Raw genomic sequence first — 56,491 nt, forward strand, 5'->3', positions numbered from 1 at the left:
ACATCCTGTGGGAGCTGGCTTGCCAGCGAGCTGTTGGGGCCATAAAAGCTCGCTGGCAAGCCAGCTCCCACAAGACGCTCACGCCGCCAGCGGCTGCTCCAGTCCCTGGATAATCCCGCCGATCTGCTCGCGCAACCAGCGGTGCATCGGGTCGCCGTCCATGGTGCGGTGCCACAGCATGAACTCGCGCATCAGCGGGATTTTCACCGGGGTGGGCAAGATGCGCAGCGGCAGGTGCTTGGCGTACAGCCGCGCCAGCCGGCCGTGCATGGTGGCCACGCGCTGGGTGCCGATGATCAGCTGGGGCAGGGTGTTGAAGTCGTTGGTGATGACTTCCAGGCGGCGGCTGACGCCGTACTGGTTCATGAACCACTCCTCGATGCTCATGTGCCGGGTGCGGCCGAAGCCCACCGACACGTGGCCCAGGTTGATGTACTGCTCCAGGGTCAGGCTGTCGCCGACCTGGGTGTTGCCGTTCCACACGGCGCACACGTGTTCTTCCTCGAACAGCAGCTGGGAAGGGTGGTCTTCGAGCACGTAGCGCTCGGGCACGATCATCAGGTCCACTTCGCCGCGTACCAGCAGTTCGCTGGAGTTGTCACCCGGGCCGAGCATTTCGAAGGTGATGAACGGCGCTTCCTGGCTGATCTTCTCGATCACCTGGGCCAGCAGCACGCTGATCAGGTAGTCGGAGGTCACCAGGCGGAAGTGGCGCTTGCTGGTGGAGGGGTCGAACGCCGGTTTGCTGGTGATGGACGAGCGAATTTTCAGCAGCACGTCGCGCACCGGCTCCATCAACTCCAGGGCATAGGGCGTGGGCTGCATCTTGCGCCCCACCTGCACCAGCAGTTCGTCCTCGAAATAGCTGCGCAGGCGCCCCAGCACGCCGCTGGTGGCGGACTGGGTCATGTGCAGGCGCTCGGCGGCGCGGGTGATGTTCTGCTCCTCGAGCAGGATGTCGAGGGCGACCAACAGGTTCAAGTCCAGGTGGTTGAAGCGCATGGCGAGTGCTCACGGTTTCTTGTAGTTGTTTTCTCGATACCTTCGCGGCAAACCATCAGCGCGTCAAGCCTGGCCACAGGTATCGCGAACGCCGATACATGCCATCCCCACACACGATTAGTCAGCTGCCAAGACGGGCGCCACTCTGTGCCGCATCCCGGTCTGCCGGGCATGCCACCGGCCGCCGAGCGCGGCCCAATCATAATTTCAATGGAGTGGTCTGCATGAATATCCTTGGCCTTGATGCCGTGGTTTTTGGCGTCGACGACGTGCCCGCCTGCACCGCCTGCCTCACCGACTACGGCCTGGCGCCGGTAGGCGTCAGCGAGCAGGGCGGGCGCTTTGAAGCGCTGGACGGCACGGCGGTGGTGATCCGCCGCTTTGACGACCCGACGCTGCCGGCGGCCATCGGCCCGGCGCCGTCGCTGCGCGAAACCGTGTACGGGGTGGCCAGCGCCGCCGACCTGGATGCCATCGAGGACGAGCTGGGCCGCGACCGCGCGGTGCGCAAGGACGCCGACGGCACCCTGCACAGCATCGACGACATGGGCTTTGCCATCGCCTTCCAGCTCAGCGTGCGCCGCCCCTACAGCGCCAGCGCCGACCTCACCAACGCCCCCGGCAGCGCGCCGCAGCGGCCGCTGAACCAGATCGGCATCAGCCCGGACATGCCCGCCGTGCCGCGCAGCCTGTCCCACGTGGTGTACTTCGTGCCCGACTCCGCCAAGGCCGAGGCGTTCTACCAGCGCCTGGGCTTCCGCACCACCGACCGCTTCGTCGGCGTGGGGCCGTTCATGCGCCCGGCAGGCTCGGACGACCACCACAGCCTGTTCATGATCCAGACCCCGCCGCACATGAAGGGCTGCGAGCACTTCACCTTCCACCTGGGCAGCGGCACCGAAGTGCTGCTGGCCGGCACCCGCTTCGCCGCCAAGGGCTGGACCAGCTTCTGGGGCCCGGGCCGCCACCTACTGGGCTCCAACTGGTTCTGGTACTTCAACAGCCCGCTGGGCTGCCACATCGAGTACGACGCCGACATGGACAAGCACGACGACGCGTGGGCCGCGCGCCAGGCGCCGATGTCGGCCGACAACTCGCAGCTGTTCCTGTTTGCCGGCCGCGAAAAGTGGGCGCCCGGCGGCCCGCCGGCCAAGCAGGGCTGAGCCATGGCCATCGCCCTGTGCCCGGCCGGCCAGTTGCTGGAGGGCCAGGCCCGCGGCTTCGACCCCCACGGGGTGGGCAGCGACACCGTGTTCGCCCTGCGCCACGCAGGCCAGGTGCGGGTGTACCGCAATAGCTGCCCGCACCTGGACGTGCCGCTGGAGTACCGCAAGGACCGTTACCTGTCCGCCGATGGCCAGCGAATCATCTGCTACGCCCACGGCGCGCAGTTCGCCCCGCACAGCGGCGAATGTCTATACGGGCCGTGCCGTGGCGAGCACCTGGAGGCCCTGGCACACCGCATCGAAGACGGCTGGCTGGTGCTTGAACAGTTTTGAAAACGTGGGCGGCCAGGTATCGCGATTGGCGATACATCGCATCCGAACATGCGATTAGTCAAATCCCTGCCCAGCCCCGAACCTGATTGCACGACCTTGGAGACAATAATGACTCATCCATCGATCGAAACACCGTTTGCCCTGGGCACCTTTTCCGCTGCCGGCAGCCCGCGCTTCGCAGGCCTGGTGGTGGCCGACCAGGTGGTTGCCGTGGCTGCCCTGGCGCACCTGGCCGAACTGCGCGGCGCCCACAGCGTGCTGGGCCTGCTGGAACACTGGGAGCACAACTTCGCCCAGCTTGACCGCCTGGCGCGCCAGCTGGCGGCGGACAAGCAGGGCCTGCCATTCCTGGGGCTCGACCAGGTGCACTACCACGCCCCGGTGGACCTGCCGCGGCAGATCTTCTGCTCGGGTGCCAACTACCACAAGCACGTGGTGGACCTGATCGTCGACGACCCGCAGTTCGAAACCGACGGCATGGACAACACCCAGCGCCGCGCCTACGCCGTGGAGCTGATGAACAAGCGGGCCCGCGAAGGCAAGCCGTTCGTGTTCAACAAGGTGGCCTCCAGCGTCACCGGGCCGTTCGACCCGATCATCATTCCGGCCGGCAGCAAGAAGCCTGACTGGGAGCTGGAGCTGGGCGTGGTCATCGGCAAGCCGGCGCGCCGCGTCAGCCGCGAAAACGCCCTGGACCACGTGGCTGGCTACGTGGTGGTCAACGACCTCACCGAGCGCACCAAGGTGTTCCGCCCCGACATCCCGCAGATGGGCATGGACTGGCTGAGCAGCAAGAACGCGCCGACCTTCCTGCCCATGGGCCCGTACCTGGTACCCGCCGCCTACGTCGGCAACCCCCAGGAGCTGCAACTGACCCTGCGCCTGAACGGCCAGGTGATGCAGGACGAAAGCACCGCCGACATGATCTTCGACGTGGCACGCATCATCGAATTCATCTCCCAGAGCGTGCAACTGCTGCCCGGCGACCTGATCTGCAGCGGCTCGCCCTCGGGCAACGGCACCCACTACAACCGCTTCCTGCAAGCCGGCGACCTGATGGAAGGCACCATCGCCAAGCTGGGCACCCAGCGCAACCCCTGCGTCGACGAACGCTGATACCCCCAATAAGAACAAGACGGAGCATAACCATGACAGCAGTGAGCAAGGTCCTGATAGTGGGCGGTGGCATCGGCGGCCTGTGCGCAGCCATCGCCCTGCGCCGCAAGGGCATCGACGTCGACCTGGTGGAGCTGAAGGGCGAGTGGACGGTGTACGGCGTGGGCATCATCCAGCAGTGCAACGTGGTGCGCGAGATGGCCCGCCTGGGCGTGCTCGACGGCTACCTGGGCGCGGCGTTCCCGTTCGAGGACGTGGCCCTGTACAACGCCGACGGCCACACCCTGGCGCGCATTCCCGGCCAGCGCCTGGCCGGCCCCCAGTACCCGGCCAACGTCGGCATCTCGCGCCTGGCGCTGCACCAGGTGCTGAGCAGCACCGCGCTGGAGCTGGGCACGCGCATTCGCCTGGGCACCAGCGTCGAGGCGCTGGTGCAGGACGCCAGCGGCGTCGACGTGACCTTCACCGATGCAAGCCAGGGCCGCTACCACCTGGTGGTGGGCGCCGACGGCCTGTTCTCCAAGGTGCGCACCCTGCTGTTCGGCGACACCTACACGCCGCGCCACACCGGCCAGTCGGTCTGGCGCCACAACTTCAAGCGCGACCCGGCCATCGACCACCTGGCCAACTACCTGGGCCCGGACGGCAACGCCGGCCTGTGCCCGCTGGCCGATGACCTGATGTACCTGTACCTGACCAGCTACGAGCCGGGCAACCCGTGGATGGACAACGCCACCCTGGCCGCCGAGATGCGCAAGCGCCTGGCCGGCTTCAATGGCCTGATCGGCGAGCTGCGCGAGCAGATCACCGACAGCAGCCAGGTGGTGTACAAGCCCATGGAGGTGGTGTTCGTCAGCGAGCCCTGGTACCGCGGCCGCGTGCTGCTGATCGGCGACGCCGCCCACGCCACCACGCCGCACCTGGGCCAGGGCGCTGGCATGGCCATCGAGGACGCCGTGGTGCTGGGCGAGCTGATGGGCGCCCAGGGCGGGCAAGGCGTCGAGGCCTTGCTGCAGCAGTTCATGGAACGCCGCTACGAGCGCTGCAAGTTCATCAGCGAGAGCTCGATTCTGGCGGGGGACAAGGAAATCGAGCACGACCACGGCTTCGACCGCGTGGGCCTGGTGCGCACGATGCTGGCGCTGACCGCCGAAGAGATCTGAGCGCCGCCTTGTGACACGACCGCGCCCCACGCTGGGCGCGGCGAACCTGATAACAAGAACAACAGATGAGGTTTTCCCATGGTACGTCTGCACTTCACCGTGCCGCGCGGCGCGCACCCGCCGTTCGTCTTGAGCCTGATGATGTTCGGCCTGCTGGCGGGCAACGCCCAGGCCTTTCAGTTCGACACCGGCAACCCCGACATCACCACCCGCTGGGACAACACCCTCAAATACAGCGCCGCCTGGCGCACCGAGGGCCGCAGCGACAAGCTCACCACCGGCACCGCCGCGGTGAACGGTGACGACGGCGACCGCAACTTCAGCGGCGGCATGATCTCCGACCGCCTGGACCTGCTGTCCGAGTTCGACATCAGCTACCAGAACGTCGGCGCCCGGGTGAGCGGCGCGGCCTGGTACGACGACGTCTACAACAAGAGCAACGACAACAACTCGCCGGGCACCAATAACAGCACCTCGGTGGACTACGACCACTTCACCGACCAGACCCGCAAGCTGCACGGCCGCGAGGGCGAGATTCTCGACGCCTTCATCTACGGCAAGGCCGACTGGGGCGACATGCCGGTGTCCGGGCGCATCGGCCAGTACGCCATGCAGTGGGGCGAAAGCCTGTTCTACGGCATGAACGGCATCGCCGGCGGCATGGCGCCCATCGACGTGGTCAAGGGCCTGTCGGTGCCCAACACCCAGTTCAAGGAGCTGATCCGCCCGGTGCGGCAAATGTCCGGGCAGTTCCAGCTGACCCCGGACGTGTCGGTGGGCGCCTACTACCAGTTCGAGTGGGAGGCCAACCGCCTGCCGGCGGCCGGTAGCTACTTCTCCAGCTTCGACAGCATCGGCAACGGCAACGAGCGCCTGTTCGCAGGCGATGCGGTGATCCCTGGCGGCCAGCCGCTGGCGTTCTACAGCGGCGGCAACAAGAACGCCCAGGACTCGGGGCAGGGCGGCGTGCAGATCAAGTGGCGCACCGAGACCGTGGACTACGGCGTGTATGCCATCCGTTACCACGACAAGAGCCCGCAGCTGCTGGTGCGCCCGGACTTCGCCAACCTCAACCCGGTCACCGGCCAGGCCGGCGAGTACTACTGGGTGTACCCCGAAGGCATCGAGGCCCTGGGCGCCAGCTTCTCCACCACCGTCGAGCAGTTCAACATCGCCGGCGAACTGTCCACCCGCTGGCACCAACCGCTGGCGTCCACCAACCAGCGCACGCTGCTGGCGGGCGAAAGCATCTCCAACGACGCCGACGACGCCCTGTACGCCACCGGCCACACCCTGCACGCCAACCTGTCGTGGTTGGCCAGCTTCGGGCCCACCGCGGTGGCCCAGGAGTCGAGCTTCATCGGCGAGCTGGCGTGGAACCGCACCCTGAGCGTCACCCGCAACCCCGACGCCGTGGACCCCAACGCCACCCGCGACGCCTGGAGCCTGCGCACCGTGTACGAGCCCATGTACCGGCAGTTCTTCCCCGGCATGGACGTGAGCATCCCGCTGGGCATCAGCTACACCCACGGCGCCTCCGAGGCCCTGGGCACGCAATTCGGCACCAACCGCGGTGGCGACATGAACATCGGCATCAAGGGCAACTACCTCAACACCTGGAACCTGGGCCTGACCTACACCCACTACTACGGGCCGGCCAACACCTTTCTCGATGAAAACAACAACTACACCTTCGAACAGTCGCTCAAGGACCGGGATTTCGTGGCCTTCAGCGTCAGCCGTACTTTCTGAACCGAGGATCAGTCGATGAAACCCATGACCTTGCTGCTTACTGCCCTGGCGTCGTCGTTGCTGCTGGCCCAGGGCGTGATGGCCGCCGTTCCCGCCAGCGAAGCCGACACCCTGAAGACCACCCTCACGCCCCTGGGCGCCACCCGCGCCGGCAACGCCGACAACAGCATCCCGGCCTGGAACGGCGGCCTGACCCAGGCCGACCCGGCCTACAAGGACGGCGGCAAGCGCGGCGACCCCTTCGCCACCGAAAAACCGCTGTTCACCATCACCGCGCAGAACGCCGCCCAGTACGCCGACAAGCTCTCGGCCGGCACCCTGGCGATGTTGAAGAAGTACCCTGACAGCTACCACCTCGACGTGTACCCCACCCACCGCACCGCCGCCGCGCCACAAGCGGTGTACGACGCCACCTACAAGAACGCCATCAACGGCAAGCTGGTGGACGGCGCTGCCGGGCCCATGCCCCAGGACGCTTCGGGCGGCATTCCGTTCCCGATTCCCAAGAACGGCGCCGAGGCCATCTGGAACCACCTGCTGCGTTGGCGCGGAGCGTCCTGGCACGCCGACTTCACCCAGTACCTGACCACCGCCGACGGCAAGCATGTGCTCACCAACGATTCCAAGGCCGACCTGCAGATGCCCTGGTACCTGCCTGACGGCGGCCAGAAGGACGGGGTGTTCTGGACCATCCGCATGACCAACGACGGCCCACCGCTGCGCGCCGGCGAGGCCATCACCGGCCGCGAGAACCTCAATGCCAACAACGCCGGCGTGTGGACCTACCTGCCCGGTCAGCGCCGGGTACGGCGCCTGCCCAACGCCTGCTGCGACACGCCGACCCCGGCCACCGCCGGGGTGATGAGCTTTGACGAGCTGTACGTGTTCAACGGCCGCATCGATGGCTTCGACTGGAAACTGGTGGGCAAGAAGGAGCTGTACATCCCCTACAACTCGAACGAGGTGTTCACCGCCGCCAAGCCCACTGACCTGCTGGGCGAGCACCACCTCAACCCGGCGGACATCCGCTGGGAACTGCACCGCGTGTGGGTGGTGGAAGCCACGCTCAAGCCCGGCAAGCGCCACGTGATGCCGCGCAGCACTTACTACCTGGACGAGGACACCTGGGCCGCTGTGCTCGGCGAGCGCTACGACGCGCAGAACCAGCTGGCCAAGGCGCTGTGGACCACCCCGGTGGTGCTGCCCGACATGCCCGGCGTGGTGACCTTGACCAACGGCTTCTACGATTTGCTGTCCGGGGCCTGGTTCACCGGTGACATCTTCGCCGGCAAGAACGAGCAGTACCGCGTGGTGCAGGCCTACAAGGACTCGGTGTTCACCCCCGATGCCCTGGCCGGCGAAGGTGTGCGCTGAGATGAAGCGCACCTTATTGATCAGCGCAATGTGCCTGGCGCTGGCCGGGCAGGGCGCCCACGCCGCCGACGTGCTGGTCCAGCCGGCCGTGCAGTCGGCCCAGGCGCTGCACGCAGTGCTGCTGGGCATTGGCCGGGCCGGTGCGCGGCTGGTGGCGGTGGGCGAGCGCGGCACCGTGCTGCTGTCGGACAACAACGGCGCCAGCTGGCGCCAGGCCCAGGTGCCGGTGAGCACCAGCCTGGCTGCCGTGCAGTTTGTCGACGGCCAGCAGGGCTGGGCCGTGGGCCACGGCGGCGTGGTGCTGCACAGCCAGGACGGCGGCGAGCACTGGCAGGTGCAACTCGATGGCCACAAGGCCGCGGCGCTGGAACTGGCCGCGGCGCAGCAGGACGGCAATCCCCAGCGCCTGGCCGCCGCGCAACGGCTGGTGGCCGACGGCGCCGACAAGCCGCTGCTGGCCTTGAGCTTCAGTGACGCGCGCCATGGCCTGGTGGTCGGTGCCTACGGCCTGGCCCTGGCCACCGATGACGGCGGCGCCACCTGGAGCAGTTGGGCCGGGCGCTTGCCCAACCCGCAAGGGCTGCACCTGTACGCCGTGGCCCAGCGCGGCGGCGAGCTGTGGCTGGCCGGCGAGCAGGGCCTGGTGCTGCATTCGGGCGACGGCGGCGAGCATTTCACCGCGCTGCCCAGCCCCTACGACGGCAGCTTCTTCAGCCTGGCGCTGCTGCCCGGCGGCGAGGTGTTGCTGGGCGGCCTGCGCGGCCACCTGTTCAGCCTCAAGGGCGACAGCTTCAACGCAATCAGCAACCCGCTGCCGGTGTCTATCAACGCTGCCTGGGTCAGTGACCGGCGCCTGCTGCTGGTCAACCAGGCCGGTGCAGTGCTGCAGGGCCAGCTCGACGGCAGCGGCCTTGCGCCCTTGCCACTGGCGGCCGGCGCGCCGTTGGCGGCAGTGGCCGAGGCCAGCGACGGCAGCCTGGTGGGCGTTGGTTTCGCCGGCCCGTTGCGCCTGAGCGCGGCGCCCACCCAGTCTTTAGCGGAGTAAGCCCATGCATGCCCCCAGCTCTTCCCAGGCGGCGCCGCACAGCGGGCGCCTGGCCGATTTCGACAGCCGTTCCGGCTCGCTGCTGGAACGCGCGCTGTTCAACCACCGGCGCATCGTGCTGCTGTTGTGCCTGCTGGCCACCATTGTGCTGGGCTGGCAGGCCACGCGCCTGACCCTGAACGCCAGCTTCGAGAAAATGATCCCCAGTGACCAGCCTTTCATTGCCAACTACCTGGCCCACCGCCAGGAGCTGTCGGGGCTGGGCAACGCCGTGCGCATCGCGGTGATCAACCGCCGCGGCAGCGTCTACGACAAGGACTACCTGCACACCCTGCAGCAGCTCAACGACGAGGTGTACCTGCTGCCCGGCGTCGACCGCGCCTACATGAAGTCGCTGTGGACCCCGGCCACCCGCTGGGTGGGCGTCACCGAGGATGGCCTGGAAGGCGGCCCGGTGATTCCCGACAACTATGACGGCAGCGCCGCCAGCCTCGAGGCGCTGAAGCGCAACGTCGAGCGCAGCAACGAGATCGGCCAGCTGGTGGCGTTCGACCAGCAGTCGAGCATCCTTTATGTGCCGCTGCTGGCCACCACCGCCGACGGCAAGGCCCTGGACTACAGCGCCCTGGCCAAGCGCCTGGAGGCCCTGCGCGCCAAGTACCAGGGCCAGGGCATCGAGATTCGCATCACCGGTTTTGCCAAGGTGGTGGGTGACCTGATCGACGGCCTGCGCCAGATTCTGCTGTTCTTCGCCGCCGCCATCGCCATTACCGCCGTGGTGCTCTACGGCTACACCCGCTGCCTGCGCAGCACCGCGCTGGTGATGAGCTGTTCGCTGGTGGCGGTGGTGTGGCAGCTGGGGCTGCTGCCGCTGCTGGGCTTCGAGCTGGACCCGTACTCGGTGCTGGTGCCGTTCCTGGTGTTCGCCATCGGCATGAGCCACGGCGCACAGAAAATGAACGGCATCATGCAGGACATCGGCCGCGGCATGCACCGGCTGGTGGCGGCGCGCTTCACCTTCCGCCGGCTGTTCATGGCCGGGCTGACGGCGCTGCTGTGCGACGCGGTGGGCTTTGCGGTGCTGATGATCATCAAGATCCAGGTCATTCAGGACCTGGCGCTGATCGCCAGCCTGGGCGTGGCGGTGCTGATCTTCACCAACCTGATCCTGTTGCCGGTGCTGCTCTCGTACGTCGGCGTCAGCGCCACGGCGGCCACGCGCAGCCTGCGCGGTGAGGCCGCCGATGCGGCGGGGGCGGTGCGTCATCCGGCCTGGCGTTTTCTCGACCTGTTCACCCAGCGCCGCTGGGCCAGCGCCTGCGTGCTGGTGGCCGCGGTGCTGGCGGTGGGTGGTTACCTGGTCAGCCTGCACCTGAAGGTCGGCGACCTCGACGCCGGCGCGCCGGAGCTGCGCGCCGACTCGCGCTACAACCAGGACAACGCCTACCTGACGGCGCACTACGGCGCCAGCAGCGACGTGTTCGCGGTGATGGTCAAGACCCCGCCGGGCGGCTGCTCCAGCTACGACACGCTGCAGCGCGTGGACAACCTCGACTGGCAGCTGCGCGGCCTGGCGGGCGTGGACTCGACCAATTCCCTGGCGTTGCTCAACCGCCGGGTGCTGGTGGGGCTGTCGGAAGGCAACCCGCGCTGGTACGAGCTGCTGCACAACCAGGCCACCCTGAACATGGTCACCGCCGGCGCGCCGCGTGGCCTGTACAACGAAGACTGCAGCCTGCTGACCGTGTACGCCTACCTCACCGACCACAAGGCCGACACCCTGGGCCGCGTGGTGGACAGCGTGCAGGCCTTCGCCAAGGCCAACGACAGCGACCAGGCGCAGTTCCTGCTGGCGGCCGGCAGCGCTGGTATCGAGGCGGCGACCAACATCGTCGTCAAGCAGGCCAGCCATGAAATGCTCTGGTGGGTGTACGGCGCCGTGGTGCTGCTGTGCCTGATCACCTTCCGTTCCTGGCGCGCGGTGCTCTGCGCGGTGCTGCCGCTGATGCTCACCTCGATCCTGTGCGAGGCGCTGATGGTATGGCTGGGCATCGGCGTCAAGGTCGCGACCTTGCCGGTGATTGCCCTGGGCGTGGGCATCGGCGTCGACTACGCGCTGTACGTGATGAGCATCGTGCTGGCACAGATGCGCGCCGGCGCCAGCCTGTCCCAGGCCTATTACCAGGCCCTGCAGTTCACCGGCAAGGTGGTGATGCTCACGGGGGTGACCCTGGCGATTGGCGTGGGTACCTGGATGTTCTCGCCTATCAAGTTCCAGGCCGACATGGGCGTGCTGCTGGCGTTCATGTTCGTCTGGAACATGGTCGGCGCGCTGATTTTGCTGCCGGCGCTGGCGTACTTCCTGTTGCCCCACAAGCGCCAGCCACAAGCGCTGGCCGTGGCCCGGCCGGTGCCGGAAAACGCCGAGAAACCTCGCCCGTTGAGCCTGGAGGTGGTGCATGAACGCTGATCGCCAACCGCGTTTGCCGCAGTCGCTGCTGTTGCTGCTGGGTAGTTGCCTGCCGGTGCTGGGCGCGGTGCTGCTGGCGCCGGTGCTGCCGCGCATGCAGGCGCATTTCGTCGACACCCCGGGGGTTGCGGTGCTGGTGCCCATCGCCTTGACCCTGCCGGCGCTGGTGGTGGCGCTGCTGGCGCCGTTCGCCGGCGTCATTGCCGACCGGGTAGGGCGCAAGCCGCTGCTGCTGTGGGCCATGGCCCTGTACACCCTGTGCGGCACGCTGCCGCTGTGGCTGCAGTCGCTGCCGGCGATTGTTGCCAGCCGCGCCGGCATCGGCCTCGCCGAGGCGGCGATCATGACCGGCTGCACCACGCTGATGGGCGACTACTACAGCGGCGCCCGCCGCGAGCGGCTGTTTGCCCTGCAGATGGTCGCCACCTCGCTGTCCGCAGCGCTGTTCATGGGCCTGGGCGGACAGTTGGGCCAGGACAACTGGCGCGCGCCGTTCGCCCTGTACGCGGTGGGGCTGGTGTTCCTGCCGCTGATGGCTCGGCTGCTGTGGGAGCCCGTGGCTCCGGCGCAGGCCCAGCGCACCGCCGCGCGCCTGCCGTGGCGCGCCCTGGGCCCGCTGTACCTGCTGGCGCTGCTGGCCGGCGCCAGCCTGTTCATCGTGCCGGTGCAGGCCGGCTTCATCCTCAGCCTGCTGGGCATCGACGCCCCGCAGCAGATCGGCCTGACCATGGGCGGCAACCAGCTGGGCGTGGTGGCCGGCGCCTTGAGTTTCCGACTTATCGGTCGTATTGCCCCGGCGCGGCTGTTGCTGCTGGCGTTCGTGCTGGCCGGCTGCGGCGGCGTGTTGATGGGCAGCGCCAACAGCCACCTGCACGTGGTGGTGGCGGTGGTCATTAATGGCCTGGGCATCGGCCTGATGCTGCCCACCCTGATCACCTGGATCATGGCCCAGGTGGGCTTCAGCCAGCGCGGGCGGGCGACCGGCTTGTTCACGGCGGCGATCTTCGCCGGCGAGTTCGTCAGCCCCTTGCTGGTGCTGGCCATCAGTGGCGGCAACCTGGCGGCGGTGCCCCATGCGGTGTTGCTGGTGGGGGTGTTACAGGGATTGGTGGCGTTGGGCTGCCTGGCGGTGCCGCGGTTCAGTGGCGCGTGTTTGCAAGGAGAACATGCATGAAGTTGTTTGACCTCAGCGGCCAGGTGGCCCTGATCACCGGCGCCACCCGTGGCATTGGCCTGGCCATTGCCCGCGCCTATGGGCAGGCGGGCGCGCGGCTGGCCATCAGCAGTGAAAACCCCGAGGACTGCCGCCAGGTGGCGGCGCAACTGGCCGAGGAGGGCATCGACGCCTGGCCCCTGCCCGCCGACATGGGCCAGCAGGCCCAGGTGCAGGCGTTGGCCGAGGGGGTGCTGGAGCATTTCGGCCAGTTGGACATCCTCGTGTGCAACGCCGGCATCGCCCCGCACATGGGGCCGCTGGCCAGTGCCAGCGAAGCCCAATGGCAGGCCACCCTGACGGTGAACCTGCAGAGCGCCGTGTGGCTCACCTCGGCGCTGATCCCGGCGCTGGTGGCCCGTGGCGGTGGCAGCGTGGTGCTGATGGCCAGCATCGCCGGCGTGCGCGGCAACCGTGGCCTGGGCCTGTATGGCCTGTCGAAGGCGGCGCTGGCGCAGCTGGCGCGCAACCTGGCGGTGGAGTGGGGGCCAAGCAACGTGCGGGTCAACGCCATCAGCCCCGGGGTGGTGCAGACCGCGTTTGCCCGCCCGCTCACTGACCAACCGGCGGTGATGGACAAGCGCCTGGCGCTGACACCCCTGCGCCGCGTGGGCCGGCCCGAGGAAATTGCCGCCGTGGCGCTGCTGCTGGCCGCCCCCGGCGGCGCCTTTATCACCGGCCAGAACCTGATTGTCGACGGTGGCACCACCATCGGCGACGGCAACTGAACAAGGAATTTGTGCATGCAGACGCTTCCCAGCTTCAAGCGCGTGGTTACCGGCCACGACGCCAGCGGCAAGGCCACCGTGGCCATCAGCGGCCCTACGCCCAGTGTGTTCGCGCTGCAGGCGGTGCCCGGCACGGTGTTCCATGAGATCTGGAACACCGGCGCTGCGCCCGCGCCGATCGACAACGGCGACGACGCCACGCTCAAACCCCTGCAGCTGAGCCCCAGCGCCCTGGGCAGCCTGATCCGGGTGGTGGATATCCCGCCCGACAGCGTGCAGAACGCCGTGACGGCCGAAGCCGCCGCCCAGGCCTTCGCCGAGATCGGCCAGGCCCACGCGGGTACCGGCAACGGCGACAGCCGCCACCGGCTGATGCACCGCACTGAAACCGTCGACTACGGCATCGTCACCGAGGGCGAGGTGTGGCTGGTGCTCGATGACCAGGACGTGCGCTTGAGCCGCGGCGACGTGGTGGTGCAGCGCGGCACGAACCACGCCTGGAGCAACCGCACCGAGCAGATGGCGCGCATGGTCTTCATCCTGTTGGACGGGCAATTTGCACAAGGAATCGCCCCATGAAGCTGGCAACCCTGAAAGATGGCAGCCGCGACGGCCGCCTGGTGGTGGTGTCCCGCGACCTGCGCCGCTATGTGTGCGCCAGCGCCATTGCCGCCACCCTGCAACAGGCGGTGGACGCCTGGGCCAGCTGCGCGCCGCAGCTGCAAGCGCTGGCCTGGCTGCTGGAGGAAGGCCGCGCGCCTGGCGCGCAGCCGTTCGACCCGGGCCAGGCCATGGCGCCGTTGCCACGTGCGTATCAGTGGTGCGACGCCTCGGCGTTCCTCAACCACGGCACGCTGATGCAGAAAGCGTTCAACCTCGACCCCATCGAAGGTGTGGAGCATATCCCCTTGATGTACCAAGGTTCCGGGGACGACTTCCACGGCGCGCGCGATGACCTGCGCCTGCCCACTGAAGCCCAGGGCATCGACTTCGAAGGCGAGTTCGTGGTGCTGGTGGACGACGTGCCGCTGGGCTGCCCGGCCGAGCAGGCAGACGCGCACATCAAGCTGGTGCTGCAGGTCAACGACGTCAGCCTGCGGGCGTTGGCGCCACGGGAGATGCTCACCGGTTTTGGTTTCCTGCAGGCCAAGCCATCCTCCAGCTTCGCCCCGGTGGCGGTCACCCCCGATGAACTGGGTGACGCCTGGGCCGAGGGGCGGGTGCAGCTGCCGTTGCAGGTGCAGCGCAACGGCGAGTGGTTCGGCCACCCCCACGGCGGCGAGATGAATTTCAGCTTCGGCCAATTGGTCGCCCATGCTGCGCTGACCCGCCGGCTGGGGGCGGGCACCCTGGTGGGCTCGGGCACCGTGTCGAATAAAGACCGATCGGTCGGTTCGGCCTGCATCGCCGAGCGCCGGGCTATCGAGATGATCGAGCACGGCAGCCCCCGCACCGGTTTCCTGCACTTTGGCGAGCGGATACGCATGGACGTCGTCGGCCTGGATGGCCACTCGGTGTTCGGCGCCATCGACCAGCGCGTGGTAGCGGCCCATGAGTGACGGCAACGGCCTGCGCGTGCTGGTCACCGGCGCCAATGGCTTCCTGGGGCAACTGCTGGTCAAGCGCCTGCTGGCGGCGGGTAGCCTGCGCGGGCAGGCCATCGGCACCTTGCTGTTGCTGGACATGAACCTGGAGGGCATCGCCGCGGATCCGCGCCTGCGCCTGCACCCCGGCAGTATCACTGACCCGGCGCTGCTGCGGCGGGTGCTGGCCGATGGCATCGACGTGGTGTTCCACCTGGTGAGCATCGCCGGGGGCGCCGCCGAGCGCCAATACGAGCTGGGCTACGAGGTGAACCTGCAAGCCAGCCTGGAGTTGTTGCAGCAACTGCGCAACCGCGCGCGGCCGCCGGTGCTGGTGTTCGCCAGCAGCGTGGCGGTGTACGGCGCGGACCTGCCGCCGCGGCTGGACGAGCAGGCGCCCGCGCAGCCGCAGCTGTCCTACGGCGCGCACAAGCGCATGGTCGAGATTGCCCTGAGCGACCTGGCCCGCCGTGGCGAGGTGGACGGCCGCGCGCTGCGCCTGCCCGGCATTGTCGCCCGGCCCCAGGCGGGCCAGGGCCTGCGCTCGGCGTTCATGAGCGAGCTGATGCGCTGCGTGGCGGCCGGCCAGCCGTACCAATGCCCGGTGTCGGCGGCGGCCACGGCCTGGTGGATGTCGGCGCGCTGCTGCGTCAACAACCTGCTGCGCGCCGCCGAGCTGCCGCTGGCCCATGACGCGCCGCGGGTGTGGCAGCTGCCGGTGCTGCACCTGTCCATCGGCCAGGTGGTGGATGCCCTGGCCGAACGCTTCGGCGAGGCCAGCCGCGCGCTGGTCAGCTACCACCCGGACGCACAGCTGGAGGCCCAGTTCGGCCGCCAGCCACCACTTAAAACCCCACAGGCGCGGGCCCTGGGCCTGCGCCATGACGGCAGCGCCACCGCCCTGGTGCGCAATGCCCTGGAACTGACCCCTGCGGTGCGCCGCCCCGCACAAGGAAGCCCTTGCCATGAAGCTTGAACGTCGGCTGATCGACCTGTCCGTGACCCTGGAAAACAACCCCTACACCGACCCGCCGCCGTTGCTGCCGCGCATCGAATACACCGACCACCAGCAGGGCTGGCCGGAAATGGCCGCGATGTTCCCGGGGCTGACGCTTGAGGACATGCCCGGCCAGGAGGCCTGGGCCGCCGAGCGGCTGTTCATCACCACCCACAGCGGTACGCACATGGACGCGCCCTGGCACTACGCCTCCACCACCGACGGCGGCAAGCCGGCGTGGGGCATCGACGAGCTGCCGCTGGAATGGTGCCTGCGGCCGGGGGTGAAGCTGGACTTTCGCGGTTTTGCCGATGGCCACGTGATCACCGCCGCCGAGGTCGAGGCCGAGCTGGCGCGCATCGGCCATGTGCTGCAACCGCTGGACATCGTGCTGGTGAACACCCGCGCCGGCAGCCTGTTCGGCCAGCCCGGCTACCTGGACGCCGGCGTGGGCATGGGCCGCGAGGCCACCCTGTACCTGCTGGACCGCGGCGTGCGCGTGGTAGGCACCGATGCCTGGAGCTGGGACGCGCCGTTCAAGTACACCCGCGAGCGCTTCGCCGCCACCCGCGATGCGGCGCTGATCTGGGAGGGGCATAAGGCGGGCCGCGACATCGGCTACGGGCAGATGGAAAAGCTGGCGAACCTTGAGCAACTGCCGGCCAGCGGCTTCGAGGTGTCGTGCTTCCCCTACAAGATCAAACACGCTTCGGCCGGTTTCGTCCGCGCCGTGGCCATTATCACTGACTGAGTATTTCCCATGACTGAACTCGTACTGTTCAACGCCGGCGTGTCCACCTGCAGCCAGCGCGTGCGCTTCGTGCTGGCGGAGAAGGGCCTGGCCTACACCGACCAGCGCCTGCGCCTGGACCAGGGCCAGCACCTGACCCCTGAATACCTGGCCATCAACCCCAACGGCCTGCTGCCGGCGCTGACCCACGACGGCCAGGTGGTGGTGGACTCCAGCGTGATCAACGAATACCTCGACGAGGTGTTTCCCGCGCCGCGGCTGGTGCCCGCCAACCCGCTGCAACGGGCGCACATGCGCGGCTGGGTGCAGTACCTGGACGAGGTGATGACCCCGGCCATTCGCTACCCCTCGTTCCAGCAGTTCTTCGGCGGTGGCTTGCGCAACATGAGCGCCGAGCAGCGCCAGGGGTTTGCCAACCGCCTGCCGCTGCGCAAGCATTTTGCCCTGGAAGTGGGGCCTGACGGTTTTGCCCAGGAGAAGCTGGACGCCGCCATGGAGCGTATCGTGCAGTCCCTGGACCGCATGGAACAGGCGCTGGCCGCCACGCCGTGGATCGCCCATGAACAGCTGACCCTGGCCGACATTGCCATGATGCCGAGCATCGTGCGCCTGGAGGACCTGGGCCTGGCCCGCCTGTGGGACCAGCGCCCCAACGTCGCCCAGTGGTACGCCCGCCTGCAGGACCGCCCGGCCTTCGCCGCCGCCTACGGCCCCGGCACCCGCCTGGGCGTGGGCGCCAACTGAGGCGGCCGGCCCCGGCACGGTCTGGGTGGCGCACCGCGGGGCCTGCGGACGCGGCCTGCGGCCGCTGCTACGGGAGCCGCGTAGCAGCAACTGTCTTGAAATGGCGTCGTCTGCATCGCGACTAAAGTCGGCTCCTACACTATTCGTGGTAGGAGCCGGCCTTGGCCGCGATGCAGGCGACGCGGTCTATGGGGTATCCGCATTCGCGTAGCAGCTGCCGAAGGCGGCGTCCGGCCTTGATGCGGTATGGCTGGCGCACCGCGGGGCCTGCGGACGCGGCCTTTGGCCGCTGCTACGGGGAGGTGGCCTACACCTGCCCCGCGCGACGGGCGCTGGTGCGCGACAGGGCTGCCCAGTCCAGGTGGCCTTCGCCGTGGGCCAGCGCTTCGATATGGGTGTCGCGCAGGGTGCTGGCCAGGGGCAACGGCACGTTGACCTTTTCCGCCGCGTCCATGGCCAGGCGCACGTCCTTGAGCCCCAGCGCCAGCTTGAAGCCTGCAGGCTCGAAGCGTTCTTCGGCAATGGCACTGCCGTAGCCCTTGTACACCGGCGCGTTGAACAGGGTAGAGGTGACCAGGTCGAGCACGCTGCCCTTGTCTACCCCATAGCCCTGGGTCAGGGCCACGGCCTCACCCATGGTGCCGATGGCGCTGGCGATCATGAAGTTCACCGACAGTTTCACCGCGTTGGCCTGCTCGGGCCGCTCGCCGAAGTGCCAGGTTTTCTGCCCCAGCACGTCGAACAACGGCTGCACGGTGGCCAGCGCCTGCGCATCGCCGGCGGCCAGGATTTGCAGTTGCCCGGCCTCCGCGACGTTCACCCGGCCCAGCACCGGCGCCGCCAGGTAGCCGACGCCGCGCGCCTGGTGCAACGCCAGCAGCTGGTTGGCCAGGGCCACCGAGATGGTCGCCATGTTGATGTGGATGGCGCCGGGCTTGAGGGCGTCCAGCGCCTGGCCGTCGACCAGGGTGGCGTGGGTGGCGGCGTCATCGGCCAGCATGGAAATCAGCACGTCGGCGCCCTCGGCGGCTTCGCGCGGGGTGCTGGCGGCCTGGGCGCCCAGGGCGGCAAGCCGGGCCACCGGCTCCGGCGAACGGTTCCAGCCGCGCACCGTGTAACCGGCCTTCAGCAGATTCGCGGCCATGGGCAGGCCCATGGTGCCCAGCCCCAGAAAAGCGATGTTCATGGCAATGCTCCCGGTCAAAAACCCAAGCATCGCACGAGGGCGAAAAACCGCGCTACCGGGTTGCGGTCAATCGTGCAGCAGGCTGGTGCTGTAGCTGTTGAAGCTGCTGCCCAGGCCGCTGCCACCGCCCAGGTTGAGGGTGTTGTGGGTGTGCCCATCGTACGACTGGCAACCATCGGAATAGCAGGTGTCGGTTTCCAGGCTCGACACCCCGGAGCAGGCGCCCAGCAACAGCGCGCCGGCGATGACCAGCAGTGTGCAGACGGTCGATTTCATGTTCGATTCCTTTGACAGTGCACCCAGGGAAGCAACCTCCCCATGCTAGGCGCTGGCGATGAAGAACGGATGAAAATCCGCCGCCCGGACAGCGTTCGTTCAGCCAGCGAGCAACGAATTAAACTTGCCGACAGGCAGCATCAAGCGTGGCTTGGCGCAGCCGACATCAGTCTCATTACAAGACCGATTTCCCACCCCCTGCGAGCCCCCTTGATGACCAGCCTTTCTGCGGATGACCGCGCCCAGGTATTGCAGGACGCAACCGTACAATTCTGGCGACATATCATTGCCATTGTCTGGATAGCCTTCGGTATCCACATCGTGCTGTTCGCGCTGTTCGTGGCCCTGCGCATCCCAGCGCTGTGGGCCGCCAACGCGGTGAGCGTGCTGATGTACGTGGGCTGCCTGTTCGCCATTCGCCACCAGCGCTACCACCTGGCCGGGCTGTTGTTCAGCGTGGAGATCATTGCCCACGCCATCATCGCCACCTCCATGCTGGGCTGGGACAGCAACTTCCACTTCTAGCTGTTCTGCCCGATTCCGATTATCGCCTTCTGCTTCCAGACCGCGCCCTGGCGGCGCCTGGGCCTGAGCCTGGCGATTGCGGTGGTGGCGGTGGGCGGCTATGCGCTGCGCCACCTGATCACGGTGGCGCCAGGTATCAGCGATGAGCTGATCGACGTGTTCGGGATTATCAACGCCCTGACGGCCACGGCGTTGCTGATGTATGCCACGGCCTTGTCGGTGCGCTTTACCCTGTCGATGCAGCTGCACCTGTTCCACACCGCCCACCGCGACAGCCTCACCAGCCTGTACACCCGCCGCCGGGTGCTGCAGCGGCTGCGGCAGATGGGCCCGGCGCGCCAGGAACAGCCCACGGCCATCGTGCTGCTGGACGTGGACCACTTCAAGCTGTTCAACGATCAGCACGGCCATGACCTGGGTGACCTGGTGCTGCAACGGGTGGCCGACAGCATTGCCGGCTGCGTGCGCGCGACCGACATTGCCGCGCGCTGGGGTGGCGAGGAGTTCCTGGTGCTGATGCCCAACACCGCGCTGGCCGAAGCCCAGCAGGTGGCGGACCGGGTGCTGGCGCACATACGCGCGCAGGCGGGCTTGATAGAGGGCAGGGCGTTGGTGGTGACGGCCACGCTGGCGGTGACGGTGATTGCCCCGGACGAGGCGTTTCGCGATGCGCTGAACCGCGCGGACCAGTGGTTGTACCAGGGCAAGCAGGCGGGGCGGGACCGGGTGATGTTGGCGGGGTGAGGTGAGTGGGACGCGGCCTGCGGCCGCTGCTACGGGGGTAGCAGCGGCCGCAGGCCGCGTCAGGGCACGATCACTTCAACGGCGGGGTGCGCGGCGGGATCTGCCGCAGGTTGCCGGTGGCCTCGAACGCCGCCGCCAGTTGCAGCAGGCTCGAGTCGTCATAGGCACGGCCAGCGAAGGTCAGGCCCGCGGGCATGCCGATGTCGGCCATCACGCCCATGGGCACGGTGACGGTGGGCACGCCCAGGTGGCGGATGGCGAGGTTGCCGTTGGCCACCCAGACGCCGTTGCTCCAGGCGATGTCCGCCGAGGCCGGGTTGACGTCGGCGTCCGCCGGGCCCACGTCGGCCACGGTGGGGAACAGCACGGCGTCGAGCTTGAGGCGGTCCATCCAGTCTTCCAGGTCCAGCCGGCGGGTCTGCTCCAGGCCGCGCAGGCCATCGGGCAGGGTGCTGATCTGGTCCCACGGGGTGATGCCGCGCTCGGCCATGCGCACGTACTCGTCCATGCCGGCCGCCAGGTCGCCCTCGCGGTTAGGCAGGGTGCCCGGGTCGTGGGGGAAGATCTGCGGGCCGTCGACGTCCACCAGGCGGTTGAGCTGCGGGTCGCCGTTGGCCTGCAGGAAGTCGTCGAACGCCCAGGCGCTCAGGTCCCACAGTTCATGGTGCATGAATTCCTTGGACACTAGGCCGCGGTTGAACACCGTTGGCGCGCCCGGGCGGTCGCCCTCGCAGTTGGACACCAGCGGGAAGTCCACCTCGACCACTTCGGCGCCGGCGGCTTCCAGGGCCTTGCGCGCTTGCTGCCACAGCTCGATGACGCTGTCACGGGTGTTGATGCGCTGGCCGGTCGGGCCGCCGATGCCCGGGGCTTCGGCGGTGCCGGCTTCGTCGTCGGCATTGATGTACATGCGCGGCACGCCCAGGCGCTTGCCGGCCAGGGCGGTGCTGCTGGCGGCCAGTTCCAGGTAGGAGGCCGGGCGCACCGAGGCGACGCTGGGGATCGGCACCCAGGGTTGCAGGCGCCACAGGTCGCCGCGCGTGTCCGGGTCTTCGGCCACCACCACGTCCAGCACTTCCAGCAGGTCGGCCATGGTGCGCGCGTAGGGCACCACCACGTCCATGGTCGGTGTCAGCGGCCAGTTGCCGCGCACCGAGATCACCCCGCGCGACGGCGTGTAGGCGCACAGGCCGTTGTTGGAAGCAGGGCCACGGCCGCTGGACCAGGTTTCTTCGGCCAGGCCGAACGCCGAGTAGCTGGCAGCGGTGGCGGTGCCGGCACCGTTGGACGAGCCCGAGGCGAACGGCGCGGTGAGGTAGTTGGCGTTGTAGGGGCTTTCGGCACGGCCGTAGACGCCGCGCTGCATGCCGCCGTTGGCCATGGGTGGCATGTTGGTCTTGCCCAGGCAGATGGCACCGCCGGCGCGCAGGCGCTCGATGGTGAAGGCGTCGCACTGGGCCACCAGCTTGGCGAACGCCGGGCTGCCGGAGGCGGCCGTCAGGCCCTTGACCAGGTAGCTGTCCTTGGCGGTGTAGGGGATGCCATCCAGCGGGCCCAGGGTTTCACCACGGGCGCGACGGGCGTCGGAGGCACGGGCTTCTTCCAGCGCCTGGGGGTTGCGCGCCACCACCGCGTTGAGCGCGGTGGCCGTGGCCGGGCCGTCGTAGGCGTCGATGCGCGCCAGGTAGGCCTGCACCAGTTCCACGGCAGTGGTCTGGCCTGATTCAAGCGCAGCACGCAGCTGGGCAATGGAAACTTCGGTGACCTCGATCATGCTGCTACCGCCAATGGCTGAAGGTAAATAGAGAGGGAAATGGGGTGACTGTAACCTGGCGCGCCAGGGGTATCACTTCTCGTCGTGGAGGTGTTCATAGGGTTCTCGTTGCGTCGCCTCAGGGGACGGTGCTGAATTTACCCTGTGAGCATTATATTGAACAGTGCGAAAAACATTCTTCACAGCGAAATTCGCCCGCACGTCACCCCCGGGAGGGCATTTGACACCTCCCAAAACACGTCATACGATGTCCTACAAATCCATCGTGCCGCTGTCGACTGGGTTCAATAAAAACAAAAAGGAAGCCACAGCATGACTATCGATATCGGGCCCGCTCCCCGGGGCCGCGCCGTTCCCCCGCAAGCCGCCGCCGTCCCCCGCACCCTCACCAGCCGCTACCGCTGGACCATCTGCGCCCTGTTGTTCGTGGCCATCGGCATCAACTACATCGACCGGCAGATGATCGGCATCCTCAAGCCCACCCTGGCCGCCGAGCTGAAATGGTCGGAGAGCGACTACGCCTCCATCGTGTTCTGGTTCCAGTGCGCCTATGCCATCGGCTTCCTGACGTTCGGGCGGGTGATCGACAAGGTCGGCGTGCGCATCGGCTACGCCCTGGCCTTCACCCTGTGGACAATCGCCAGCGTCTGCCACGGCCTGGTGAACGGCGTGACGCAGTTCGCCATGGCACGCTTTGCCCTGGGCTTCGGTGAGTCAGGCAGCTTCCCGGCCAGCCTCAAGGCCGTGTCGGAATGGTTCCCGCAGAAGGAGCGGGCCCAGGCCACCGGTATCTTCAACGCCGGCACCGCCTTCGGGCCCATCGTCACGCCATTGCTGGTGCCGGCCATCACCCTGGCGTGGGGCTGGCGCGCGGCGTTCATCTCCATCGGCATCGTCACCGCCCTGTGGCTGATCGCCTGGCTGCTGATGTACCGCAGCCCGCAGGAACACAAGCGGGTCAGCGTCTCGGAGCTTGAGTACATTCAATCCGACACCGACCCGTCGCTGCCGGTGGATGCCACCCCCGCCAAGTTCTCCTGGTTCAAGCTGCTGACCTTCCGCGAAACCTGGGCCTACGCCGCCGGCAAATTCCTCACCGACCCGATCTGGTGGCTGTACCTGTTCTGGCTGCCGGACTTCCTCGGCAAGACCTACGGCCTGGACCTGAAGTCCTTCGGCCCACCGCTGATTGCCGTGTACCTGTTGGCTGACGTGGGTTCGGTGCTGGGTGGCTGGGGCTCGTCGCGGCAGCTGAAGAACGGCCGCGGCGCCAACGCCGCGCGCAAGACCACCATGTTGATCTGCGCCCTGGCGGTCATCCCCATCGTCACCGCGCAGTTCGTCTCCAACCTGTGGCTAGTGGTGGCCATCATTGGCCTGGCGGCGGCCGCGCACCAGGCCTGGTCGGCCAACCTGATGACCCTGCCATCCGACCTGTTCCCGAAACAGGCCGTGGCCTCGGTGATCGGCATCGGCGGCACCGCCGGCGCCATGGGCGGCATGCTGATGACCACCTACAACGGCTATATCCTTGACGTGTTCAAGTCCTATCAGCCGATCTTCATCGTGGCGGGCAGCGCGTACCTGGTGGCGATCGCGGTGATTCATGTGCTGACGCCACGGCTGAAGCCGGTGGCGGCGGAGCGGTTGCTGAAGCTTTGAGGGGTTTGCATCAAATACAATGCGTTTGGCGGTTCTTGCGAAATATGCATTGTATTTGATGCAATTGTCAGGCTGTCAGGCTTCGGTGCATGCCTGCTTTCCACTCCTCCAGCATGGCTGTGCCAATCGTCTCGAAATGCCCATGCTCTTGGAGATAAAGCTGCATCTCATCCATTGCCTGCTCGATTCCATGGGCCACTTGCTGCAACAACTCGTTGCAGCGCCCCTCGGTCAGTTGGCAAGCCACGCGGCCAAAACGCACCAGGGTCTTATGTTTTGGCCAGGCCTTAGAGCCACCCAGCAGCAGGGCCATTGAGTCCTGCTTGATGTAGACCGTTGTCGTAACGATATCGTACGCCGGTGCAAGCCACACATCGGCATCCTCGGCGCAATCGCGGTACAGCACACCAAAATTCTTCAGGTGGGCGTCGCCGTTACGGACCATGGCAGACAGGGCAACAATCTTGAAGAACGACTCCAGCGCACCCGCCAACAACGCAGGGCTGACGAACGCTTGAATTTGCCGCGCCGCGCCTTCGTAGGAGCCATCGTATTTTGCCTTTGAAGGCCAGCCGTTAAGTACGCAGAAATCTTCGAAGCCCAAATATCCCTTGGCATCTTGGTCGAAGCGCTCGACCAGCAAAAACCTGCCGTGCTCGCTGAGTTCGATCTTCGGCACCGTCAGGCCGGCATGCAGGGCGGCGCGCATGCAAAAGTATTCGTTGGCAGCAAGCTCCGGGAAGTCGTGGGCCACGAATGCCTTGATCAAGTGGGTGGCACTGCGGTGGGTTACACGGTCGATGCCGGAGCCGTCGGCAATCAGCACTTTAGGCTGCACCCCGGAAACGCCGGAGTATTCACCGTATTGGGCCACTAATGCCTCAAACAGTCCTTCGGTGCCGTCGTGGGTCAACAGGTGAGCGACGTCGGTGGTGGGCAACGATGTCTGGGAATGGCCAATGCCTACCCGGCCAAGCTGATGAGGGCCGACGATGGACAGCAGGGCAAAATCATCGAAGCCGCGCACCGCCTTGCCGAAGCGCCGTTGCAGCTCGGCCCTCAGTGCACCTTCGGGCAGGTTCATCTCGAAAATGGGCGCCACCCCGCGCTCCCATTTGTAGCTCTCCAGGCGCGCAGGCATGGTCAGGGAAACTGACTGGCCCAGGGCTGCGCCGGGAGTGTAGGCGAACACTGAGTGGTCACCGTCCCCGCGGCCCAGTTCACCCACCCGTTGTGCCAGCACATTCACGTGCAACGCGGCATTGCTTTCAGTCATGGAAGCCGCCTTGCTTGAGGTCGTCGAGGGTAGGGCGGCCACGTCGTTTCGGGACGGCCAGCAGTTCGTAACCAAAACCGGCGAGCAACGCTTCCACCTTGCGCAGGCCGATCTCGGTGAGGGTGCCATTTTCCAGGCCGGAAATGGTGGAGCGGCTCATGCCGTATTTCCGCCCCAGGGCTTCCTGGGTCAGGCCATTGGCTTTGCGTGCTTGTTTGAGGACTTCACCGATGTTGTTCAAGGTCTACCTGCATCATATGCAATGCAAAATCCTATTATAGTCAGATTTGCATTGTATATGATGCATTTTTATCCTCACCACAACGGCGGCGGTGCGCTCACGGCCTGGCCAATCACTTCGATGGCACGCTCCACGTCGGCTTCGCTGGTGTAGCGGCCAAGGCTCAGGCGTACGCTGCGCAGGGCTTGCTCGGGGCTCAGGCCCAGGGCCAGCAACACGTGGGAGGGGCCGGCGCTGGCGGAGTTGCAGGCGGAGGTGGACGATAGCGCCAGGTCGTTGGCCAGGCTGGCGCTGTTGAAGCCGGGCACGTCGATGCACAGGTTCAGGGTGTGGGGAATGCGTTGGCGTGGACAACCGTTCAGGCTGACGCCTGGCAGTTGCAGCAGGCCGTCGCGCAGGCGCGCCGAGAGGGCCTGGATGCGTTGCTGTTCTGCTTCCAGGTGGGCGCTGGCCAAGGCGTAGGCGCTGCCCATGCCGACGATCTGGTGGGTGGCCAGGGTGCCCGAGCGCAGGCCCTGTTCATGGCCGCCGCCGTGAATCTGCGCGCGCAGGGCAGGGCGGGCGCGTTCGCCCACGTACAGGGCGCCGATGCCCTTGGGGCCGTAGCTTTTGTGCGCCGAGATGGACAGCAGGTCCACCGGCCATTGGCCGAGGTCGATGGCCACCTTGCCGGTGCCCTGGGCAGCATCCACGTGCATCAGCGCGCCGTGGTCGCGGACTAGCTGGCCGATGGCGGCGACGTCGGTGAGCGTGCCCAATTCGTTGTTCACCAGCATCAGCGAGACCAGCAGGGTGTCGTCGCGCAAGGCGGCGTGCACCGCTTCGGGCTGGATCAGGCCCTGGGCATCGGGCTGCAGGCGGGTGATCTCGAAGCCCTGTTGTTCCAATTCATTGGCGGTGTCGAGGATGGCCTTGTGTTCCAGCACGCTGGTGATGATGTGCCGGTGCGTGGGGCTGGCTGCGGCGGCCACGCCCTTGAGCGCCAGGTTGTTGGATTCGGTGGCGCCGCTGGTCCAGACCAGGCTGTCGGCAGGTGCGCCGATCAATTCGCCCACCTGGCGGCGGGCCGACTCCACGGCCAGTTTGGCGCGCTGGCCGAAGGCATGGGAGCTGGAGGCCGGGTTGCCGAAATTGCCGGCCTGGCCCAGGCACTCGACCATGGCGGCGATCACGCGGTCGTCGACGGGGGTGGTGGCGGCGTAGTCGAAATACAACGGGGTGCTGGGCATGGGGCGTCCCTTTCTTCCTGCGGGTCAGTGATGGAGAAAGCTTACCCGCAGGAAGGGGGAAAATTATTGATTTATGCGCGTCAATATTGCCTGTTCGTAGAATATTTTTCGCTGTTTGGCGGGGTTGTTGGAATAAGGCTGCGGACGCGGCCTTGCGGCCGCTGGTACGGGTTAGAGGGTGACGATTTCGACCCAGTTGGCGCCGTTGCCGGTGGGGTAGCGGCCGTTGAGGCTGAGGCGGCCGGTGGCCGGGTCGATGTCGAACACCGACAGTTGCGTGGATTTTTCCCCGGTGCAGATCAGGTGGCGGCTGTCGGCGCTGATGGCAAAGCCGCGTGGCTGCTTCTCGGTGGCAAAGGTGCCGATCAGGCTGAGGGTGCCGTGGGCCTTGTCCACCTTGAACGCCGACAGCACGCTGCTGGTGCGCTCGCTGGTGTACAGGTAGTTGCCGTCGGGCGTGACGTGGATGTCGGCGGCCCAGATGTCCTGGCTGTTGTCGGCGTGGGCCTGCATGGCGGGCGTGGCGACCCGCGACGGGCCACGCGGCGCGCCCGGCTTCAAGCCGTGGTCGGCGGGCAGGCTGCTGCTGACGGCCACCTGGGTGAGCTGGCCGCTGTTGGCGTCCAGGGCGTAGCTGATGACCTTGTCCTGCAGCTCGTCCAGCACGTAGACGAAGCGGTTGTCCGGCGCGAACGCCAGGTGGCGCGGCCCCAGGCCCTCGGGCGCGGCCACGTGGGCGGGGGCGTAGGGGGTGACGGCGCCGGTGTGGCTGTCGAAGTGGTACTGCAGCACGCGCTCGCCGCCCAGGTTGGCCACCAGCAGGGTGCGGTTGGCCTTGTCGATGCGCACCGAGTGGGCGTTCTGCGCGGTCTTGAGGGTGTGCAGGGGGGCGTCGGCGACCTTGGCCTGGTCGACGCGGGTGACGGTCATGATGTCGTTGTCGTAGGAGGCGCCAAACAGGTAGTGGCCGGTCTGGTCCAGGGAAATATAGGCGTAGCTGTCCGGAGCCGGGCTTTCGCTGACCTGGGTCAGGTGGCCGTCGCCCGGGGCGATGCTGAAGGTTTGCACGCGGTAGGGCTGCGAGCGCACGGCGGCGTACAGGCGGCTGCGGTCGGGGCTTACGGCCATGGGCATGACGTTGGCGCCGGCCTTGGCGACCTGGCCGGGGGTGAGCGTGCCGTTGGCGGCGTCCAGCTGGTAGGTGGACACCGTGCCATCGGCGGCGTTGGAGACGTAGACGAAGGTAGAGGCCATGGTTACCTGACTGGCTAGGGTGGCGAAAAGGAAGGGAATGGCCCGGCGGGCCAGGCGTGGAAGCGGGGAGGGCATGGGCACGACTCCTTGTTATTGTGCCTTGAGGTTATCAGACGTCGTATGACATTTGTCAATCTTCATTTGCCCGGACGCGGCCTGTGGCCGCTGCTACAGGTTTCCAGCAGCGGCCGTAGACTTCAGGTAAACCCAACCACCGCATGGGGAATATACGGCGCCTGCAGTTGCTCGATCTCCTCGGGCTCAAGCTTCAGCGCCAATGCTGCCACGGCGTCGGTCAGGTGCTCGGCCTTCGAGGCGCCCACCAGCGGCGCGGTCACGCCCGGGGTCTGCATCACCCACGCCAACGCCACCTGCGCGCGCGGCACGCCACGGGCCGCGGCCACCTTTGCCACGGCCTCGACGATCTGCCGGTCGCTGTCCTCGGTGTGGGGCTGGTACAGGCTCTTGCCGTAGTCGTCGGTCTCGGTGCGCGCGGTGCCCTGGTGCCAGTCGCGGGTCAGGCGGCCGCGGGCCAGCGGGCTCCAGGGCAGCACGGCGATGCCGGCGTCGCGGCACAGCGGCAGCATTTCGCGCTCTTCCTCGCGGTTGATCAGGTTGAGGTGGTCCTGCATCGACACAAACTTCGTCCAGCCGTGGCGCTCCGAGGTGGCCAGGGCCTTGGCGAATTGCCAGGCATGCATGGACGAGGCGCCGATGTGCAGGGCCTTGCCGGCCTTGACCACGTCGTGCAGCGCTTCCAGGGTTTCCTCGATGGGCGTTTCGTAGTCCCAGCGGTGGATCTGGTACAGGTCGACGTAGTCGGTGCCCAGGCGGCGCAGGCTGTTGTCGATCTCGGTGAAAATGGCCTTGCGCGACAGGCCGCCGACGTTGGGCGCCGCGCGCATCGGGAAGTACACCTTGGTGGCGATAACGATCTCGTCGCGCCGGGCGTAATCGTGCAAGGCGCGGCCGACGATCTCCTCGCTGGTGCCGTCGGAGTAGCTGTTGGCGGTGTCGAAGAAGTTGATGCCCAGTTCCAGCGCCTGCTTGATCAGCGGGCGGCTGGCCTGTTCGTCCAGGGTCCAGGGGTGTTTGCCGCGGTTGGGCACCCCGTAGGTCATGCAGCCCAGGGCCAGGGGGGAAACCTTGAGGCCCGTGCTGCCCAGGTTGACGGTCTTCATGCAGCGCTCCTGTGGTCGAAATGGTCCATTTTGCGTCTCCAGCCTAGTCCCGGGCCCCGCCGGGGTGCAACTGGCGGCGCATAAATGGCATGATGGGAATCTTTATTGCTGGGGTTGTACCGTCGGCAAGGTTTTCGAGTGGGGAGTGTTGAACAAATGGCTGCGCAACAAACAATCACGGTGATCCCGCCTGGCTTTGCCCTGAACGGACAGGTTTCGCCACCCGGGTCGAAATCGATCACCAACCGTGCGCTGCTGCTGGCCGCCCTGGCCAAGGGCACCAGCCGCCTGGACGGCGCGCTGAAAAGCGACGACACACGGCACATGTCCAATGCCCTGCGGCAGATGGGCGTGGTCATCGACGAGCCGGACGACACCACCTTCGTGGTCACCAGCAGCGGCCAGCTGCAGGTGCCGGCCGAGCCACTGTTCCTGGGCAACGCCGGCACCGCCGTGCGCTTCCTGACCGCCGCCGTGGCCACGGTCAACGGCGACGTCACCCTGGACGGCGACCACTACATGCAGAAGCGCCCGATTGGCCCGCTGCTGGCTTCGTTGCGCGCCGGCGGCGTCGACGTGCACAGCACCACCGGCTGCCCGCCGGTGCAGGTCAAGGGCACCGGCCGCCTGCAGGCCCAGCGTTTCGAGATCGATGGCGGCCTGTCCAGCCAGTACGTCTCGGCCCTGCTGATGGTCGCCGCCTGCGGCACTGCGCCCATCGACGTGGCCCTGACCGGCAAGGACATCGGCGCCCGCGGCTACGTGGACCTGACCCTGGCCTGCATGCGCGCCTTCGGTGCCCAGGTGGAGCAGCTGGACGACGTCACCTGGCGCGTGCAGCCCACCGGCTACGTGGCCGGTGACTACTTCATCGAGCCCGACGCCTCGGCGGCCACCTACCTGTGGGCGGCCCAGGCCCTGACCGGCGGGCGCATCGACCTGGGCGCGGCCGACGACGCCTTCACCCAGCCGGACGCCAAGGCCCAGGACTACATCGCCCAGTTCCCGCACATGCCGGCAGTGATCAACGGCTCGCAGATGCAGGACGCCATTCCGACCCTGGCGGTGCTGGCGGCGTTCAACGCCACGCCGGTGCGCTTCGTGGAACTGGCCAACCTGCGCGTCAAGGAATGCGACCGCGTGGCGGCGCTGGACGATGGCCTGAACGCCATTCGCCCGGGCTTGTCGACGGTGGAAGGTGACGACCTGCTGGTGCACGCCGACCCGGCTCTGGCCGGCACCACCTGTGACGCGCTGATCGACACCCATTCCGACCACCGCATTGCCATGTGCTTTGCCCTGGCCGGTCTTAAAGTGGCGGGCATCCGCATCCAGGACCCGCTGTGCGTGGGCAAGACCTACCCGCGCTACTGGGACGCCCTGGCTTCGCTGGGCGTAACCTACACCCACGGTTGAGTCAGAAGGTGCCGAAGCCACGCGCCATCAGCGTGGCCATCAACGGCACCAGCACCAGCAGCGCCAGTTCCAGGCGGATGACCATCGTCATCTGCCGCACACTGGCCGCGCTCACGGCCGGTGCCCTGCCGGCCTTGACCGCTGCGCGCCAACCCAGGAAGCGCACGGTGGGCAGGATCGACAACAGGCCGATCAGCACGAACAGCGCCACCTTGGCGTGGAAGAAGCCGTTGTGCAGGTAGTACGTCGGCCCCTTGGCGAACCACAGCAGGCGCGCCAGCCCCGTCAGCAGCACCAGCCCGGCAGCGATCCCGAACAGCATGTCCACGCGAATCAGGCTGCGTGCCTGGGCCAGTGTCGGCTCGGGCTTGAGCAGCACATGCTCCAGCGACAGCAGGGCGAACAGCGCGAAGATCGACAGGTAATGCAGGTAGGCGGCGATGGCTTGGCTCATGGCAGCGACTCGGCAACGAGGACACCCTTCACCGTAGCAGCTGCCGCAGGCTGCGTCCGGCGCTGCCGCGGTCTACCTGCTGCACCGCGTAGCCCATGACGCGGCCGGCCGCCGCCGCTACAGGGATGCGTTGCGTAGCAGCTGCCGCAGGCTGCGTCCGGCTCCGCCGCGGTGCGCCTGTTGCACCGCTTAGCCCATGACGCGGCCGGCGGCCGCTGCTACAGGAGTGCGTTGCGTAGCAGCTGCCGCAGGCTGCGTCCGGCGCCGCCGCGACATCCCTGCTGCACCGCGTAGGCCATGACGCGGCCGGCGGCCGCTGCTACAGGGATGCGTTGCGCTACGCCGCGGTATGGGTGTTATCAGCGGCTGGCGAGGAAGCTCAGCAGGGTGTCGGTGACGAACCCGGGGTTCTCCAGGTTGGAGATATGCCCTGCGTCGGGCACCAGCACCTGCGCGCAGCCAATCAGCCGGGCCATTTCCACCGTTTCGTGGGGTGGCCGGGGGATGTCGCGGTCGCCGCACATCACCAGGGTCTTGCGCGGGTCCAGCTCATGCAGGCGGTCGCGCAGGTCTTCGCGGCCGAAGATGATGCGCCCCAGGGGCGCGATGCTCTGGCGTGCCACCTCGGCGGGCATTGCCGCCAGCGCGGCACGGAACGCCCGGCACAGCGGCGACTGCAGGTCGGCGTCGGGGTGGAAGTACATGGGCACGACGATGTCCAGCAGCGCCGGGCTCATGCCGCCTTCATCCTCCAGCTGGCGCAGCAGGGAGAAATAATACTGGCGCTTGGGTTCGTCCTCGGCGCCCACGTAGGTGTCCATCAGCACCACCCGGTCGATGCGTTCGGGCGCGTCCATGGCCAGCTTCGCGCCCCACATGCCGCCTACCGACAGGCCCACCAGGTTGCAGCGCTCGATGGTCAGGTGGTCTAGCAGTGCCATGACCTGGCGGGCCAGGTCGGTGAGCGAGCGGGTGCTGGCGGGCAGCGGCCCGGAGGCACCATGGCCCCAGAGCTCGGGCACGATGACCCGGTAGTGGTCCTGCAGGGCCTGCACCTGGGGCGCCCACATGTGCTGGTCCCACAGGTAGCTGTGGGCCAGCAGGATGACTTCACCCGTTCCCTGGTCGGTGTAGTGCAGCGGCTGGCCGTCGATGATGAAGTGGGGCATGGGCTATTCCTTCGTCCTGAAAATAATGCGCCCCGGCAAGGTTGCTCAGGGCATGTCCAGCCTATGCCGAAGCCGGCCGTTTTCCCAACGCACGCGCAGGCCTTTGTGTTTCACCAAGTAACCCAGGGCCACCGCCGCCGCCAGCAGGCCCGAGGCCGCGCCGATGCCCAGGGCCCAGCGAGGGCCGCAGACGTCGGCCACCCAGCCGACCACGGGTGCGCCCAACGGAGTACCGCCCACGGCGATGGCCAGCAGGATGGCCATCACCCGCCCGCGCATGGCCGGCTCGGTGGACAGCTGCACGGCGCTGTTGGCGGTGGTGGTGAAGGTTTGTGCAGAAATACCCACGGCCGTCAGGGTCAGGCCGAACCACCAGTAGCCGGGCATCAGCGCCGCCAGGCCCGTGCCCAGGCCAAACAACAGGGCGCCGGCCAGCAGCGCGCCCATGCGCGGCGTGGCGCGGCTGGCCGAGAGCAGGGCGCCCAGCACCGAGCCCACGGCCATGCACGAGGTGAGCACGCCGTATTCGCTGGCGCCCTGGTGGAACACCGTGACCGACATGGTGGAAATGAAGATCGGGAAGTTCAGGCCGAAGGTGCCGATCAGGAAGTACATCCACAGGATCGCCAGCAGGTCGGGCCGCCGCCACACGTAGGCGAAGCCCTCGGCCAGGCCGGCGCGGCTGCTCTTGGTGCGTTCCAGCGGGCGCAGGTCGGCCACCCGCAGCCAGCGCAGCGACACCAGCACGGCGCCGAACGAGGCGGCGTTAAGCAGGAACACCCAGCCGCTGCCGATGGCGGCGATGAGCACCCCGGCCACGGCCGGGCCGATCATGCGCGCAGCATTGAACGAGGTGGAATTGAGCGCCACGGCGTTGGACAGCTCCTTGTCGCCCACCAGCTCCGCGACGAAGGTCTGGCGGGCGGTGGAGTCGAAGGCGCTGACGCAGCCAAACAGGAAGGCGAAGACGTACACGTGCCACAACTGCACGACGCCGGTCAGGGTGAGTAACCCCAGCGCCAACGCCAGCGCGCCGGACAGCGCCTGGGTGGTCATCACCAGCTTGCGGCGGTCGAAATGGTCGGCGGCAAGGCCGGTGAAGGGCATCAGCAGCAGGTAGGGGCCGAACTGCAGGGCCATGACGATGCCCACGGCGGTGGCGCTTTCGTGGGTCAGTTGCACCAGCACCAGCCAGTCCTGCGCCGTGCGTTGCATCCAGGTGCCGATGTTGGAGATCAACGCACCGCTGGCCCAGACGCGGTAGTTGTAGATGCGGAGCGAGCGGAAGGTGCCTTTCACAAAACCGGTTCCCGAAGACTGGAGCGAAGACAGAAAGCCGTTAGCTTCCTATCTTCGATCTTCAGTGGCCCGGCGTCAGGCTGTCAAGCGCCGTGCTCAGTGCGCGCTGCTGGCCTTGTGTTCCAGGCGGCCCACCGGGCCCAGCCATTGGCCGGCCTGCTGGTCGAGCCATTGCTGGGCGGTGGGTGCGTGCTTGACCGTGGCGTCGAGCCAGGCGGTGCTGATGGCGGCCACGCTGGCGGCCTGGCGACGGTCCACGCCCAGGTCCACCGGCTTGGCGCCGCCACGGCCTTCGCCGCCAGGCCCGCCCGGGCCACCGCCTTCGGGGCCGCCACCGTGGCGGCGCTCACCCTTGCTGTCGCCGGGTTTGCTGCCGCCGCCGGCGTGCGCCACGGTGCCGGACAGGTCCTTGTGGCTGGCGTCCTGCAGGCGCAACTGGTAGCCGCCCTGGCTGCCCAGGCCGGCGAAGAAGGCAAAGCGCTGCTGGGCGCTGGCCACCCAGCTGAAGGGATCTTCGTCCATCGGGCCGGTGACGCTGAGCACCGGCGTGTCGACCTGGGCGAAGCGCGCAGGGTCGGCGCCGGCAGCCACGTAGGGGCTGAGGACGATGGCACCCAACGGCCGCCACTCGGTCAGGCGCGGCTGCCCGGCGTCACGCTCGCCGGCCAGGGCGGCGGCGGTCTGCGCGCCCAGGTCGTAGCCGGCGACCACGGTGCGCTGCACGTCCACGGCGTTGAAGCCGGCTTCACCGGCCAGGCCGCGGCGGCGCACCTCGGCGAGCACGGTCACCACCTCGGCGACCCGCGCCTGCAAGGCCTGGTCGCCGTAGCTGTTGGCGGCGATGCCACGGAAGGCGCCGGCCTGGGCGTCGGCCGATTTATAGACCGATGAGTCGTAACGGGTCGGCTGCACGGTCAGCACGGCGTAGCCGGCGTTGGCCCAGCTCTGGCGCCACAGCTGGCCGGCGCTGTCGTCTTCGCCGAGGCCCGGCAGGTAGACCACCAGCGGCACGTTTTTCTGGCCGGCGGGCACCAGCAGCGACAGGTTGACCTGGTGGGTGCCCCAGGTCCAGCGCGTGGCCCAGCCGTCGAGCTTGTTGGACTGGCCGGGGTTGTAGGCGGTCTTCAGGTATTCCTGCAGCGACACCATGCCGTCGTCATCGGCGGGCGGTGGGCTGGAACAGGCGCCCAGGGCGGCCAGCGCAACGGCGGCGGCCAGGGGGCGGAGGAAACGGGCAAGGGTAGAAGGCAGCATTGACATAACGACTCTGCTTGAACAGGAAACGAAAGCGGCGATTATGCAGAACCCGCGGGCCAGATAGGGCGCGGGGCGGGTAAAAGCTGGGTAAATTTTTGCTACATATACGCGGGGTGGTGGATACATTGGGACGGGCTTGGGGCCGGACGGCGCCCTCGTAGCAGCGACCGCCAGGCCGCGTCATGGGCCGATCTGGCTTGCGCACCGGCCCGGCTCGCCTAAGCTACAGCCGAGCCTGTTGAAAAAACTTACAAATTCAACGCCATAAGTCGGACCTTTCGCCCAGTCCTGTAGTCATTAGGGCGTCAATATGAAATGGAGGTGTACATGCTCATTCGGTCTCTGGCCCTGGCTGCCCTTGTAGCGCTCGCCGGCCCCGTGCTGGCCGCCGACAGCGACTCGCCGTTGGCGCAGGAGCAGGGCAAGACCCGGCCCTTGATCATCATCGCGCGCAGCTCGGTGGACCCCACCCTGGTGCATTTCCAGGACGCGCTGAAGGACCCGGCCAACAAGCAGGCCTTCGCCCAGCGCAGCCTGGTGCTGTACACCGTGGTCAACATGATTGGCCAGCGCGACGGCAAGAACCTCGACCCCCAGGCCACCATGGCCCTGATCCGCAGCCTGAGCCTGGGCGCCGGCGAGCTGCCCAAGACCATCCTGGTGGGCAAGGACGGCACCAAGAAGCTGGAGAAGAGCGGCCCGGTTGAGCTCAAGGAAGTGTTCGACACCGTGGACGCCATGCCCATGGCCGAGAAGGAAGCGGCAGCGCCAGCCCCGGCGGCGCCAGCGGCAGAGCCGGGCAAGCCAGCCAAGGGCGCCAAGGCGGGCAAGGCAGCGAAGGCTGCGGAGCCGCAGTCGCTGGACGATTGATGGCATGTGGGAGCTGGCTTGCCAGCGAGTTTTTGACAATCAAAGGCTCGCTGGCAAGCCAGCTCCCACAACTCGATCAGGGAATCAACCGCTCCGCCCGCAACTGCGCGAACACATCGAAGAACGCCTGGTCACTGGCCTGGAAATCGACAAAGCCCAGCCGCCGGCTCTTGGACATGTCGGTCACCACTTCCACCGGCCGGCCCAGGTCGGCGTCGGTGTGCCACGGCGAAATCAGCCGCTCGATATCACGTTCCTGCAAGCCATGTTCCGCCGCCAGGGCGCTCCAGGTGGCCTGGTCTCCGGCCATCTGCGCGGCCAGGGGCATGGGCTGCTCGGGGAACGGCGCGGCCTCCAGGCCAAACCAGTCGGCAATGCGCCCCCACATCCAGCTCCAGCGGAACACGTCGCCGTTGGTGACGTTGAAGGCCTCGTTGGCCGCCGCCGGCGTGGTGGCGGCCCACAGCAGCTGGCGGGCGAGGATGCGCGCGTCGGTCATGTCGGTAAGGCTGTCCCACTGCACCCGCGAGCCGGGGAACACGAACGGCCGGCCCGTGGCCTTGCACACGCTGGCGTAGACGGCGAGGGTGGTGGCCATGTTCATGGCGTTGCCCACGGCCACGCCGGTGATGGTGTGCGGGCGGTGCACGCTCCAGGTGAAATGGTCGCGCTTGGCGGCGGCGAACAGCTCGTCTTCCTGGGCGTAGTAGAAGTTTTCCACGTCCAGGCGGCCCTGGCTTTCGCGGAACGGGGTCTGTGGCAGGCTGCCCTGGCCGTAGGCCTCGAACGGGCCCAGGTAGTGCTTGAGGCCGGTGACCAGCGCCACGTGGCGCAGGCTGCGGGCGCCGCGCAGGGCGTCGAGCACGTTACGCACCATGCCGGCGTTGACGCGGATGTTTTCCGCCTCGCTGGCCTGGCGCGACCAGGTGGTGATGAACAGGTGGGTGGGTGACAGGCCGGCGAGGGCACTGGCCAGGGCGGCGGGGTCTTGCAGGTCGGCGGCAATGGGGATGATGCCCGGCGCCAGGTCCGGGTGGCGCGACAGGCCCGCCACCTTCCAGTTGGTGTTCTCGGCCAGCACGCGGGTCACCGCGCGGCCGACGATGCCACTGGCACCCACTACCAATGCAATTTCTGTCATGTCTGCCTCTGTGCAACAACAAATGTTGTTACACCTTAACGGCAGATGGCGTGCGATCCAACCCGTGCGGCCCTGGGACGCAGCCCTGTAGCAGCAACTGTCTCTGTGGGAGCTGGCTTGCCAGCGAGTTTTTAGGGCCTCAACAGCTCGCTGGCAAGCCAGCTCCCACAACAACGTCGCGTCCGGGCCCTCAATTCACCGCAACGGCCGCTCCCGCGCGCTGCAACAACTGCTGATTGCGCGCCGACAACTGCTCCAGCACAAACCCCTTGCCAGCCTTCTCATACCGCGCCGCCAGCGCTTCCAGCGCGGCAATCGCCGAATGGTCGGCCAGGTGCAGGTGGCGGCAGTCGACGATGACCTCATCCGGGTCGTTGCGTGGGTCGAACAGCGCCTGGAAGTGCGTGGTCGAGGCGAAGAACAGCGTCCCGTGCGGGGTGTAGCGCTTGCGCCCGGGCTGGCTGGCGTCGGCATCGGCGCGGATTTCCCGGGCGTGCTGCCAGGCGAACGCCAGCGCCGCGATGAGGATGCCGCACAGCACGGCCGTGGCCAGGTCGGTGAACACGGTGATCACGGTCACCGCCACGATCACCACCGCGTCCTGGCGCGGCACCTTGCCCAGCACCCGCAGCGAGCCCCAGGCGAAGGTCTGCTGGGCCACCACGAACATCACCCCGGCCAGGGCGGCCAGCGGAATGCGCTCGATCAGCGGCGACAGAAACAGAATGAACAGCAGCACCATGATGCCGCTCACCACCCCCGACAGCCGCCCACGGCCGCCGGAGCTGAGGTTGATCACGGTCTGGCCGATCATGGCGCAACCGCCCATGCCGCCGAACAGCCCCGACGCCACGTTGGCCACGCCTAGCGCCACGCACTCACGGTTGGGCTGGCCCTGGGTCTCGGTCAGCTCGTCGGTGAGGTTGAAGGTCAGCAGGGTTTCCAGCAGGCCGACCATGGCCATCAGCACCGCATAGGGGGTGATGATCTTCAGCGTCTCAAGGTTCATTGGCACGCTGGGCCAGTGCAGGCTGGGCAGGCCGCCGGCGATGTGCGCCATGTCGCTGAGGGTGCGGGTGGGCAGGCCCAGGGCATACACCAGCAGGCTGACGCCGACGATGGCCACCAGCGCCGGCGGCACCGCGCGGGTCAGCCGCGGCAGCAGGTAGACAATGGCCATGGTCAGCGCCACCAGGCCCAGCATGGTCGCCAGCGGCGTACCTTGCAGCCAGCTGCTGCCCACCTTGAAGTGCTCCAGTTGCGACAGCGCGATGATGATCGCCAGGCCGTTGACGAAGCCCAGCATCACCGGGTGCGGCACCATGCGGACCAGCTTGCCCAGGCGCAGCAGGCCGAACAGCACCATGATCAACCCGCCCAGCACCACCGTGGCCAGCAGGTATTGCACGCCGTGCTGCACCACCAACGCCACGATGACCACGGCCATGGAGCCGGCGGCGCCGGAGATCATCGCCGGGCGGCCGCCGAACAGCGCGGTCAGGGTGCAAATGATGAAGGCGCCGTACAGGCCCATCAATGGGTTGAGTTGCGCCACCAGGGCGAAGGCGATGCACTCCGGCACCAGGGCGAACGATGACGTCAGCCCGGCCAGGACGTTGCCGCGAATGGAAGACAGGGACATGGGTTTCCTTGCGTGAACAGCCAAACCCGCCTGGGGACAGGCGAGCGCGTGAAAAGGGAATGGTGGCCATTTTAAAGAGAAATGGACCGGACCGACCACTTATTTTGACCGTCGGCGGTTGTCGTACCTCCGCCTGGATGGTTTAGACTCAGCCGTCCACCTTGCTGCCTGTCCATAACAACAAATCCCGATTGCAACAGGAGTCGTACCATGGAGCACCTTTCGCTGGGCCTCGTCGGCTACGGCAAGATCGCCCAGGACCAGCACGTGCCGGCCATCCTCGGCAACCCGGCCTGGCGCCTGCAGGCCGTGGCCACCCTGGGCCAGCCGTGCCCCGGCGTCGCCAATTTCCGCAGCCTCGAGGCGCTGCTGGCCGACGGCCCGGCCGTGGCCGCCGTGGCTTTCTGCACGCCGCCCCAGGGCCGCTACGCCCAGGTGCGCGAGGCGCTGCTGGCCGGCAAGCACGTGCTGGTGGAAAAGCCGCCGTGCGCCAGCCTCGGCGAGGCCATGGCGCTGGTGGACCTGGCCCGCGCCCAGGGCGTCAGCTGCCTGTTCGCCTGGCACTCGCGCTTCGCCCCGGCCGTGCAGCCAGCGCGCCAGTGGCTGGAGGGGCGGGTGCTGCGCAGCGTGGCCATCACCTGGAAGGAAGACGTGCGCAAATGGCACCCCGGCCAGGCGTGGATCTGGCAGGCCGGCGGCCAGGGCGTGTTCGACCCGGGCATCAACGCCTTGTCCATCGTCACTGCGCTGCTGCCCGAACCGCTGTTCGTCACCGCCGCGCAGCTGGACGTGCCGGCCAACCACCAGGCGCCCATCGCCGCGCGGCTGCAGATGGCCGACGCCCGTGGCCTGCCGGTGACCGCCGAGTTTGACTGGGAACACCCTGAGCCGGACATCTGGCGCATCGTCATCGAGACCGACGCAGGCGTGCTGCGCCTGGAGCAGGGCGGTGCGGCGCTATTCATCGATGACCAGCCCCAGGCGCTGCCGCCGGAAGCCGAATACCCGTCGCTGTACGCGCATTTCGCCCAGCTGATCCAGCGCCAGGCCAGCGACGCCGACCTGCAACCGCTGCGCCTGGTGGCCGACGCCTTCATGGCCGGCAGCCGCACGCTGGTTGCGCCGTTTCATGATTAACGCCGCATTCGTAGCCGCTGCCGCCAGGCTGCGCTGGCCGTCCCGCACGCCGGAGATCTTCGGTATGCTCAGGGGCCAGCGCAGCCTTCGGCAGCGGCTACAGGTTGTCTCAACATCCGTTCACATCGAGGGAGTCCCGTATGTACCCGCAAGTGCAGCTTTACATCAACGGTCAATGGCAGAACGCGGCGGACGGGCGCAGCATCCCCGTGGTCAACCCCGCCACCGGTGACACCATCGGCAGCGTGGCCCACGCCGACATCGCCGACCTGGACCAGGCCCTGGCCGCCGCCCAGCGTGGCTTCGAGACTTGGCGCAAGGTCAGCGCCTTCGACCGCTACAAGATCATGCGCAAGGCCGGCGAGCTGCTGCGCGAACGCGCCGACCACATCGCCACGCTGATGACCCTGGAACAGGGCAAGCCTGTGGCCGAGGCCCGCGCCGAAACCCTGGCCGCCGCCGACATCATCGACTGGCTGGCCGAGGAAGGCCGCCGCAGCTACGGCCGCATCGTGCCGTCGCGCGCCCAGGGCATCGAGCAGCGGGTGATCAGCGAGCCGGTGGGCCCGGTGGCCGCCTTCACCCCATGGAACTTCCCCATCAACCAGGTGGTGCGCAAGCTGTCCTCGGCCCTGGCCGCCGGTTGCTCGATCATCGTCAAGGCCCCGGAAGAAACCCCGGCGTCGCCTGCCGAGCTGATCCGCGCCTTCGCCGACGCCGGTGTGCCGGCCGGGGTGATCGGCCTGGTGTATGGCGTGCCGGCGGATATCTCCGGCTACCTGATCCCGCACCCGGTGATCCGCAAAGTTACCTTCACCGGCTCCACCCCGGTGGGCAAGCAACTGGCGGCCATGGCCGGCCTGCACATGAAGCCGGCGACCATGGAACTGGGCGGCCACGCGCCGGCCATCGTCTTCGCCGACGCCGACGTTGAAAAAGCCGTGCAACTGCTGGTGGCTTCCAAGTTCCGCAATGCCGGGCAGGTGTGCGTGTCGCCGACGCGTTTCCTGGTGCAGCGTGAAGTGTTCGAGACCTTCCTGACCCGCTTCGTCGAGCTGGCCGGCAAGATCAAGGTCGGCAACGGCCTGGAAGAGGGCACGCTGATGGGCCCGCTGGCCAACGACCGTCGCGCCCCGGCCCTGCAGGCCCTGGTGGACGACGCACGCAGCCAGGGCGCTACCGTGCACCTGGGCGGCAAGGCCATCGACGGCCCGGGCTACTTCTTCGCGCCGACGGTGATCAGCGGCCTGAACACCGGCATGCGCCTGATGAACGAAGAACCCTTCGGCCCGGTGGCGCTGATCGTGCCGTTCGACACCGTGGAAGAAGCCATTGCCGAGGCCAACCGCCTGCCGTTCGGCCTGGCGGCCTACGCCTTCACCAGCACCTCGAAAACCGCCCAGGCCCTGAGTGACGGAGTGGAAGCGGGCATGCTGTCGATCAACCACCTGGGCATCGGCCTGCCGGAGATTCCGTTCGGCGGCATCAAGGATTCCGGGCACGGTTCGGAAGGCGGCACCGAGGCGATCGAGGCGTACCTGGTGACCAAGCTGGTCACCCACCTGGGTTGACCCCCACCCCCGTAGCAGCTGCCGCAGGCGGCTGCGTCCTGTGGGAGCTGGCTTGCCAGCGAGCTGTTGAGGCCCGAAAAACTCGCTGGCAAGCCAGCTCCCACAAAAACAGTTGCTGCTACGGGCGCGTTTACAGCCCGTACAGCTCGCGGTACTCGTCCCAGCTCATGCCGGCCATCTCGGCCACTTCCTTGTGCACGTCCAGGCGCTGCGCCTGGAATTCCGCAGGCGTCGCCGCCGTCAATTGCAACGTCAGCTCCCAGGCGAACAGGCCCTGGGCCTCGGCTTCCTGCTCGAACGCCTCGTGCAGGCGCTCGGCGCGGTACTGCGCGGCGGTCATGCCGGCGGCCTGGGCTTCCAGCGGGTTGAGGTGGTCCAGCTGCTGGCGGAGCTCGTCGTGGGCGGCCAGGAAGCGTTCCAGGGCGGCGGGGTGACGCTGTTCGGGGTCGATCATCATGTACCTGATGGGCAGTGGCAGTACCCCTAGTCTACGCCAGGCTTTCTTCCTGATGCACCGCCAGCGTGCCCTTGAGCAGGTCGCTGCGGCTGACCACGCCAATGACTTCGCGGCTCTGCGCATCACGCACCACCGCCAGGCTTTCCAGCCCCAGCGCCACCATCCGCCCAGCCACGGCGCGGCAGGTTTCCCGGGGCAGGGCGAACGCCTGGCCGGCCGCCAGCGGCACCTGCGCGTGGCTCATCACCTCGCTGACCTCGTGGCGCTCCAGTGGGTCGACCGAATACTCGCGGTAGATGTGCAGGCCGCGCCGGGCGATTTTCTCGGTCATGATCGAGCGCTTGGCAATCACGATGGTCACCGTGTACGCCACGGTCACGGTCAGCAGCAATGGCAACAACGCATTGAGGTCGTGGCTCAGGCCCAGGGCGAACACCACCGCCGTCAGCGGCGCGCCCAGCACCCCGGCCAAGGTAGCCGCCATGCACACCAGCGGCCACAGCGCGCCGTGGTCGCCGGGCAGCACGTGGCCCAGCGCCGCGCCCAGGCCGGCGCCGAGCATCAGCAGCGGCGCCAGGACGCCGCCCGAGGTGCCGGAGCCCAGGGCAATCACCCAGATCACCGCCTTCACCAGCAGCAACGCCAGGGCCGCGCCGAGCAGCAGGTGGTTGTGCAGCAGGTCGCCGATCACATCAAAACCGATGCCCAGCGCCCGTGGCTGGAAATAGCCGCCAATGCCGATGGCCAGGCCACCCAGGGCCGGCCACCACATCCAGTGCAGCGGCAGCTTGCCGAACAGGTCTTCCACGCGGTACAGCGACCACGACAGCAGCGTGCACAGCAGGCCGCTGGCGATGCCCGCGACCAGGCAACCGAACAGCGCCTCGGGGCCCACCGGCGCGGTTTGCACGGCGAACAGCGGCTCGCTGGCGATCAGCAGCGGGCGCAGGAAGCCGGCCACCGCGCAGGCGATAGCCACCGGCACCAGGCTGCGCGGGCGCAGTTCGAACAGCAGCAGCTCCACCGCCAGCAGCACCGCCGCCACCGGCGTGCCGAACACCGCGGTCATGCCCGCCGTGGCGCCGGCCACCAGCAGGGTCTTGCGCTCGGCGGCGCTGAGGTGAAAGCGCTGGGCAATCAACGAACCCAGTGAGCCGCCGGTCATGATGATCGGCCCCTCGGCGCCGAACGGGCCACCGCTGCCGATCACGATTGCCGACGACAGCGGCTTGAGCAGCGCCACCCGCAGGGACAGGCGGCTCTGGCCGAACAGAATCGCCTCGATGGCCTCGGGAATGCCGTGGCCACGGATCTTGCTGGAGCCGTAGCGGGCCATCAGGCCGACGATCAGCCCGCCCAGCACCGGCAGGCCGATCACCCACAGGCCCAGTTGGTGCTGCGCCGGCGAGCTGTTGGCGAACGAGAAACGCTGGTAGAAAAACAGGTTGCTGCACAGGTGGATCAGCCCCAGCAGCACCGCCGCCGCACCGACTGCCACGGCGCCGATCACGGCGGCCAGCAGCACCTGGCGGAACAGCCGCCGGTCCACGGAAAAATCAGCCTTGTGCTGCATGGGTTTACTCCTGCTCGAACGGCACGCGCAAGCGCTTGCCGGCACTTTTCAGTTCTTCGCGGTGCAGGAAGGCCAGCTTCGCCAGCACCTCGTTGCCCTTGGCGGTGAGGCTGACGCGCACCTCGCGGCGGTCCTCGTCGCTGCGCTGGCGCTGCACCAGGCCTTGCGCCTCGCAGCGCTTGACCAGCGCCACGGCGCCGTGGGGCACCATCTGCAGGCGCTCGGCCAACTCGCCGACGGTGGCCCAGTCGCGGCCATCGAAGCCCATGGTGTGCAGCATCAGCAGGTACTGCTGGGGCGTGACCCCGTGGGCCTGCACGGCTTCCTCGGAAAAACGCAGGAAGCGCCGCAGCTGGTAGCGAAACTCCGACAGGGCTTCGAAATCGGTCTTGGCCAGGGCATCGCTCATGGGCGTGGCTCCGAATGCAGGCGGGCCAGGGTGGCGGTGACGATGGCTTCCAGGTCGTCGGCGTCGACGTCGATGAATTCGTCGCGCTCGTCCAGCACGGCTTGCAGTGCCTGATGCAATTGCTGGCTGGCCGGCGACACGGCACGGGCGGCGGCGGGCGCCGGCACGTGGCCGTGGGGGTAGCGATGGCGGCTGAAGCTGTGGAACACCAGGGCCACGCCCAGCAGCACCACCGAATTGAGCAGCACCGGGTCGAGGACGAAGGCGTAGCCGGCGGCATGAATACTCGGGCCGCCCAGCACGGCGGTCAACGCCACCGCGCCCGAGGGTGGATGCAGGCAACGCAGGGCCAGCATCAGCGCGATCGCCACTGCCACGGCGACGGCGGCCGCGATGATTTCGTTGCCGATGAACGCGGCGCAGGTGACGCCCACCAGAGAAGCCACCAGGTTACCGCCGATCAGCGACCAGGGCTGGGCCAGAGGGCTGGCGGGGGCGGCAAATAGCAGCACGGCCGACGCTCCCATGGGGGCGATCAGCAGCGGGATATCGGCGCTCAGGCCCAGGGCCCAGGTGCACAGGGCAGCGGTAAGGCCGATGCCCAGCAGCGCGCCGAAGGCGGCACGCAACACTTCACGGGGGCTTAGGTGCAACGGCGCGGGACGCAGGCGTTGCAAAAGGGAGGGGAGCTTCACGGGGATGGGTACCTTGGCCAAAAACGCGGGCATTTATATCACGATGTGATGTATTTACCTAGCTAGACGCCGCCTTGCGGCAGCTGCTACGGATCAACCCGTAGCAGCTGCCGAAGGCTGCGTCCGAGGCCTTAGAACTCCTCATATACCCATTAGGTCTTTAAAAATTTATTTAAATGGCAATAGGATATATGTCATCGGGCCACCGAATTCTACAAACACGACACAAGGATGATCGCCACCGTTCGCCATACGGATCGCTCGCCACGAGAGATTCCAGGAGCGGTACATGCAAGGATTCCAACGTCACCCGCTGGCGGCAGCGCTGCTGTCGGCCGGCCTGTTCTGCAGCGTCGAGGCCTTCGCCGACGCCACGCCCGAGGACGGCGCCAAGCTGGACACGGTGATCGTCACCGGCACCCGCGCCCAGGAGCGCACCGCCAGCCAGTCGCTGTCGCCTATCGATGTGATCTCCGGGGAAAGCCTGCGCAACAGCGGCTCGGACGAACTGGGCACGGTGCTGGCCCGGCTGATTCCGTCCATCAATTTCCCGCGCCCCAGCCTGGTCGATGGTGCCGAACTGGCGCGGCCGGCGCAGATGCGCGGGCTGTCGCCCGACCAGGTGTTGGTGCTGGTGAACGGCAAGCGCCGCCACACCGGCGCCTTCGTCAACCTGGGCGGGGCAGTGGGCCGCGGTTCATCGCCGGCCGACCTCAACGCCATTCCGCTGTCGGCCATCGACCATATCGAGGTGCTGCGCGACGGCGCCTCGGCGCGCTACGGCTCGGACGCCATCGCCGGGGTGATCAACATCATCCTCAAGGACGCCAACCACGGCGGCTCGCTGTCGGCCAAGTACGGCGGCTACAAGAAAGGCGACGGCCTTCAGCGCGAGCTGGACGGCAACACCGGCTTCGCCTTGGGTGACCGGGGCTTCTTCAACGTTTCCGGCGAGGGCGCCAACAACGACTACACCGACCGTGCCGGCGACGACTACCGCACCGCCAGCATCGGCTCCACTACCTACGGCCAGCACGTGTTCCGCCAGGGCGAACCCGCCACCAAGGACGGCAAGGTCTTCTTCAACAGCGAGTTCGACCTCAACGACAACGCCCAGCTCTACAGCTTCGGCGGCTACAGCCACCGCAGCGGCGAGACCGCAGCGTTCTACCGGGCCAGCAACGCCTCCAACAACATCCCGGCGCTGTACCCCAACGGCTACCTGCCGCTGATAGAAGGCACGCTCGAGGACCGTTCGCTGGTGGTGGGCGTGCGCGGCCAGTGGTTGGACGACTGGCATTACGACCTGTCGGCCAACTACGGCCAGAACAGCTATGAGATCAACACTCGTACCCTCAACACGTCCCTGGGCCTGGCCACGCCCACACACTTCTACAACGGCACGCTTGAGAACGACCAGAAGCAGCTGAGCCTGGACCTGTCCCGCGAGTTCCGCCTGGGCTGGCTGGCCAACCCGGTGTCGCTGTCGGTGGGCACCGAATACCTGCGCCAGGACTACCAGATCAAGGCCGGCGACCCCGATTCCTACTTCGGCAGCGGCAGCTCTGGCCTGGGTGGTTTCCGCGCCGCCGACGCCGGCAGCTACAACCGTCACGACGTGGCCGAGTACCTGGACCTGGAAACCGACTTCACCGACAAGCTCAGTGGCTCGGCCGCCGTGCGCCGCGAGGACTACAGCGACTTTGGCGCCAACACCACCGGCTCGCTGTCGGCGCGTTATGCCTTCACCCCGCAGGTGGCGCTGCGCGGCAGCCTATCCACCGGCCTGCGCGCGCCGTCCCTGGCGCAGCAGAACTTCACCTACACCTCGTCGCAGCTGATCGGCAATACCGTGCAGGAGGCCGGCACCTTCCCGGCCAACAGCCAGGTGGCGCGCCTGCTCGGCGCCGAAGACCTGAAGCCGGAAAAGTCGCGCAACTACAGCCTGGGCCTGGTGCTGCAACCCACCGACAACCTGACCCTGACCGCCGACGTGTACCGCATCGACATCGACGACCGCATCACCCTGTCGTCCAACCTGGTGCTCAACAACGCCGCCATCGCCTACCTGCAGGCCAACGGCGTGGGCGACATCAACTACACCAGCGCCCGCTACTTCACCAACGCCGTCGACACCAGCACCGACGGCATCGACCTGGTGGCCAACTACCGCTACCAGTTCGAAAACGGCGTGCGCTGGAACAGCACCCTGGGCTACAACTACAACCACACCAGGGTCACCGACGTGAAGGCCAACCCGGCGGTGCTCGACGCCCTGGGGGTGAACCTGCAGCGCGTGGACCGCCGCGAGAAAGACGGCCTGCTGGGCGACACCACGCCTGAGCACAAGCTGACCCTGGGCAACGACTTCAACTACGGCAACTGGGCGCTGCACAGCACCCTGGTGCGCTACGGCGAGTACACCAGCTACCAGGCCGACGCCGTCAACGACCAGCACTTCCAGGCCGCCTGGGTGCTGGACCTGGCCGTGGACTACCGCTACAAGAACTGGTTGTTCACCCTGGGCGGCGACAACGTCACTGACCAGTACCCGGCCAAGCTCAACGCCTATTCCTCCAGCGGTGGCAACCTGGCCTACAGCACCTTCTCGCCGTACGGCTACAGCGGCGCGTTCTACTACGCAAAGGTGGGCTATAGCTGGTAGCTCCCGAGGGCCCAACGCTCCGTAGCCGCTGCCGCCAGGCTGCGCTGGCCCTCGACATCACTGGAGATTTTCAGGGTTCATGAAGGCCAGCGCAGCCTGCGGCAGCGGCTACGGATTCGCATATTAGCTTATGATTTAAATGAATTTAAGTTATTAAAAGTCTAGTGTTAAGGTTTTGAAAAATCCCTCGGCGACCGTGCGCGCGGACCCGAACACCCCCACGCTTGCCCAGGGAATCCCCCATGCCATTCAACACCTTGTCGCGCCGCCACCTGCTCGGCCTGGGCGCCGCCGCCCTGGCCAGCCCGCTGCTGCTGTCCTTGCCGCGCAGCGCCTGGGCCGAAGACCACGGCCCCATGCAGATGGGCGCCGAGCCGCCGGGCACCGGCGACTTCATCAAGCTGGACGCACCCTACAAGCTCAAGCTGGCCATCAACCTCAATGCCGTGTGCCTGGCGCCGGTGGTCATCGCCCATGGCGAAGGCTTCTTCACCCAGCACAACCTGGACGTGGAGTTCGTCAACTTCGGCAACTCCACCGAAGTGCTGCTCGAAGCCATCGCCACCGGCAAGGCCGACGCCGGCATCGGCATGGCCCTGCGCTGGCTGAAAGCGCTGGAGCAAGGCTTCGACGTCAAGCTCACCGCCGGCACCCACGGCGGCTGCCTGCGCCTGCTGAGCGCTACCAACGGCCCCATCAACAGCCTCACCGGCCTCAAGGGCAAGGCCATCGGCGTCACCGACATGGCCGCCCCCGACCGCAACTTCTTCTCCGTCCTGCTGAAAAAGCATGGCGTCGACCCGGTGCGCGACGTGGAGTGGAAGCTGTATCCCGCCGACCTGCTTAGCACCGCCTTGGCCAAGGGCGAGGTGCAAGCCATCAGCGGTGCCGACCCGTTCATGTACCGGTTGCTCAAGGACGGCCAGGCGCGCGAGCTGTCCACCAACCTGGTGGACGAATACGCCAACCTGTCGTGCTGCGTGGTGGGGGTGACCGGCAAGCTGGTGCGCGACAACAAGCGCGTGGCTGCCGCCTTGACCCAAGCCATCCTCGAAGCCCACGACTACGCCGTGCAGCACCCGGAAGCCGTGGCCAAGGGCTTCCAGAAATTTGCCGTCAACACCAGCGAAGCCGAGGTGCAGGCCATCCTCCATTCCCACACCCACGGCCACCACGCCGTGGGCGCGGCGCTGGCCACCGAGATCGTCACCTATGTCGACGACCTGAAGACTGTGGAGGTGTTCGATGCCAGCACCAACGCCGTCGACTTCGCCAAGGAGATCACGGCCAATGTCTTCAGTTGAATTGACCCATGCCGCCACCCGCGCCAGCACCCCGCGTGCCCGGGTGGGCTGGCGCCCAGCCGTGGCGGTGGCCGCCTGGCTGCTGGCGGCGCTGTTGACGCGCTGCTACCCGGACGCCACCCGCCACTGGCCGCTGACCGAGGGCCTGGCTAACGTCGAACTGGCCCTGGCGGTAATCGTCGGCGCGCTGGCGGTGCTGGCGCCGCGCTCGGTGCGTTTGGCTCGACGCTTGCGCCACCTGGCGCCGTGGCTGATCGCGCTGGCGCTGCTGCTGAGCCTCTGGGAACTGGCGACGGCGAAACTGGCGCTGCTGCCGGTGCCGTTCTTCGCGCCACCGCAAGCCTTGCTCAACGTCTACCTCAGCGACTGGCCACGGCTGTTCGACAGCCTCTGGCATTCCGCGCTGCTGCTGGGCAGCGGCGTGGCGTTGGGGGCGGTGTTCGGCTTCATCGCCGGGGTGTCCATCGGCTGGTCCCGGGCCATCGGCTACTGGCTGCACCCAGTGCTGCGAATCCTCGGTCCGGTGCCGTCGACGGCGCTGCTGCCGCTGTGCTTCTTCCTGTTCCCCAGCAGCTGGAGCGCCAGCGTGTTCCTGATTGCCCTGGCCACCTGGTTCCCGGTCACGGTGCTGACGTGGTCGGGGGTGGCCAGTGTCGACAAGGCCTACTACGACGTGGCCCGCACCCTGGGCGCCAAGCCCGCTTTCCTGATTTTCAAGGTAGCCATTCCCGCCGCATTGCCCCATGTATTCGTTGGCCTGTTCATGGGCCTGGGCGCATCGTTCTCGACCCTGGTGGTGGCGGAAATGATGGGGGTCAAGTCCGGCATCGGCTGGTACCTGCAATGGGCCCAGGGCTGGGCGGCGTACGCCAATATGTACGCGGCGTTGCTGGTGATGGCGCTAGCCTGTTCCGGGCTGATCTCGGCGCTGTTCTACGTGCGTGACCACTTGTTGGCGTGGCAGAAAGGAGCGGTCAAATGGTAACGCTGCACAACCCCCACAGCGCAGGCCTTGGCTTGCACATCGAAGGCCTCAGCCACGCCTTTCACCTGGACGGCGAACCGTTGCCGGTGCTGGAAAACGTCAGCCTCGACGTGGCCCCCGGCGAATTCGTGGCCTTGCTGGGGCCTTCCGGCTGCGGCAAGTCCACCTTGCTGCGCCTGGTGGCCGGCCTTGAGCCCGCCGACCGTGGCACCCTGAACGGCGACGGCCAGCCCATCAGCGGCCCCGACCCGAGCCGCGTGGTGGTGTTCCAGGACCCCACCCTGTACCCGTGGCGGCGGGTATGGGACAACGTTGCTGTGGGGCTGGAGGCCCAGGGCGTGCTCAAAAGCCAGCGGGGCAGGGTGGACGCAGCCCTGGCCAAGGTGCACCTGACCGAGTTCGCCCGCGCCTGGCCACGGCAACTGTCCGGCGGCATGGCGCAGCGGGTGGCGCTGGCACGGGCGCTGGTCAACGAACCGCGCCTGCTGATTCTCGACGAGCCGCTGGGCAAGCTCGATTCGCTGACGCGCATCGCCATGCAGAAGGAGTTGATCGAACTGTGGCAGCGCCAGGGCTACACCGCGCTGCTGGTGACCCATGATGTGGAAGAGGCGCTACTGTTGGCCAACCGCATCATTGTCTTCAGTGAACGGCCGGCGCGGGTGAAGGCGCAGATTGTCGTGGAGCGTGGTTACCCGCGACGGCGCGATGACCCGTACCTGGTGAACCTGCGTACGCAGATTTTGCAATCACTGGGGCTGGGCGACGCGTGAGGCGCGCCCGGACGCAGCCTTCGGCAGCTGCTACGCGAATGCGGATACCTCATGGGTCGCGTCGCCTGCATCGCGGCCAAGGCCGGCTCCTACCACGAACAGCGTAGGAGCCGACCTTGGTCGCGATGCAGGCGACGCCATTTCAAGACAGTTGCTGCTACATCCTGTGGGAGTTGTTACGCGAATGTGTGTACCCGATGCAGATCTCAGCTGTTGCTCCAGCAACATCACTTGTTCACTTTGCCCTGATCACGACGGCTCATCCCACGCAAACCCCTGTAAACCGGGCCTCCCACACCCGGCACGGGTTGTGCAATCACCCCCTCAGGATCATTCGCCGAGGGACGTCCGTGCATTCAACCTTCAAGACTTTCACCCTGGCCACGCTCTGCGTGGCGCTGGCTGCCTGCGACCGCAGCGCCCAGGTAGCGCAGCGCAGCAGCACGCCGGTCAGTGGCGGCACGCTGGTCTACGCCACCGACCGCGAGCCCACCTGCCTGGACCCCCACGTGGCGGGCGACATGCCCCAGGTGTTCATCGGCCAGCAGTACCTGGATTCCCTGGTGTCCATGGACGAGAACGGCAAGATCGGCCCCTGGCTGGCGGAAAGCTGGGAGGTGTCGGCCGACGGCACCACCTACACCTTCCACCTGCGCAAGGACGTGCACTTTACCGATGGCACGCCGTTCACGGCCGCGGCGGTGAAGGCCAACCTCGACCACATGGCCAACCCCAAGACCCAGTCCAGCACCGCCGGTGGCTATATTCGCCAGTACCGCAGCACCGACGTGGTCGACCCGTACACGGCGGTGGTGCACCTGGCCACGCCGTATGCGGCGTTCCTGGAGGTGCTGGCGCAAGGTTTCCTGGGCATCGAGTCGCCCACCGCGCTGCTGCGCTCGCGCGATGAGAACTGCGAGTCGCCGGTAGGCTCGGGGCCGTTCAAGGTGGTGCGCTGGGACCGCCAGAGCCAGGTAGAGCTGGTGCGCAACCCCGACTACCACTGGGCGCCGCCTACGGCCAAGCACAACGGCCCGGCGTACCTGGACCGCATCCTGTGGAAATTCATTCAGGAGCCGTCGGTGCGCTTCGCCTCGCTGCAGGCCGGCGAGGTGGACGTCATCGAGGCGCTGCCGCCCGAGTCCCACGAGGCTGCGCGGCACAACCCTGACCTGAGCATCCTGATTGCCCAGCGCCCCGGCAACCCCACCAACGGCACGTTGAACATTACCCGCGCGCCGTTCAACGACGTGCGTGTACGCGAAGCCTTCGTGCGCAGCGCCGACATCGACGGCGCGCTGAAAAGCGTGTACTTCGGCGAGTTCCCCCGCGCCGGCGGGCCGCTGAGCGTGGCCACGCGCTTCTACAGCCCCGACTTCGAACACGCCCAGGACTACGACCCGGCCCGCGCCGCCCAGCTGCTGGACGCCGCCGGCTACACCCAGCGCGACGCCGAGGGCTACCGCACCAAGGACGGCAAGCGCCTGCAGGTACACGTGGTGATGGGCAACCGCACGGCGCCGTCCGAGCAGACCCTGTGGGAGCAGGTGCAGGCCACCACGCGCGCCGCCGGTTTCGAGCTGATCATCGACCAGATGAGCGACACCCAGGCCACCGACCGCCAGTCCAAGTGGGACTACGACGTGCGCCTGGGCTACTGGAACACCAACACCGCCGACGTGCTGCGCATCATCTTCAGCTCGCAGTTCCTGGCGCCGGCCGGGGTAGGCGGGTACCACCAGAACACCGCCGGCTATAACGACGCACATTTCGACCAACTGGTCGAAAGTGCCCTGGCCACCCAGGACCTGGCCCAGCGCCAGGCCCTGTACTACCAGGCCCAGGCCCAGGCCAGCAAGGCCTACCTGGAACTGACCACCTACCCGCAAAGCACGCGCCTGGGCATCTACAAGACCACCCAAGGGGTGCGCATCGAGCCGTCCCTGGCGGTGACCTACCTGTATGACGCCTGGGTGGACAAAGGCCAGAACAAAGGAGTGAAGCCATGAATGCCATCGTGACGCTCGACAACCCCCGGCGCCAGCGCCTGGTTCACCTGGGCCAGCGCGCCGCCTGGCGGCTGGGCGGCGCGGTGCTGGTGCTGTGGGCCGTGGCCACCCTGACGTTCTTCGCCCTGCGGCTGATGCCCGGCGACCCAGTGCTGGCCATTCTCGGCGGGCCCAGCGGCAACCCCACGGCGGAAACCATCGCCGAGGCTACGCGCGAGTTTGGCCTGGACAAGCCGCTAGCCGTGCAATACGGCGTGTACCTGTGGAAGCTGCTGCACGGCGACCTGGGCGTGTCCTACTCCCAGCACCAGCCGGTGACCCAGGTGCTGGCCGAGCAGAGCGGGCCAACCCTTGAATTGCTGGTGCTGGCCCTGGTGCTGGCGTGGCTGCTGGTGCTGGCCTGGACCCTGGTTACCGCCGGGCGTCGCTCGTGGCTGAGCCAGCTGGGCTCGCTGGCCGAGACCCTGGCGGCGGCCTTGCCGCAGTTCTGGCTGGGCATCGTGCTGCTGGCGGTGTTCGCCTTTGGCCTGAAGTGGTTCCCGCCGGCGGGCAGCGACGGCTTTGCCACCCTGGTGCTGCCGGCCTTCGCCCTGGCGTTTCCGCTGGCCGGGTTCATCGGCCAGGTCACCCGCGAATCGCTGGAATACACCCTGGAGCAGCCTTTCGTGCTCACCGCCCGCACCCGCGGCCTCAGCGACCTGGCGGTGCGCTTCAAGCATGCGCTGCGCCACGCCGTGCTGCCCGGGGTGTCGCTGTCAGGCTGGGCCATCGGCGCGCTGATCAGCGGCGCGGTGGTGGTGGAGGTCATCTTTTCCCGCAAGGGCCTGGGCCGCCAGCTGTACCAGGCGGTGCAGGCTCAGGACCTGCCCCTGACCATCGGCATCAGCCTGGTAGTGGCCGCCGGCTACGTGCTGGCCAACATTCTCATCGACCTGCTGTACGAATGGATCGACCCACGCCTGGCGGAGCAACGCCCATGAGCCAATTAGTCCTTGAAGCACCGGCGCTGGCCCTGTCGCGGCCACGCCTGACCGTCCGCTGGGGCACGCTGCTGGCGGGCCTGTTCATTGCCTGGCTGCTGGCCGCAGCGCTGGTGCCCGGCCTGTTCAGCCACGCCGATCCGTTGGCCATCGTGCCCCGCGACGCCTTCCACGCGCCGGGCTGGGCACACTGGTTCGGCACCGACCAGTCGGGCCGCGATATCTATGCGCGCATCGTCCACGGCGCGCGCCAGTCGCTGTTCATCGGCGTCGCCGCCACGGCGTTGGCGATGTCCATCGCCATCAGCCTGGGGCTGTTGGGCGGCCTGTTGGGCGGCTGGACCGACCGCGCCATCGGCTGGCTGCTGGAGGTGCTGTTCGCCTTCCCATCGTTGGTGCTGGCGCTGCTGTTCGTGGCGGTGTTCGGCAGCGGCATCGGCCCGCTGATCATCGCCACCGGCATCGGCGGTGCGCCGGGCTACGCGCGCATGGTCCGTGGCCAAGTGCTGAGCGTGCGCAACGCCGGCTACATCGAGGCCGCGCGCGCCCTGGGCCACCGCCCGGCGCGCATCATCCTCCGGCAGCTGCTACCCAACGCCCTGCGGCCGCTGGTGGTGACCATGACCATGGGCGTCGGCCAGGCCATTGTCTGGGCCTCGGCCCTGAGCTTCCTGGGCCTGGGCGCCAAGCCGCCGGCACCGGAGTGGGGGACCATGCTGTCCATGGGCCGCGACTTCGTGGTCAACGCGCCGTGGCTGACCATCGTCCCGGGCCTGTTCATCGTGCTCACCACGCTGTCGACCACGGTGCTGGGCCGCTACCTGCAACAACGCCTGGAGGGCCGCCTGTCATGAGCCGCAAAACCCTGATTGTCGAAGGGCTGTCCATTCGCTTTGGCGAGCACAGCGTGGTCCGTGACCTGAGCTTCACCCTGGCACCGGGCAAGACCCTGGCGCTGGTGGGCGAGTCCGGTTCGGGCAAGAGCGTCACCGCGCGCAGCTTGATCGGCCTGGCCGGCGCCGGCGCGCAGATCAGCGCGCGCACCCTGCGCTACGGTGACCACGACCTGCTGAAGCTGTCCGAGCGCCAGTGGCGCCAGCTGCGCGGCCAGGCCATTGGTTTTGTGCTGCAGGACGCGCTGGTGTCCCTGGACCCGTTGCGGCCGGTGGGCAAGGAAATTCTCGAAGTGCTCACTACCCACCAGTGGGGCCCCGCCGCCAGCCGCCCGCAGCGGGTGCAGCAATTGCTGGAACGCGTCGGGGTGCCGGAGCCGGCGCTGCGTGCGCGCCAGCGCCCCGACCAGTTGTCCGGCGGCCTGCGCCAACGCGCGCTGATCGCCAGCGCCCTGGCCCTGGACCCGCACCTGGTGATTGCCGACGAACCGACCACGGCCCTGGACGCCACGGTGCAGGCGCAGATTCTGGAAGTGCTGCAGGCGATCAAGGCGCGGGGCGACTCGCTGCTGATCATCAGCCACGACCTGGCCGTGGTCGCCCAACTGGCCGACGAGGTGCTGGTGCTGCGCCATGGCGAAGTGGTGGAGCAGGGGCCCACCGACCAGGTGCTGCGCCAGCCCAGCCACCCCTACACCCAGGCGCTGCTGGACGCGGTGCCCGGCGAGCACGGCCGCACGGCGCGGCCAGCCACCGGCGAGGTGCTGTTGCGCGCCAGCGGCCTGGGCAAGCGCTACGTGGGCCCGGACCGCCAGGTGCGCCAGGTGGTGAACGACGTCAGCTTCGAACTGCGCGCCGGCCAGACCCTGGGCATTGTCGGTGAGTCGGGCTCGGGCAAGACCACCGCCGCGCGCATCGCCCTGGGCCTGCTGACCCCGGACGCCGGCACCGTGAGCTTCGCTGGCCAGCCCTGGAACGCCGTTGGCGATACGGTCAGCGAGGCCCAGCGCCGCCTACGCCGCCGCGACATCAGCGTGATCTACCAGGACCCGCTCAGCTCCTTCGACCCACGCTGGAGCGTCGGCCAGATCCTCGCCGACGCCCTCGACGTGGCCGGCGTGGCCAAGGCGGAGCAGGGCGCGCGGGTGGCCAAACTGCTTGATCAGGTGCGCCTGCCCGGCGCCCTGGCCAGCCGCCGGCCGCTGCAACTGTCCGGCGGCCAGCGCCAGCGCGTGGCCATTGCCCGGGCCATCGCCAGCAACCCCAAGGTGATTGTCTGCGACGAGCCGGTGTCGGCGCTGGACGTGTCGGTGCAGGCCCAGGTCCTGGATTTGCTGGCTGACCTGCAGGCCGAGCTGGGCGTGGCCTACCTGTTCATCTCCCACGACCTGGGGGTGATCCGCCAGGTCAGCGACCAGGTGCTGGTGATGCGCCACGGCCAGGTGGTGGAAAGCGGCCCGGTGGCGCAGGTGTTCGACCAGCCGCGCCATGACTACACCCGCCGGCTGCTGGCCGCCGTGCCGCGCCTGCCCGGCGCTGGCGTGGAATGGGTGGCACCGCCCCAGGAAGACGAAAACCCGCTGTGGCTCTTCGACGAGTCGCGGCTATGGAAGATTGCCATTTGAACCGCCCAGGAGTACCCATGACCGTTCAGGCCCTGAAAGACCGCATCAACGCCTTGCTGCCCGCCATCGAGGCCGGCGCCGCCGCCCGCGAGCGTGACCGCCAGTTGCCCTACGACGCCGTGCGCCAGCTGGCCGAGGCGGGCCTCTACACCGTGCGCATCCCGCAAGCCGCTGGTGGCCCCGGCGCCAGCGTGCGCGACACCATCGAAGTGCTGCTGGCGGTGGCCAGCGTCGACTCCAACACCGCCCAGGCCCTGCGCCCGGGCCTGGCCTTTGTCGAAGGCCTGCTGGCCAGCAGCGCCGAGGACGCCGACGCCGAGCGCCAGCGCTGGTTCGCCCGCTACCTGGACGGCGCCGTGCTGGGCAACGCCGGTTGGGAGGTGGGCGGCGCCAACGGCGCCATCAGCGCGCGCATCGTGCGCCAGGGCGACCACTACCGGGTCAACGGCAGCAAGTACTACAGCACCGGCTCGTTGTACGCCGACTGGATCAGCGTGGTGGCGCTGGACGAGGACGACCTGCCGCGTTCGTTCGTGCTGCCCCGCGACCGCCAGGGCCTGGTGCTGCTGGACGACTTCGACGCCATGGGCCAGCGCCTCACCGCCAGCGGCACCACGCGCCTGGACGACGTGATCGTGTACCCGGACGAGCTGCGCACGCGCACCGTGGAAGAGGGCACCCGCACCATCGTCACGCCGTTCCTGCAGCTGTTCCTCGCCACCGTGCAGGCCGGCATCGCCCGCAACGCCTTCAACGACGCGGTGCGCTTTGCCCAGGACCATGCGCGGCCCATCAAGCACAGCAGCGCCACGCGCTCGGTGGACGACCCTTATGTAGAGCTGAGCGTGGGTGAGATCGCCGCTCGTGCCTACGCCGCCGAAGCCGTGGTGCTGCGCGCCGCCGACAGCATCGACCGCGCCTGGGCCGCCGGCCAGGCGCCGGCGCTGGTGGAACAGGCCGCGGTGGAAGTGGCCCAGGCGCAGTTCATCACCGCCGACAGCGCGCTGAAGGCCGCCGAGCGCCTGTTCGACGTGGGCGGCGCCTCCACCACCAGCCGCCAGCACAACCTCGACCGGCACTGGCGCAACGCCCGTACCGTGGCCAACCACAACCCGCGCGACTGGAAAGCCGCGGCGGTCGGCGCCTGGGCGCTGAAAGGCACGCCCCCGCCAACCTCCGGGTTGTTCTAAGGGCTAGCCCAACCCCTGTGGGAGCTGGCTTGCCAGCGAGTTTTTGGGGCCCCTGAAAAGCTCGCTGGCAAGCCAGCTCCCACTGTACCAACTCTGGCACATTTCATGATTGTCATGCTCGCCCCCGTATCCTGCGGATGACTTGCCAAGGAAGCGCTATCCCATGTCCCAGAGCACTGCAACGCCCGAAAC

49 protein-coding genes and 1 pseudogene (1 of these 50 cut by a window edge) are annotated in these 56,491 nt (G+C 67.6%); 31 read left to right on the forward strand and 19 right to left on the reverse strand.

What is annotated here, in order from left to right; translation table 11 throughout:
- Nucleotides 1-78: 78 nt before the first annotated feature.
- Nucleotides 79-1,002, reverse strand: a complete 924-nt coding sequence (locus ACWKWX_RS20830) for a LysR family transcriptional regulator (RefSeq protein WP_473002340.1) — start codon at nucleotides 1,000-1,002, stop codon at nucleotides 79-81.
- Between the two features lie 224 nt (nucleotides 1,003-1,226).
- Here ACWKWX_RS20830 and ACWKWX_RS20835 point away from each other — a divergent pair, with 224 nt between their 5' ends.
- From ACWKWX_RS20835 to ACWKWX_RS20905, 15 genes are all read left to right on the forward strand, one after another.
- The gene (locus ACWKWX_RS20835) at nucleotides 1,227-2,165 is read left to right on the forward strand and encodes a VOC family protein (RefSeq protein ID WP_483828773.1); all 939 of its coding nucleotides are present in this window, start codon (nucleotides 1,227-1,229) and stop codon (nucleotides 2,163-2,165) included.
- A 3-nt stretch (nucleotides 2,166-2,168) separates the two neighbouring features.
- The gene (locus ACWKWX_RS20840; protein ID WP_483828774.1) at nucleotides 2,169-2,501 is read left to right on the forward strand and encodes a Rieske (2Fe-2S) protein; all 333 of its coding nucleotides are present in this window, start codon (nucleotides 2,169-2,171) and stop codon (nucleotides 2,499-2,501) included.
- A gap of 108 nt (nucleotides 2,502-2,609) precedes the next feature.
- Entirely contained in the window at nucleotides 2,610-3,617 is a 1,008-nt protein-coding gene (locus ACWKWX_RS20845; RefSeq protein ID WP_416424497.1) for a fumarylacetoacetate hydrolase family protein, read from the forward strand.
- Nucleotides 3,618-3,649: 32 nt separating this feature from the next.
- Complete coding sequence (locus ACWKWX_RS20850; RefSeq protein ID WP_483828775.1) at nucleotides 3,650-4,780, forward strand: FAD-dependent oxidoreductase; 1,131 nt, start codon at nucleotides 3,650-3,652, stop codon at nucleotides 4,778-4,780.
- Nucleotides 4,781-4,858: 78 nt separating this feature from the next.
- On the forward strand, nucleotides 4,859-6,532 hold the full coding sequence (locus tag ACWKWX_RS20855; protein WP_483828776.1) for a DUF1302 domain-containing protein: 1,674 nt from the start codon (nucleotides 4,859-4,861) through the stop codon (nucleotides 6,530-6,532).
- Nucleotides 6,533-6,556: 24 nt separating this feature from the next.
- A complete protein-coding gene (locus ACWKWX_RS20860) occupies nucleotides 6,557-7,906 on the forward strand; it encodes a DUF1329 domain-containing protein (protein ID WP_483828854.1) in 1,350 nt (449 codons plus the stop codon).
- 1 nt (nucleotide 7,907) lies between these two features.
- Nucleotides 7,908-8,951, forward strand: a complete 1,044-nt coding sequence (locus ACWKWX_RS20865) for a WD40/YVTN/BNR-like repeat-containing protein (protein ID WP_483828777.1) — start codon at nucleotides 7,908-7,910, stop codon at nucleotides 8,949-8,951.
- A gap of 4 nt (nucleotides 8,952-8,955) precedes the next feature.
- Nucleotides 8,956-11,421: an efflux RND transporter permease subunit gene (locus ACWKWX_RS20870; RefSeq protein ID WP_483828778.1), complete on the forward strand. Its 2,466-nt coding sequence runs from the start codon at nucleotides 8,956-8,958 to the stop codon at nucleotides 11,419-11,421.
- Nucleotides 11,411-12,595 (forward strand): MFS transporter, encoded by a 1,185-nt coding sequence (locus tag ACWKWX_RS20875; protein ID WP_483828779.1) that lies wholly within the window; start codon nucleotides 11,411-11,413, stop codon nucleotides 12,593-12,595. Before ACWKWX_RS20870 ends, ACWKWX_RS20875 begins: the two co-directional genes overlap by 11 nt.
- Complete coding sequence (locus ACWKWX_RS20880) at nucleotides 12,592-13,362, forward strand: SDR family NAD(P)-dependent oxidoreductase (RefSeq protein WP_473002331.1); 771 nt, start codon at nucleotides 12,592-12,594, stop codon at nucleotides 13,360-13,362. Before ACWKWX_RS20875 ends, ACWKWX_RS20880 begins: the two co-directional genes overlap by 4 nt.
- A gap of 15 nt (nucleotides 13,363-13,377) precedes the next feature.
- Nucleotides 13,378-13,941 carry a cupin domain-containing protein gene (locus tag ACWKWX_RS20885; RefSeq protein ID WP_483828780.1) on the forward strand — a complete coding sequence of 188 codons (564 nt, stop codon included), beginning with the start codon at nucleotides 13,378-13,380 and terminating at the stop codon, nucleotides 13,939-13,941.
- Nucleotides 13,938-14,921: a fumarylacetoacetate hydrolase family protein gene (locus ACWKWX_RS20890; RefSeq protein ID WP_483828781.1), complete on the forward strand. Its 984-nt coding sequence runs from the start codon at nucleotides 13,938-13,940 to the stop codon at nucleotides 14,919-14,921. Before ACWKWX_RS20885 ends, ACWKWX_RS20890 begins: the two co-directional genes overlap by 4 nt.
- A gap of 10 nt (nucleotides 14,922-14,931) precedes the next feature.
- On the forward strand, nucleotides 14,932-15,921 hold the full coding sequence (locus tag ACWKWX_RS20895) for an NAD-dependent epimerase/dehydratase family protein (protein ID WP_483828855.1): 990 nt from the start codon (nucleotides 14,932-14,934) through the stop codon (nucleotides 15,919-15,921).
- On the forward strand, nucleotides 15,911-16,693 hold the full coding sequence (locus ACWKWX_RS20900; protein ID WP_483828782.1) for a cyclase family protein: 783 nt from the start codon (nucleotides 15,911-15,913) through the stop codon (nucleotides 16,691-16,693). The genes ACWKWX_RS20895 and ACWKWX_RS20900 overlap by 11 nt, the downstream gene beginning before the upstream one ends.
- A gap of 9 nt (nucleotides 16,694-16,702) precedes the next feature.
- The gene (locus ACWKWX_RS20905) at nucleotides 16,703-17,437 is read left to right on the forward strand and encodes a glutathione S-transferase family protein (protein WP_483828783.1); all 735 of its coding nucleotides are present in this window, start codon (nucleotides 16,703-16,705) and stop codon (nucleotides 17,435-17,437) included.
- A 307-nt stretch (nucleotides 17,438-17,744) separates the two neighbouring features.
- On the opposite strand, the gene ACWKWX_RS20910 is transcribed toward ACWKWX_RS20905, so the two are convergent.
- Nucleotides 17,745-18,623 carry an NAD(P)-dependent oxidoreductase gene (locus ACWKWX_RS20910; protein WP_483828784.1) on the reverse strand — a complete coding sequence of 293 codons (879 nt, stop codon included), beginning with the start codon at nucleotides 18,621-18,623 and terminating at the stop codon, nucleotides 17,745-17,747.
- 66 nt (nucleotides 18,624-18,689) lie between these two features.
- The gene (locus tag ACWKWX_RS20915) at nucleotides 18,690-18,899 is read right to left on the reverse strand and encodes a hypothetical protein (protein ID WP_476298405.1); all 210 of its coding nucleotides are present in this window, start codon (nucleotides 18,897-18,899) and stop codon (nucleotides 18,690-18,692) included.
- A gap of 213 nt (nucleotides 18,900-19,112) precedes the next feature.
- On the opposite strand from ACWKWX_RS20915, the pseudogene ACWKWX_RS20920 reads away from it, so the two are divergent.
- Nucleotides 19,113-20,168 (forward strand): annotated as a pseudogene (locus ACWKWX_RS20920) (diguanylate cyclase).
- A gap of 70 nt (nucleotides 20,169-20,238) precedes the next feature.
- Here the strand turns inward: ACWKWX_RS20920 and ACWKWX_RS20925 are convergent.
- Nucleotides 20,239-21,942, reverse strand: coding sequence for an amidase (locus ACWKWX_RS20925; protein WP_483828785.1), 1,704 nt, complete (start codon nucleotides 21,940-21,942; stop codon nucleotides 20,239-20,241).
- A 312-nt stretch (nucleotides 21,943-22,254) separates the two neighbouring features.
- Between ACWKWX_RS20925 and ACWKWX_RS20930 the strand changes: the two genes are divergently transcribed.
- Nucleotides 22,255-23,604, forward strand: coding sequence for an MFS transporter (locus ACWKWX_RS20930; protein ID WP_483828786.1), 1,350 nt, complete (start codon nucleotides 22,255-22,257; stop codon nucleotides 23,602-23,604).
- 67 nt (nucleotides 23,605-23,671) lie between these two features.
- Here the strand turns inward: ACWKWX_RS20930 and ACWKWX_RS20935 are convergent, their stop codons facing one another.
- The 5 genes from ACWKWX_RS20935 to ACWKWX_RS20955 form a co-directional block, all read right to left on the reverse strand.
- Nucleotides 23,672-24,880, reverse strand: coding sequence for a type II toxin-antitoxin system HipA family toxin (locus ACWKWX_RS20935; protein WP_483828787.1), 1,209 nt, complete (start codon nucleotides 24,878-24,880; stop codon nucleotides 23,672-23,674).
- Nucleotides 24,873-25,121: a helix-turn-helix domain-containing protein gene (locus ACWKWX_RS20940; RefSeq protein ID WP_483828788.1), complete on the reverse strand. Its 249-nt coding sequence runs from the start codon at nucleotides 25,119-25,121 to the stop codon at nucleotides 24,873-24,875. Before ACWKWX_RS20940 ends, ACWKWX_RS20935 begins: the two co-directional genes overlap by 8 nt.
- A 74-nt stretch (nucleotides 25,122-25,195) precedes the next feature.
- On the reverse strand, nucleotides 25,196-26,350 hold the full coding sequence (locus ACWKWX_RS20945) for a cysteine desulfurase family protein (RefSeq protein WP_483828789.1): 1,155 nt from the start codon (nucleotides 26,348-26,350) through the stop codon (nucleotides 25,196-25,198).
- A 171-nt stretch (nucleotides 26,351-26,521) separates the two neighbouring features.
- On the reverse strand, nucleotides 26,522-27,679 hold the full coding sequence (locus ACWKWX_RS20950; RefSeq protein WP_483828790.1) for a lactonase family protein: 1,158 nt from the start codon (nucleotides 27,677-27,679) through the stop codon (nucleotides 26,522-26,524).
- Nucleotides 27,680-27,801: 122 nt separating this feature from the next.
- Nucleotides 27,802-28,785: an aldo/keto reductase gene (locus tag ACWKWX_RS20955; RefSeq protein WP_483828791.1), complete on the reverse strand. Its 984-nt coding sequence runs from the start codon at nucleotides 28,783-28,785 to the stop codon at nucleotides 27,802-27,804.
- Between the two features lie 156 nt (nucleotides 28,786-28,941).
- On the opposite strand from ACWKWX_RS20955, the gene aroA reads away from it, so the two are divergent.
- Complete coding sequence (gene aroA / locus ACWKWX_RS20960; protein WP_483828792.1) at nucleotides 28,942-30,201, forward strand: 3-phosphoshikimate 1-carboxyvinyltransferase; 1,260 nt, start codon at nucleotides 28,942-28,944, stop codon at nucleotides 30,199-30,201.
- 1 nt (nucleotide 30,202) lies between these two features.
- Here the strand turns inward: aroA and ACWKWX_RS20965 are convergent, their stop codons facing one another.
- The 4 genes from ACWKWX_RS20965 to ACWKWX_RS20980 all read right to left on the reverse strand — a co-directional run bounded on the left by ACWKWX_RS20965 (nucleotide 30,203) and on the right by ACWKWX_RS20980 (nucleotide 34,383).
- Complete coding sequence (locus tag ACWKWX_RS20965) at nucleotides 30,203-30,655, reverse strand: DUF2214 family protein (protein WP_416424472.1); 453 nt, start codon at nucleotides 30,653-30,655, stop codon at nucleotides 30,203-30,205.
- 359 nt (nucleotides 30,656-31,014) lie between these two features.
- A complete protein-coding gene (locus ACWKWX_RS20970) occupies nucleotides 31,015-31,824 on the reverse strand; it encodes an alpha/beta fold hydrolase (protein WP_483828793.1) in 810 nt (269 codons plus the stop codon).
- A gap of 45 nt (nucleotides 31,825-31,869) precedes the next feature.
- A complete protein-coding gene (locus ACWKWX_RS20975) occupies nucleotides 31,870-33,123 on the reverse strand; it encodes an MFS transporter (RefSeq protein WP_476298386.1) in 1,254 nt (417 codons plus the stop codon).
- Nucleotides 33,124-33,219: 96 nt separating this feature from the next.
- Nucleotides 33,220-34,383, reverse strand: a complete 1,164-nt coding sequence (locus ACWKWX_RS20980) for an alpha/beta hydrolase family protein (protein WP_483828794.1) — start codon at nucleotides 34,381-34,383, stop codon at nucleotides 33,220-33,222.
- A gap of 324 nt (nucleotides 34,384-34,707) precedes the next feature.
- Between ACWKWX_RS20980 and ACWKWX_RS20985 the strand changes: the two genes are divergently transcribed.
- Nucleotides 34,708-35,250 carry a DUF4174 domain-containing protein gene (locus ACWKWX_RS20985; RefSeq protein ID WP_416424468.1) on the forward strand — a complete coding sequence of 181 codons (543 nt, stop codon included), beginning with the start codon at nucleotides 34,708-34,710 and terminating at the stop codon, nucleotides 35,248-35,250.
- Nucleotides 35,251-35,326: 76 nt separating this feature from the next.
- Here the strand turns inward: ACWKWX_RS20985 and ACWKWX_RS20990 are convergent, their stop codons facing one another.
- Both ACWKWX_RS20990 and ACWKWX_RS20995 read right to left on the reverse strand, forming a co-directional pair.
- Nucleotides 35,327-36,391, reverse strand: a complete 1,065-nt coding sequence (locus ACWKWX_RS20990; protein WP_473002313.1) for an SDR family oxidoreductase — start codon at nucleotides 36,389-36,391, stop codon at nucleotides 35,327-35,329.
- Nucleotides 36,392-36,581: 190 nt separating this feature from the next.
- Nucleotides 36,582-38,033 carry a SulP family inorganic anion transporter gene (locus ACWKWX_RS20995; RefSeq protein ID WP_483828795.1) on the reverse strand — a complete coding sequence of 484 codons (1,452 nt, stop codon included), beginning with the start codon at nucleotides 38,031-38,033 and terminating at the stop codon, nucleotides 36,582-36,584.
- A gap of 210 nt (nucleotides 38,034-38,243) precedes the next feature.
- Between ACWKWX_RS20995 and ACWKWX_RS21000 the strand changes: the two genes are divergently transcribed.
- A complete protein-coding gene (locus tag ACWKWX_RS21000) occupies nucleotides 38,244-39,170 on the forward strand; it encodes a Gfo/Idh/MocA family protein (RefSeq protein WP_483828796.1) in 927 nt (308 codons plus the stop codon).
- A gap of 140 nt (nucleotides 39,171-39,310) precedes the next feature.
- Nucleotides 39,311-40,741, forward strand: a complete 1,431-nt coding sequence (locus ACWKWX_RS21005; protein WP_476298374.1) for an NAD-dependent succinate-semialdehyde dehydrogenase — start codon at nucleotides 39,311-39,313, stop codon at nucleotides 40,739-40,741.
- A gap of 130 nt (nucleotides 40,742-40,871) precedes the next feature.
- Here ACWKWX_RS21005 and ACWKWX_RS21010 read toward each other — a convergent pair whose 3' ends face one another.
- Genes ACWKWX_RS21010 through ACWKWX_RS21025 form a run of 4 tightly spaced genes read right to left on the reverse strand, consistent with a single transcriptional unit; the run spans nucleotide 40,872 to nucleotide 43,875 of the window.
- A complete protein-coding gene (locus ACWKWX_RS21010) occupies nucleotides 40,872-41,195 on the reverse strand; it encodes a DUF6388 family protein (protein ID WP_483828797.1) in 324 nt (107 codons plus the stop codon).
- A 34-nt stretch (nucleotides 41,196-41,229) separates the two neighbouring features.
- Complete coding sequence (locus ACWKWX_RS21015; protein ID WP_483828798.1) at nucleotides 41,230-42,771, reverse strand: chloride channel protein; 1,542 nt, start codon at nucleotides 42,769-42,771, stop codon at nucleotides 41,230-41,232.
- 4 nt (nucleotides 42,772-42,775) lie between these two features.
- On the reverse strand, nucleotides 42,776-43,180 hold the full coding sequence (locus ACWKWX_RS21020) for a MarR family winged helix-turn-helix transcriptional regulator (RefSeq protein ID WP_416424461.1): 405 nt from the start codon (nucleotides 43,178-43,180) through the stop codon (nucleotides 42,776-42,778).
- On the reverse strand, nucleotides 43,177-43,875 hold the full coding sequence (locus ACWKWX_RS21025) for an HPP family protein (protein ID WP_483828799.1): 699 nt from the start codon (nucleotides 43,873-43,875) through the stop codon (nucleotides 43,177-43,179). Before ACWKWX_RS21025 ends, ACWKWX_RS21020 begins: the two co-directional genes overlap by 4 nt.
- Before the next feature lie 289 nt (nucleotides 43,876-44,164).
- Here ACWKWX_RS21025 and ACWKWX_RS21030 point away from each other — a divergent pair, with 289 nt between their 5' ends.
- The 10 genes from ACWKWX_RS21030 to ACWKWX_RS21075 all read left to right on the forward strand — a co-directional run.
- Entirely contained in the window at nucleotides 44,165-46,540 is a 2,376-nt protein-coding gene (locus tag ACWKWX_RS21030) for a TonB-dependent receptor plug domain-containing protein (RefSeq protein WP_483828800.1), read from the forward strand.
- Between the two features lie 242 nt (nucleotides 46,541-46,782).
- Nucleotides 46,783-47,844: an ABC transporter substrate-binding protein gene (locus ACWKWX_RS21035; protein ID WP_483828801.1), complete on the forward strand. Its 1,062-nt coding sequence runs from the start codon at nucleotides 46,783-46,785 to the stop codon at nucleotides 47,842-47,844.
- Nucleotides 47,831-48,829 (forward strand): ABC transporter permease, encoded by a 999-nt coding sequence (locus ACWKWX_RS21040; protein ID WP_483828802.1) that lies wholly within the window; start codon nucleotides 47,831-47,833, stop codon nucleotides 48,827-48,829. The genes ACWKWX_RS21035 and ACWKWX_RS21040 overlap by 14 nt, the downstream gene beginning before the upstream one ends.
- On the forward strand, nucleotides 48,823-49,602 hold the full coding sequence (locus ACWKWX_RS21045; protein WP_483828803.1) for an ABC transporter ATP-binding protein: 780 nt from the start codon (nucleotides 48,823-48,825) through the stop codon (nucleotides 49,600-49,602). Before ACWKWX_RS21040 ends, ACWKWX_RS21045 begins: the two co-directional genes overlap by 7 nt.
- Before the next feature lie 350 nt (nucleotides 49,603-49,952).
- Nucleotides 49,953-51,611: an ABC transporter substrate-binding protein gene (locus tag ACWKWX_RS21050; RefSeq protein ID WP_483828804.1), complete on the forward strand. Its 1,659-nt coding sequence runs from the start codon at nucleotides 49,953-49,955 to the stop codon at nucleotides 51,609-51,611.
- Nucleotides 51,608-52,591 (forward strand): ABC transporter permease, encoded by a 984-nt coding sequence (locus ACWKWX_RS21055; protein ID WP_416424457.1) that lies wholly within the window; start codon nucleotides 51,608-51,610, stop codon nucleotides 52,589-52,591. Before ACWKWX_RS21050 ends, ACWKWX_RS21055 begins: the two co-directional genes overlap by 4 nt.
- Nucleotides 52,588-53,445 carry an ABC transporter permease gene (locus tag ACWKWX_RS21060; protein WP_416424456.1) on the forward strand — a complete coding sequence of 286 codons (858 nt, stop codon included), beginning with the start codon at nucleotides 52,588-52,590 and terminating at the stop codon, nucleotides 53,443-53,445. Before ACWKWX_RS21055 ends, ACWKWX_RS21060 begins: the two co-directional genes overlap by 4 nt.
- Nucleotides 53,442-55,109 carry a dipeptide ABC transporter ATP-binding protein gene (locus tag ACWKWX_RS21065; RefSeq protein ID WP_483828805.1) on the forward strand — a complete coding sequence of 556 codons (1,668 nt, stop codon included), beginning with the start codon at nucleotides 53,442-53,444 and terminating at the stop codon, nucleotides 55,107-55,109. The genes ACWKWX_RS21060 and ACWKWX_RS21065 overlap by 4 nt, the downstream gene beginning before the upstream one ends.
- A 17-nt stretch (nucleotides 55,110-55,126) precedes the next feature.
- Nucleotides 55,127-56,299: an acyl-CoA dehydrogenase family protein gene (locus ACWKWX_RS21070; RefSeq protein ID WP_483828806.1), complete on the forward strand. Its 1,173-nt coding sequence runs from the start codon at nucleotides 55,127-55,129 to the stop codon at nucleotides 56,297-56,299.
- A 163-nt stretch (nucleotides 56,300-56,462) separates the two neighbouring features.
- Nucleotides 56,463-56,491: the beginning of an ABC transporter ATP-binding protein gene (locus ACWKWX_RS21075; protein WP_416424453.1), read on the forward strand. 1,774 nt of this gene lie beyond the right edge of the window; 29 of the gene's 1,803 nt are visible here — the first part of the coding sequence; the start codon lies at nucleotides 56,463-56,465; its stop codon lies beyond the right edge, outside the window.

The organism is Pseudomonas imperatae (assembly GCF_057128625.1).

Excerpts from the sequence above, each read along its gene's own strand:
- ACWKWX_RS21060 (WP_416424456.1), top strand. The coding sequence starts at position 52,588 with ATGAGCCAATTAGTCCTTGAAGCACCGGCGCTGGCCCTGTCGCGGCCA.
- ACWKWX_RS20980 (WP_483828794.1), bottom strand. The coding sequence starts at position 34,383 with ATGTCAATGCTGCCTTCTACCCTTGCCCGTTTCCTCCGCCCCCTGGCC.
- ACWKWX_RS20845 (WP_416424497.1), top strand. The coding sequence starts at position 2,610 with ATGACTCATCCATCGATCGAAACACCGTTTGCCCTGGGCACCTTTTCC.
- ACWKWX_RS20875 (WP_483828779.1), top strand. The coding sequence starts at position 11,411 with ATGAACGCTGATCGCCAACCGCGTTTGCCGCAGTCGCTGCTGTTGCTG.
- ACWKWX_RS21055 (WP_416424457.1), top strand. The coding sequence starts at position 51,608 with ATGAATGCCATCGTGACGCTCGACAACCCCCGGCGCCAGCGCCTGGTT.
- ACWKWX_RS20865 (WP_483828777.1), top strand. The coding sequence starts at position 7,908 with ATGAAGCGCACCTTATTGATCAGCGCAATGTGCCTGGCGCTGGCCGGG.
- ACWKWX_RS21010 (WP_483828797.1), bottom strand. The coding sequence starts at position 41,195 with ATGATCGACCCCGAACAGCGTCACCCCGCCGCCCTGGAACGCTTCCTG.
- ACWKWX_RS20995 (WP_483828795.1), bottom strand. The coding sequence starts at position 38,033 with ATGTCCCTGTCTTCCATTCGCGGCAACGTCCTGGCCGGGCTGACGTCA.
- ACWKWX_RS20910 (WP_483828784.1), bottom strand. The coding sequence starts at position 18,623 with ATGAACATCGCTTTTCTGGGGCTGGGCACCATGGGCCTGCCCATGGCC.
- ACWKWX_RS21015 (WP_483828798.1), bottom strand. The coding sequence starts at position 42,771 with ATGCAGCACAAGGCTGATTTTTCCGTGGACCGGCGGCTGTTCCGCCAG.
- aroA (WP_483828792.1), top strand. The coding sequence starts at position 28,942 with ATGGCTGCGCAACAAACAATCACGGTGATCCCGCCTGGCTTTGCCCTG.
- ACWKWX_RS21065 (WP_483828805.1), top strand. The coding sequence starts at position 53,442 with ATGAGCCGCAAAACCCTGATTGTCGAAGGGCTGTCCATTCGCTTTGGC.
- ACWKWX_RS21035 (WP_483828801.1), top strand. The coding sequence starts at position 46,783 with ATGCCATTCAACACCTTGTCGCGCCGCCACCTGCTCGGCCTGGGCGCC.
- ACWKWX_RS20855 (WP_483828776.1), top strand. The coding sequence starts at position 4,859 with ATGGTACGTCTGCACTTCACCGTGCCGCGCGGCGCGCACCCGCCGTTC.
- ACWKWX_RS20885 (WP_483828780.1), top strand. The coding sequence starts at position 13,378 with ATGCAGACGCTTCCCAGCTTCAAGCGCGTGGTTACCGGCCACGACGCC.
- ACWKWX_RS20870 (WP_483828778.1), top strand. The coding sequence starts at position 8,956 with ATGCATGCCCCCAGCTCTTCCCAGGCGGCGCCGCACAGCGGGCGCCTG.
- ACWKWX_RS20965 (WP_416424472.1), bottom strand. The coding sequence starts at position 30,655 with ATGAGCCAAGCCATCGCCGCCTACCTGCATTACCTGTCGATCTTCGCG.
- ACWKWX_RS20830 (WP_473002340.1), bottom strand. The coding sequence starts at position 1,002 with ATGCGCTTCAACCACCTGGACTTGAACCTGTTGGTCGCCCTCGACATC.
- ACWKWX_RS20850 (WP_483828775.1), top strand. The coding sequence starts at position 3,650 with ATGACAGCAGTGAGCAAGGTCCTGATAGTGGGCGGTGGCATCGGCGGC.
- ACWKWX_RS20880 (WP_473002331.1), top strand. The coding sequence starts at position 12,592 with ATGAAGTTGTTTGACCTCAGCGGCCAGGTGGCCCTGATCACCGGCGCC.
- ACWKWX_RS20950 (WP_483828790.1), bottom strand. The coding sequence starts at position 27,679 with ATGCCCTCCCCGCTTCCACGCCTGGCCCGCCGGGCCATTCCCTTCCTT.
- ACWKWX_RS20860 (WP_483828854.1), top strand. The coding sequence starts at position 6,557 with ATGACCTTGCTGCTTACTGCCCTGGCGTCGTCGTTGCTGCTGGCCCAG.
- ACWKWX_RS20905 (WP_483828783.1), top strand. The coding sequence starts at position 16,703 with ATGACTGAACTCGTACTGTTCAACGCCGGCGTGTCCACCTGCAGCCAG.
- ACWKWX_RS20945 (WP_483828789.1), bottom strand. The coding sequence starts at position 26,350 with ATGCCCAGCACCCCGTTGTATTTCGACTACGCCGCCACCACCCCCGTC.
- ACWKWX_RS21030 (WP_483828800.1), top strand. The coding sequence starts at position 44,165 with ATGCAAGGATTCCAACGTCACCCGCTGGCGGCAGCGCTGCTGTCGGCC.
- ACWKWX_RS20915 (WP_476298405.1), bottom strand. The coding sequence starts at position 18,899 with ATGAAATCGACCGTCTGCACACTGCTGGTCATCGCCGGCGCGCTGTTG.
- ACWKWX_RS21045 (WP_483828803.1), top strand. The coding sequence starts at position 48,823 with ATGGTAACGCTGCACAACCCCCACAGCGCAGGCCTTGGCTTGCACATC.
- ACWKWX_RS20970 (WP_483828793.1), bottom strand. The coding sequence starts at position 31,824 with ATGCCCCACTTCATCATCGACGGCCAGCCGCTGCACTACACCGACCAG.
- ACWKWX_RS20990 (WP_473002313.1), bottom strand. The coding sequence starts at position 36,391 with ATGACAGAAATTGCATTGGTAGTGGGTGCCAGTGGCATCGTCGGCCGC.
- ACWKWX_RS20890 (WP_483828781.1), top strand. The coding sequence starts at position 13,938 with ATGAAGCTGGCAACCCTGAAAGATGGCAGCCGCGACGGCCGCCTGGTG.
- ACWKWX_RS20840 (WP_483828774.1), top strand. The coding sequence starts at position 2,169 with ATGGCCATCGCCCTGTGCCCGGCCGGCCAGTTGCTGGAGGGCCAGGCC.
- ACWKWX_RS20900 (WP_483828782.1), top strand. The coding sequence starts at position 15,911 with ATGAAGCTTGAACGTCGGCTGATCGACCTGTCCGTGACCCTGGAAAAC.
- ACWKWX_RS21020 (WP_416424461.1), bottom strand. The coding sequence starts at position 43,180 with ATGAGCGATGCCCTGGCCAAGACCGATTTCGAAGCCCTGTCGGAGTTT.
- ACWKWX_RS20930 (WP_483828786.1), top strand. The coding sequence starts at position 22,255 with ATGACTATCGATATCGGGCCCGCTCCCCGGGGCCGCGCCGTTCCCCCG.
- ACWKWX_RS21000 (WP_483828796.1), top strand. The coding sequence starts at position 38,244 with ATGGAGCACCTTTCGCTGGGCCTCGTCGGCTACGGCAAGATCGCCCAG.
- ACWKWX_RS20985 (WP_416424468.1), top strand. The coding sequence starts at position 34,708 with ATGCTCATTCGGTCTCTGGCCCTGGCTGCCCTTGTAGCGCTCGCCGGC.
- ACWKWX_RS20935 (WP_483828787.1), bottom strand. The coding sequence starts at position 24,880 with ATGACTGAAAGCAATGCCGCGTTGCACGTGAATGTGCTGGCACAACGG.
- ACWKWX_RS20955 (WP_483828791.1), bottom strand. The coding sequence starts at position 28,785 with ATGAAGACCGTCAACCTGGGCAGCACGGGCCTCAAGGTTTCCCCCCTG.
- ACWKWX_RS20925 (WP_483828785.1), bottom strand. The coding sequence starts at position 21,942 with ATGATCGAGGTCACCGAAGTTTCCATTGCCCAGCTGCGTGCTGCGCTT.
- ACWKWX_RS21070 (WP_483828806.1), top strand. The coding sequence starts at position 55,127 with ATGACCGTTCAGGCCCTGAAAGACCGCATCAACGCCTTGCTGCCCGCC.
- ACWKWX_RS20835 (WP_483828773.1), top strand. The coding sequence starts at position 1,227 with ATGAATATCCTTGGCCTTGATGCCGTGGTTTTTGGCGTCGACGACGTG.
- ACWKWX_RS21005 (WP_476298374.1), top strand. The coding sequence starts at position 39,311 with ATGTACCCGCAAGTGCAGCTTTACATCAACGGTCAATGGCAGAACGCG.
- ACWKWX_RS21040 (WP_483828802.1), top strand. The coding sequence starts at position 47,831 with ATGTCTTCAGTTGAATTGACCCATGCCGCCACCCGCGCCAGCACCCCG.